Annotated in this window: 54 protein-coding genes (1 of these 54 running past the window's edge); 27 read left to right on the forward strand and 27 right to left on the reverse strand. The window is 52.7% G+C overall.

Features of this window, described 5'->3' with window-relative positions:
• The 4 genes from WBL83_RS06990 to allD all read right to left on the reverse strand — a co-directional run.
• The coding region (locus tag WBL83_RS06990; protein WP_424588458.1) for a contractile injection system protein, VgrG/Pvc8 family at positions 1-314 on the reverse strand (314 nt) is incomplete at its 3' end.
• A gap of 327 nt (positions 315-641) precedes the next feature.
• Positions 642-1,427, reverse strand: coding sequence for a (S)-ureidoglycine aminohydrolase (gene allE / locus WBL83_RS06995; protein WP_424588459.1), 786 nt, complete (start codon positions 1,425-1,427; stop codon positions 642-644).
• 14 nt (positions 1,428-1,441) lie between these two features.
• Positions 1,442-2,674, reverse strand: coding sequence for an allantoate deiminase (gene allC, locus WBL83_RS07000; RefSeq protein ID WP_424588460.1), 1,233 nt, complete (start codon positions 2,672-2,674; stop codon positions 1,442-1,444).
• Between the two features lie 15 nt (positions 2,675-2,689).
• On the reverse strand, positions 2,690-3,739 hold the full coding sequence (gene allD, locus WBL83_RS07005) for an ureidoglycolate dehydrogenase (protein WP_424588461.1): 1,050 nt from the start codon (positions 3,737-3,739) through the stop codon (positions 2,690-2,692).
• A gap of 297 nt (positions 3,740-4,036) precedes the next feature.
• Here allD and WBL83_RS07010 point away from each other — a divergent pair, with 297 nt between their 5' ends.
• Genes WBL83_RS07010 through WBL83_RS07025 form a run of 4 tightly spaced genes read left to right on the forward strand, consistent with a single transcriptional unit; the run spans position 4,037 to position 8,686 of the window.
• A complete protein-coding gene (locus WBL83_RS07010; RefSeq protein WP_424588462.1) occupies positions 4,037-5,698 on the forward strand; it encodes an acyl-CoA synthetase FdrA in 1,662 nt (553 codons plus the stop codon).
• 9 nt (positions 5,699-5,707) lie between these two features.
• Positions 5,708-6,967: a DUF1116 domain-containing protein gene (locus WBL83_RS07015; protein WP_424588463.1), complete on the forward strand. Its 1,260-nt coding sequence runs from the start codon at positions 5,708-5,710 to the stop codon at positions 6,965-6,967.
• Between the two features lie 7 nt (positions 6,968-6,974).
• On the forward strand, positions 6,975-7,772 hold the full coding sequence (locus WBL83_RS07020) for a DUF2877 domain-containing protein (RefSeq protein WP_424588464.1): 798 nt from the start codon (positions 6,975-6,977) through the stop codon (positions 7,770-7,772).
• Between the two features lie 11 nt (positions 7,773-7,783).
• Positions 7,784-8,686, forward strand: coding sequence for a carbamate kinase (locus tag WBL83_RS07025; RefSeq protein WP_424588465.1), 903 nt, complete (start codon positions 7,784-7,786; stop codon positions 8,684-8,686).
• 42 nt (positions 8,687-8,728) lie between these two features.
• Here the strand turns inward: WBL83_RS07025 and mnmH are convergent, their stop codons facing one another.
• From mnmH to ppiB, 6 genes are all read right to left on the reverse strand, one after another.
• Positions 8,729-9,826: a tRNA 2-selenouridine(34) synthase MnmH gene (gene mnmH, locus WBL83_RS07030; protein ID WP_424588466.1), complete on the reverse strand. Its 1,098-nt coding sequence runs from the start codon at positions 9,824-9,826 to the stop codon at positions 8,729-8,731.
• Positions 9,827-9,943: 117 nt separating this feature from the next.
• Positions 9,944-11,014, reverse strand: coding sequence for a 5-(carboxyamino)imidazole ribonucleotide synthase (gene purK, locus WBL83_RS07035; RefSeq protein WP_424588467.1), 1,071 nt, complete (start codon positions 11,012-11,014; stop codon positions 9,944-9,946).
• The gene (purE, locus tag WBL83_RS07040; protein WP_424588468.1) at positions 11,011-11,520 is read right to left on the reverse strand and encodes a 5-(carboxyamino)imidazole ribonucleotide mutase; all 510 of its coding nucleotides are present in this window, start codon (positions 11,518-11,520) and stop codon (positions 11,011-11,013) included. The genes purK and purE overlap by 4 nt, the downstream gene beginning before the upstream one ends.
• Positions 11,521-11,804: 284 nt before the next feature.
• Positions 11,805-12,590: a hypothetical protein gene (locus tag WBL83_RS07045; RefSeq protein ID WP_424588469.1), complete on the reverse strand. Its 786-nt coding sequence runs from the start codon at positions 12,588-12,590 to the stop codon at positions 11,805-11,807.
• A gap of 106 nt (positions 12,591-12,696) precedes the next feature.
• Positions 12,697-13,416, reverse strand: coding sequence for a UDP-2,3-diacylglucosamine diphosphatase (gene lpxH, locus WBL83_RS07050; RefSeq protein WP_424588753.1), 720 nt, complete (start codon positions 13,414-13,416; stop codon positions 12,697-12,699).
• 14 nt (positions 13,417-13,430) lie between these two features.
• Positions 13,431-13,925, reverse strand: coding sequence for a peptidylprolyl isomerase B (ppiB, locus tag WBL83_RS07055; RefSeq protein ID WP_034493843.1), 495 nt, complete (start codon positions 13,923-13,925; stop codon positions 13,431-13,433).
• Between the two features lie 177 nt (positions 13,926-14,102).
• On the opposite strand from ppiB, the gene cysS reads away from it, so the two are divergent.
• Positions 14,103-15,491: a cysteine--tRNA ligase gene (gene cysS, locus WBL83_RS07060; RefSeq protein WP_424588470.1), complete on the forward strand. Its 1,389-nt coding sequence runs from the start codon at positions 14,103-14,105 to the stop codon at positions 15,489-15,491.
• A gap of 147 nt (positions 15,492-15,638) precedes the next feature.
• A complete protein-coding gene (locus WBL83_RS07065) occupies positions 15,639-16,301 on the forward strand; it encodes a helix-turn-helix domain-containing protein (RefSeq protein WP_424588471.1) in 663 nt (220 codons plus the stop codon).
• Positions 16,302-16,365: 64 nt separating this feature from the next.
• Here the strand turns inward: WBL83_RS07065 and WBL83_RS07070 are convergent, their stop codons facing one another.
• The 4 genes from WBL83_RS07070 to ahpC form a co-directional block, all read right to left on the reverse strand.
• The gene (locus WBL83_RS07070; protein WP_424588754.1) at positions 16,366-18,807 is read right to left on the reverse strand and encodes a molybdopterin guanine dinucleotide-containing S/N-oxide reductase; all 2,442 of its coding nucleotides are present in this window, start codon (positions 18,805-18,807) and stop codon (positions 16,366-16,368) included.
• Between the two features lie 38 nt (positions 18,808-18,845).
• Complete coding sequence (locus WBL83_RS07075) at positions 18,846-19,934, reverse strand: NapC/NirT family cytochrome c (protein WP_424588472.1); 1,089 nt, start codon at positions 19,932-19,934, stop codon at positions 18,846-18,848.
• Positions 19,935-20,150: 216 nt separating this feature from the next.
• Positions 20,151-21,719 carry an alkyl hydroperoxide reductase subunit F gene (ahpF, locus tag WBL83_RS07080; protein ID WP_424588473.1) on the reverse strand — a complete coding sequence of 523 codons (1,569 nt, stop codon included), beginning with the start codon at positions 21,717-21,719 and terminating at the stop codon, positions 20,151-20,153.
• A 126-nt stretch (positions 21,720-21,845) separates the two neighbouring features.
• Complete coding sequence (gene ahpC / locus WBL83_RS07085) at positions 21,846-22,409, reverse strand: alkyl hydroperoxide reductase subunit C (RefSeq protein ID WP_424588474.1); 564 nt, start codon at positions 22,407-22,409, stop codon at positions 21,846-21,848.
• Positions 22,410-22,841: 432 nt separating this feature from the next.
• Here ahpC and opgB point away from each other — a divergent pair, with 432 nt between their 5' ends.
• Positions 22,842-25,130, forward strand: a complete 2,289-nt coding sequence (gene opgB, locus WBL83_RS07090) for a phosphatidylglycerol--membrane-oligosaccharide glycerophosphotransferase (protein WP_424588475.1) — start codon at positions 22,842-22,844, stop codon at positions 25,128-25,130.
• Between the two features lie 70 nt (positions 25,131-25,200).
• On the opposite strand, the gene WBL83_RS07095 is transcribed toward opgB, so the two are convergent.
• The 4 genes from WBL83_RS07095 to WBL83_RS07110 form a co-directional block, all read right to left on the reverse strand.
• A complete protein-coding gene (locus WBL83_RS07095; RefSeq protein WP_424588476.1) occupies positions 25,201-25,875 on the reverse strand; it encodes a YopT-type cysteine protease domain-containing protein in 675 nt (224 codons plus the stop codon).
• A 204-nt stretch (positions 25,876-26,079) separates the two neighbouring features.
• Positions 26,080-27,423 (reverse strand): NADP-specific glutamate dehydrogenase, encoded by a 1,344-nt coding sequence (gene gdhA / locus WBL83_RS07100; RefSeq protein ID WP_424588477.1) that lies wholly within the window; start codon positions 27,421-27,423, stop codon positions 26,080-26,082.
• A gap of 102 nt (positions 27,424-27,525) precedes the next feature.
• Positions 27,526-28,200, reverse strand: a complete 675-nt coding sequence (entD, locus tag WBL83_RS07105; RefSeq protein ID WP_424588478.1) for an enterobactin synthase subunit EntD — start codon at positions 28,198-28,200, stop codon at positions 27,526-27,528.
• A gap of 117 nt (positions 28,201-28,317) precedes the next feature.
• Positions 28,318-30,600 carry a TonB-dependent siderophore receptor gene (locus WBL83_RS07110; RefSeq protein WP_424588479.1) on the reverse strand — a complete coding sequence of 761 codons (2,283 nt, stop codon included), beginning with the start codon at positions 30,598-30,600 and terminating at the stop codon, positions 28,318-28,320.
• A gap of 279 nt (positions 30,601-30,879) precedes the next feature.
• On the opposite strand from WBL83_RS07110, the gene fes reads away from it, so the two are divergent.
• Genes fes through WBL83_RS07125 form a run of 3 tightly spaced genes read left to right on the forward strand, consistent with a single transcriptional unit; the run spans position 30,880 to position 36,312 of the window.
• The gene (fes, locus tag WBL83_RS07115) at positions 30,880-32,127 is read left to right on the forward strand and encodes an enterochelin esterase (protein WP_424588480.1); all 1,248 of its coding nucleotides are present in this window, start codon (positions 30,880-30,882) and stop codon (positions 32,125-32,127) included.
• 17 nt (positions 32,128-32,144) lie between these two features.
• The gene (locus tag WBL83_RS07120; protein ID WP_424588481.1) at positions 32,145-32,366 is read left to right on the forward strand and encodes an MbtH family protein; all 222 of its coding nucleotides are present in this window, start codon (positions 32,145-32,147) and stop codon (positions 32,364-32,366) included.
• Positions 32,367-32,373: 7 nt separating this feature from the next.
• A complete protein-coding gene (locus tag WBL83_RS07125; protein WP_424588482.1) occupies positions 32,374-36,312 on the forward strand; it encodes an enterobactin synthase subunit F in 3,939 nt (1,312 codons plus the stop codon).
• Between the two features lie 63 nt (positions 36,313-36,375).
• Here the strand turns inward: WBL83_RS07125 and WBL83_RS07130 are convergent, their stop codons facing one another.
• From WBL83_RS07130 to fepD, 5 genes are all read right to left on the reverse strand, one after another.
• The gene (locus WBL83_RS07130) at positions 36,376-36,705 is read right to left on the reverse strand and encodes a HigA family addiction module antitoxin (protein ID WP_424588483.1); all 330 of its coding nucleotides are present in this window, start codon (positions 36,703-36,705) and stop codon (positions 36,376-36,378) included.
• A 41-nt stretch (positions 36,706-36,746) separates the two neighbouring features.
• Positions 36,747-37,052: a type II toxin-antitoxin system RelE/ParE family toxin gene (locus WBL83_RS07135; protein ID WP_424588484.1), complete on the reverse strand. Its 306-nt coding sequence runs from the start codon at positions 37,050-37,052 to the stop codon at positions 36,747-36,749.
• A 114-nt stretch (positions 37,053-37,166) separates the two neighbouring features.
• A complete protein-coding gene (fepC, locus tag WBL83_RS07140; RefSeq protein ID WP_424588485.1) occupies positions 37,167-37,967 on the reverse strand; it encodes an iron-enterobactin ABC transporter ATP-binding protein in 801 nt (266 codons plus the stop codon).
• A complete protein-coding gene (fepG, locus tag WBL83_RS07145; protein WP_424588486.1) occupies positions 37,964-38,956 on the reverse strand; it encodes an iron-enterobactin ABC transporter permease in 993 nt (330 codons plus the stop codon). Before fepG ends, fepC begins: the two co-directional genes overlap by 4 nt.
• Entirely contained in the window at positions 38,953-39,942 is a 990-nt protein-coding gene (gene fepD / locus WBL83_RS07150; RefSeq protein ID WP_424588487.1) for a Fe(3+)-siderophore ABC transporter permease, read from the reverse strand. Before fepD ends, fepG begins: the two co-directional genes overlap by 4 nt.
• Positions 39,943-40,150: 208 nt before the next feature.
• Between fepD and entS the strand changes: the two genes are divergently transcribed.
• Positions 40,151-41,383, forward strand: coding sequence for an enterobactin transporter EntS (entS, locus tag WBL83_RS07155; protein ID WP_424588488.1), 1,233 nt, complete (start codon positions 40,151-40,153; stop codon positions 41,381-41,383).
• A 109-nt stretch (positions 41,384-41,492) separates the two neighbouring features.
• Here entS and fepB read toward each other — a convergent pair whose 3' ends face one another.
• Positions 41,493-42,437 carry a Fe2+-enterobactin ABC transporter substrate-binding protein gene (fepB, locus tag WBL83_RS07160; RefSeq protein ID WP_424588489.1) on the reverse strand — a complete coding sequence of 315 codons (945 nt, stop codon included), beginning with the start codon at positions 42,435-42,437 and terminating at the stop codon, positions 41,493-41,495.
• 251 nt (positions 42,438-42,688) lie between these two features.
• Between fepB and entC the strand changes: the two genes are divergently transcribed.
• The 13 genes from entC to WBL83_RS07225 all read left to right on the forward strand — a co-directional run bounded on the left by entC (position 42,689) and on the right by WBL83_RS07225 (position 54,526).
• On the forward strand, positions 42,689-43,870 hold the full coding sequence (entC, locus tag WBL83_RS07165; RefSeq protein WP_424588490.1) for an isochorismate synthase EntC: 1,182 nt from the start codon (positions 42,689-42,691) through the stop codon (positions 43,868-43,870).
• Positions 43,871-43,880: 10 nt separating this feature from the next.
• Complete coding sequence (locus WBL83_RS07170; RefSeq protein ID WP_424588491.1) at positions 43,881-45,497, forward strand: (2,3-dihydroxybenzoyl)adenylate synthase; 1,617 nt, start codon at positions 43,881-43,883, stop codon at positions 45,495-45,497.
• A 14-nt stretch (positions 45,498-45,511) separates the two neighbouring features.
• Positions 45,512-46,372 carry an isochorismatase family protein gene (locus WBL83_RS07175; protein ID WP_424588492.1) on the forward strand — a complete coding sequence of 287 codons (861 nt, stop codon included), beginning with the start codon at positions 45,512-45,514 and terminating at the stop codon, positions 46,370-46,372.
• Positions 46,369-47,121 (forward strand): 2,3-dihydro-2,3-dihydroxybenzoate dehydrogenase EntA, encoded by a 753-nt coding sequence (gene entA / locus WBL83_RS07180; protein WP_424588493.1) that lies wholly within the window; start codon positions 46,369-46,371, stop codon positions 47,119-47,121. The genes WBL83_RS07175 and entA overlap by 4 nt, the downstream gene beginning before the upstream one ends.
• Positions 47,122-47,538: a proofreading thioesterase EntH gene (entH, locus tag WBL83_RS07185; protein WP_424588494.1), complete on the forward strand. Its 417-nt coding sequence runs from the start codon at positions 47,122-47,124 to the stop codon at positions 47,536-47,538.
• 247 nt (positions 47,539-47,785) lie between these two features.
• A complete protein-coding gene (gene cstA, locus WBL83_RS07190) occupies positions 47,786-49,891 on the forward strand; it encodes a pyruvate/proton symporter CstA (protein WP_424588495.1) in 2,106 nt (701 codons plus the stop codon).
• 161 nt (positions 49,892-50,052) lie between these two features.
• Positions 50,053-50,250: a YbdD/YjiX family protein gene (locus tag WBL83_RS07195; protein WP_034456870.1), complete on the forward strand. Its 198-nt coding sequence runs from the start codon at positions 50,053-50,055 to the stop codon at positions 50,248-50,250.
• A gap of 16 nt (positions 50,251-50,266) precedes the next feature.
• On the forward strand, positions 50,267-51,289 hold the full coding sequence (locus WBL83_RS07200; protein ID WP_424588496.1) for a CobW family GTP-binding protein: 1,023 nt from the start codon (positions 50,267-50,269) through the stop codon (positions 51,287-51,289).
• Positions 51,290-51,417: 128 nt separating this feature from the next.
• Positions 51,418-51,516, forward strand: a complete 99-nt coding sequence (ivbL, locus tag WBL83_RS07205; RefSeq protein WP_074388597.1) for an ilvB operon leader peptide IvbL — start codon at positions 51,418-51,420, stop codon at positions 51,514-51,516.
• Positions 51,517-51,626: 110 nt separating this feature from the next.
• Complete coding sequence (gene ilvB / locus WBL83_RS07210; protein WP_424588497.1) at positions 51,627-53,315, forward strand: acetolactate synthase large subunit; 1,689 nt, start codon at positions 51,627-51,629, stop codon at positions 53,313-53,315.
• A 3-nt stretch (positions 53,316-53,318) separates the two neighbouring features.
• A complete protein-coding gene (ilvN, locus tag WBL83_RS07215; RefSeq protein WP_034456867.1) occupies positions 53,319-53,600 on the forward strand; it encodes an acetolactate synthase small subunit in 282 nt (93 codons plus the stop codon).
• Positions 53,601-53,870: 270 nt separating this feature from the next.
• Complete coding sequence (locus WBL83_RS07220; RefSeq protein ID WP_424588498.1) at positions 53,871-54,134, forward strand: antitoxin; 264 nt, start codon at positions 53,871-53,873, stop codon at positions 54,132-54,134.
• Positions 54,135-54,136: 2 nt separating this feature from the next.
• Positions 54,137-54,526 carry a type II toxin-antitoxin system VapC family toxin gene (locus WBL83_RS07225; RefSeq protein WP_424588499.1) on the forward strand — a complete coding sequence of 130 codons (390 nt, stop codon included), beginning with the start codon at positions 54,137-54,139 and terminating at the stop codon, positions 54,524-54,526.
• 2 nt (positions 54,527-54,528) lie between these two features.
• Here the strand turns inward: WBL83_RS07225 and WBL83_RS07230 are convergent, their stop codons facing one another.
• From WBL83_RS07230 to WBL83_RS07240, 3 genes are read right to left on the reverse strand one after another with little or no spacing between them, the layout of a single operon-like run.
• On the reverse strand, positions 54,529-55,272 hold the full coding sequence (locus WBL83_RS07230) for an anti-sigma factor family protein (RefSeq protein ID WP_424588500.1): 744 nt from the start codon (positions 55,270-55,272) through the stop codon (positions 54,529-54,531).
• Positions 55,269-55,769, reverse strand: a complete 501-nt coding sequence (locus WBL83_RS07235) for an RNA polymerase sigma factor (protein WP_424588755.1) — start codon at positions 55,767-55,769, stop codon at positions 55,269-55,271. Before WBL83_RS07235 ends, WBL83_RS07230 begins: the two co-directional genes overlap by 4 nt.
• A gap of 27 nt (positions 55,770-55,796) precedes the next feature.
• Positions 55,797-56,330 carry a tetratricopeptide repeat protein gene (locus tag WBL83_RS07240; protein ID WP_424588501.1) on the reverse strand — a complete coding sequence of 178 codons (534 nt, stop codon included), beginning with the start codon at positions 56,328-56,330 and terminating at the stop codon, positions 55,797-55,799.
• Positions 56,331-56,546: 216 nt separating this feature from the next.
• Here WBL83_RS07240 and WBL83_RS07245 point away from each other — a divergent pair, with 216 nt between their 5' ends.
• The 3 genes from WBL83_RS07245 to WBL83_RS07255 form a co-directional block, all read left to right on the forward strand.
• Positions 56,547-56,975, forward strand: coding sequence for an OsmC family protein (locus WBL83_RS07245; RefSeq protein WP_424588502.1), 429 nt, complete (start codon positions 56,547-56,549; stop codon positions 56,973-56,975).
• A 215-nt stretch (positions 56,976-57,190) separates the two neighbouring features.
• A complete protein-coding gene (locus tag WBL83_RS07250; RefSeq protein WP_424588503.1) occupies positions 57,191-57,520 on the forward strand; it encodes a type II toxin-antitoxin system RelE/ParE family toxin in 330 nt (109 codons plus the stop codon).
• A protein-coding gene (locus WBL83_RS07255; RefSeq protein ID WP_424588504.1) for a DNA-binding protein crosses the window boundary here: on the forward strand, positions 57,510-57,671 show its 5' portion. Its footprint extends 141 nt past the window's final position; only the first 162 of its 303 coding nucleotides appear in the window; it begins with the start codon at positions 57,510-57,512; the stop codon falls past the right edge of the window. The genes WBL83_RS07250 and WBL83_RS07255 overlap by 11 nt, the downstream gene beginning before the upstream one ends.

A 57,671-nucleotide genomic window follows, 5' to 3' on the forward strand; every position in this document is an offset into this window, starting at 1 on the left:
TGTGAGCTGCGCCAGAACTCGGGGCGGACTGACATGGTGTACAAGGTCTGATGTTTACCGCTGTCGCCCTGCTCGCAGAAGGTGACGATACCGCGCACCCGGCGTTTAATTTCTTCGCCCTGCCAGAGAACCAGCGTGGCTGTTTCATCAAGGATGTTTTTGAAGTCAATTGCCGGATCCTTGCAGGCGACGGTGATATCCAGGCTGAACAGGGAAGAGAGAGATTGCTTGAGCTTAAAGCCCACCACCGCAAAGGTGTCCGCCGGAGTATGCCCGGCGCTGAAGGTAAAGCGGGTGCCGTCTGAGGCCATCATGTTATTCCTTCAACAAAGCATGGATTCATTGAGCAGAGCATGTGATTTTCATCTACTCATAATTTAAATAAATATAATAAAATCAAAGTGATATGAATTTAAAGTGGGTCAAGTTAGAACCGGAGGAAAATAATAACTGTGACCAATGTCACGACGATGGATTTTGTTGGGTAGGAAAACATACAGGATAAATAATTGTTTTTATTCGCGGCATAAAAAAGGCCACGGAATCCGTGGCCAAACCGACGAGCTAAGGTAAATTGTGTAACACTGGTATACAACGTGGAATCGTAGGCCGGATAAGCGCAACGTCATCCGACATTCAACTTAAATCTCTACATCGCGATTGCAATCTTTTGAATAGATATAGCTAAATGCTTCACCGCGCCCGACGCCGTAACCCGCCTGCAATGAATAAGCACCCATAAAGATGTAATCGCCTTGTTTTACCGGGATCCATTCATTATCGAGGTTGTATACACCCTGGCCGCTGAGAATATAGGCACCGTGTTCCTGAACGTGAGTTTCGATATAACCGTGGGATGCGCCCGGAGCAAATGACAGAATGTGCATGTTCATATCGAAGCCGAGATCTTTTGGCAGCAGATCCTGCAAAATCACGTCGCTCATTCCTTCGTATTCAATGCGTTCCAGCTGATTCACATTACCGTGGACGATATAAGGCTGATGTCCGGTAGTTGGAATATAACGGCGTTTATACAAGAACAGGTGACTGTCCTGGGCGTGATCATTAGTAAAGGTCATTGCGGTATCTGGCGGGCAGTATAAATAGCCACCCTGAGTCAGTGTGAAACTCTCTGTCCCGGCACGGGCTTTGATTGCGCCGTCGATAACATAAACAAAGGTTTCAACGCCATCGCCGCCAAAGCCACTATTATTGCCGCCATCCTGATGCAATGTGACCAGGTAATCGACAAAAGTGGCGCCCAGTTTCGGGGTCGATAAAATGGTGACGTCGCAATTTTCAAAACCAGGAATAATATTTTTTACCAGACCATCTGGCGTAATTAAAGCATAATTGCCACGTTTAATAATTGAACGTGAGGCGAGCAAGTCGCTAATATAACCGATGTTGTTATTAAGATAACCCATTCTTTAATTCTCCTTTATTCTTTATAAGCCAGTTCGTAAAGCATTAACGCCAGAGTTTTCACCCCCGCGGCTAAATCTTTAATATGTGTCGCTTCCGCCGGGTTATGGCTGATCCCGCCAATGCTCGGCATGAAAATTAAACAGGTAGGGATTTGCGGGGCGAAGATTTGCGAATCATGTCCGGCACCGCTGTGCATCAGGCGATAATTCAGGTTTTCAGACTGGCAAAGGGTTTCCAGCGTATCCACCAGATGCTTATCCATCGGCACCGGCTCTTCATCCATCCACAAATCAATATCAATACCGATATTCATTTCGGCGCAAATACGGCGCATATCGGCTTCGAGCTGTTCGGTAAAGGCTTTGAGCTGCGCGGTATCGGTATGGCGGCAATCGATAGTGAAGCAGGTTTTACCCGGCACCACATTAACGGTGTTCGGTTGCGGTTCCACTTTGCCGAAAGTTAATACCAGCGGATCGCCCGCCGCACGTGCCTTAGCTATGCTTTCATAACAAATACGGCTGAATGCGTGAACCGTGTCGCGACGGAAACTCATCGGCGTGCTGCCCGCATGGTTTGACTCACCGCTCAGCATCACGGTGTAGCGCCGCTGGCCGACAATCGCCGTCACGACGCCAATCTCGTTTTGATGAGTTTCAAGAATGCGCCCTTGCTCAATATGCAATTCCACAAAGGCTTTGATGTCAGACCGTGGCTTGAGCGGAGCATTGGCGAGGGTGAATCCGCATTCGGACATCGCCTGGGTGAAGCGAATACCTTTGGCGTCCGCAATATGGCGCACGTCTTCCGGGTCAGCCTGGCCGAGGATATTTTTGCTGCCCCAGAAAACATAGGGGAAACGGCTGCCTTCTTCTTCAGCCAGTGCCACCATTTCCAGCGTACGCAATGGTGCGCCGTAAGTTTTATTCAGCCAGCGAATCGCAAGCCAGGCCGCCAGTGCGCCGAATTGCCCATCGAGATTGCCGCCGTTAACCACGGAATCAATATGCGAGCCACTCAGAACAACCTCATTGGGATAACGCTTGCCTGTCACGCGGCCATATAAATTGCCGACTTCGTCAAAGCGAGTCTCGAGGCCATCTTGCTGCATCCGCGCTTTAAACTGCTGCTGCGTTTCCAGCCATTGTGGTGAATACAGTAAACGCGTTAATCCACCATCAGGCGCGGCACCGAATGAAGAAAGCCAGGGTAAGGTTTCTTCGATATCAGATTGAAAAGAAGTCATGATGAATATCCTTAATTATTGCGCGAAAGGATTTTTAGTTTCATAAGATCGGGTATATAACGCATCGGAAACTAAATAGTCATAAATATCATCGACGATTTCGATACCCTCACGCTCGGTGGTTGTCTCATAAATATCCAGATTCTGCCCAGGATAATAAACTTGAGAAAAACCAGGTGCGGGCTTAATTGCATTTAATTGCTGCATCGTCTGACTGATGGCGTTGCGGAAATAATCACTGCCGCCAAAATAGTCTGGGTTGATAACGATATGTAATTGGCCAAGATTGCGGCCAGCACTTAAATCGTCGTACATCGAGCTCACCTGTTTGCCAAACGGCAAGCCAAGCAAAATGCCGGACAGCACGTCAATCATCATCATCAGCCCGTAGCCTTTTGGCCCGGCTGCGGGTAGCAACGCATGAACCGCTAAAGGATCCGTGGTCGGCTGACCATTTTTATCCACCGCCCAGCTATCTGGAATAGGGGTATTGCGCGCCCGCGCATCGAGAATTTTTCCCCATGCCTGCACGGTGGTCGCCATATCAAAGGTGACGATGTCGCCGTTCTCACCCGGAGCGGCAAAGGCTAATGGGTTGGTTCCGTAATAGATTTCTGCACCCCCAAATGGCACCACCATCGGGTCGGACTGGCAAACCGAAACGCCTACCATGCCTGCTTTTGCAGCTTGCTGCACAAAGTACGAAAGCGCACCACTATGGCCCATGCTGCGGATCCCCACGACCGCGACACCATTTTCCTGTGCCATTTTGATCGCGTGTTCCATACCGAGTTTGGCCATCACCTGGCCTGCGCCGTTATCACCATGCAAAAGAGCGGAACAAGGGCCTGTTAGTTCCAATCGTATGTCTGGATTGCAGTTTGTGCCGCCCTGCGAGATGCGCTGCGCGTAATATTCCACGCGTACTGCTCCATGAGAATGAATCCCGCGTGCATCGGCATAAACCAGCACTTCGGCTACGGTCGCTGCATGTTCTTCCTTGAGCCCAGCCGCAGATAATTTGGTTGTAATTAACTGCTGGAGTGTTTCCCGACTGATTTTCATCTGCCTTCCTTCTGTTACGGATAGAGCTTTATTTTGCGGATAACATACCTGCTGGCTTGATAAAAATTGTGATCTGTACGGGTATATTTCTATTGTTAGAATTAATTTGAAGATGGCGGTATTTTCTGTGACTAATTTCTATTAATGGTTTTTCAGCGAAATATTAAATAATCCCTGCGCCACTGTTTGAATAAGTTTGCTAATAAATTTGTTGTGATATTTGTCACCTTAATTAAAGGGTTGAAGAAATAACCTGCAGGCCATTCAACAGGCTTTTTCGGTGATGAGGAATTATCAATGATTCACGCCTTTATTAAGAAAGGATGTTTTCAGGATTCGGTCAGCTTAATGCTTATATCTCGTAAGCTGAGCGAAACCGAAGGTGTCGAAGATGTTTCGGTAATGATGGGCACGCCAGCTAACAAAGCGCTGCTCGACAGTACTGGCTTCTGGCACAGCGATTTTGCCGGGGCGACGCCTAACGATATTTGTGTCGCCATTCGTAGCCAGGATGGGGATGCCGCCATTGTGCAACTCATCTGCCAGCAGCTTGATGCCGCACTCGAAGGTGTAGGGCAGGCCGGCGGAAATGGTCAAAAACTGTTGCAGGCCCGGCGCTGGGAAAGTGCCTGCCAGAAGTTACCTAAATCCAACCTGGCGCTGATTTCTATTGCCGGGGAATATGCGGCACAGCTCGCAAACCAGGCGCTGGATAGCGACAAAAACGTGATGATCTTCTCGGATAATGTCTCCCTTGAAGATGAGATTGCATTGAAAACCAAAGCCCGTGAGAAAGGCTTAATTGTGATGGGGCCAGACTGCGGCACCACTATTGTGGCGGGTACACCACTGGCGTTTGCCAATGTGATGCCTGAGGGCAATATCGGCGTGATTGGGGCGTCCGGCACCGGTATCCAGGAGTTGATTTCGCAAATCGCACTGGGCGGCGAAGGTATTACACACGCACTGGGTTTAGGTGGGCGTGATCTCTCGGCACAGGTCGGCGGGATAAGTGCGTTAACGGCGTTAGAGATGCTGAGTGCTGACGCGCAAAGCCAGGTGCTGGCATTTGTCTCGAAACCGCCAGCCGAGGCGGTACGCAAAAAAGTGATGAGTGCGATGCAGGCGCAAAGCAAACCGGTGGTTGCGCTGTTCCTCGGGCATAAATCTGCCATCAAACGTGACGGCAATATCTGGTTTGCCGACACCATCGACGAAGCGGCGCGTATTGCGTGCTTGCTCGCCAATGTTGAACGTGAACGCGCACTATCTCCTGACGTGGTCGGCGGCAAAATCAGTGGCCTGTTTACTGGCGGCACGCTGGCGGCGGAAACCGCCATGTTGCTGGCTGAACAGCTCGGTGTGGAAGCGGACGACGCCCACCATCACGGCACTATGCTTGATGCCGATGGCCATCGGGTTATCGACCTCGGGGATGATTTTTATACCGTCGGCAAACCGCATCCGATGATCGATCCTTCCACGCGTAATCAAATGATTAAAGACCTGGCAAATCAGCCGCAGGTCGGCGTGTTGCTGCTCGACGTGGTGATTGGCTACGGCGCGCAAGAAGATCCGGCCGGAACGCTGGCTGAGGCGATTTCCGCGCTAAAAGCCAAACGCACCACGCCTTTAGCCATCATCGCCACCGTGACCGGTACTGAACAAGACCCGCAATGCCGTTCGAAACAACGCGCGATTTTGCGTGAGGCGGGCGTTGTGGTGATGGACACCCTGCCGCAAGCCACCTTGTTGGCCAGTTCGCTAATTCAGTGCGCACCTGTATCCCTCGCCCAACCCGCACCTTCGCTGCTGGATGGCGTGGCGGTGATCAACGCCGGATTGCGCAGTTTTGCCGTGGATTTACAAGCTACCGCTACGCCGGTGGTGCATTTTCAGTGGGCGCCAGTTGCCGGTGGCAATCCCCATCTGGCCCGTTTATTAGCTCGTTTACAGTAAGAGGTTGATATGACTACATCTGTGGCGCAAGCCAACACCGCAGTGATTGAACGTATTCGCAAAGCCCGTCCGCACTGGCTGGATGTCAAACCCGCGGGTTCGCTGATTAGCGTGTTAACCCGTGGAATGACGTTATTGCATGCAGGCCCGCCAATGGCGTGGGAAAACATGACCGGCCCGATGAAAGGTGCCTGCATTGGTGCGTGTCTGTTTGAAGGCTGGGCGAAAGATGAGAAGCAAGCGCTGCAATTGCTGGCGGGCGGGGATGTCACTTTTGTGCCGTGCCACCATGTGAACGCAGTCGGACCGATGGGCGGCATTACCTCGGCAAATATGCCGATGCTGGTGGTAGAAAATATCACCGACGGCAACCGCGCGTACTGCAACCTTAACGAAGGTATCGGCAAAGTGATGCGCTTCGGCGCTTACGGCGAAGACGTGCAGGCACGTCACCGCTGGATGCGTGATGTGCTGTCACCGGTATTGAGTGCTGCATTATCAAACATGGAGCGCGGCATTGACCTGACCGCAATGATGGCGCAGGGCATCACCATGGGCGATGAGTTCCACCAGCGCAATATCGCCACTTCAGCGCTGCTGATGCGTACGCTTGCGCCGCACATTATTCGTCTGAATCACGATAAAGCGCAGTTGGCGGAAGTGATGGATTTCTTAAGCGTCACCGATCAGTTCTTCCTCAACCTGGCGATGGCTTACTGCAAAGCGGCGATGGATGCCGGTGCCGAAATTAAAGCCGGTAGCATTGTGACGGCGATGACCCGTAACGGTCACGAGTTTGGTATCCGCGTCAGTGGCCTGGGTGACCGTTGGTTTACCGCGCCAGTGAATACCCCGCAGGGGTTGTTCTTCACGGGCTACTCGCAAGAACAAGCCAACCCGGATATGGGTGACAGCGCCATTACCGAAACCTTCGGCATTGGTGGGGCAGCCATGATTGCCGCACCGGGCGTGACGCGCTTTGTCGGCGCTGGTGGAATGGACGCCGCGCAAACCGTTTCTGAAGAGATGGCGGAGATTTTCCTCGAACGCAATATGCAGCTCACTATTCCGGGTTGGGATTTCCAGGGCGCGTGTCTGGGTCTGGATATTCGTCGCATCGTCGAAACCGGGATTACACCGCTGATTAATACCGGCATCGCTCATAAAGAGGCGGGGGTTGGGCAAATCGGTGCGGGTACGGTACGTGCGCCACTGGCCTGTTTTGAACAGGCGCTGGAAGCCCTGGCCGCCGCGATGAACGTTGCCTGAAACGACGATGATTAACGTACAAGCCAGTAGTCTGCATGCTCCATATCACCTTGATAACTGGCAGGTGGCGGGGGTTTATACCCGCGCCATCAATCTGGCAGGGCAGTCAGGGAATTTGTTGACCTTGCAGCGAGCAGGAAATGGCATCAGTCCGATGAGCTGGATTTTACGCCGCCAGGATTTTGACCATTTACGGGAAAAATTGCTCTCGGGCTGTACGGTGGAGGTCAATCCTTATGGCCTTATGTTTGGCAAATTGCGCGTTCACGCGCCGCAAAGACGCTATTCATTGCGCTTGCCGCTAACAAACAGCCCCCGACAGCTTGCGCCTGAATATCTCAATCGAGGCGAGGAAACGGGACTTTACGGGCCGCTATATGCGGCAATTTCCCAACCGTTAGATAAGCAGTTACTCAAGTTGTCGCGGTTGTTTCGTCAATCGCTTCGCGGGCGAAAAGTGGACTGGTCGGGTCATTTGGGAAAAGGGCCGGGCTTAACGCCCACTCATGATGATTTGCTGGTAGGAATGTTACTGGCTGCAAGGCTCAACGGCAGGCTGACTGATGATCATTTTTTTGCGGCCTCCGGCAGTCTGCGTGCCGCCACCACCACGGTTAGCGTGGCCTATTTAGAGTACGCCGCCCGGGGCATTTTCTCCTCGCCGCTGCTGCATTTTGCTTACGCCCTTATCAACAACGAGCGCCAACAGATTGCGCTGGAAAAACTCTTGTCCCTTGGCCATACCTCCGGTGCGGATACGTTACTGGGGTTCTGGTTGGGGCAACAGGCTATCCGATTATTATAAAAGGATTCGTTATGAAAACTCTGGTCGTCGCCCTTGGCGGCAACGCATTGCTGCAGCGCGGGGAAGCGCTGACGGTCGATAATCAGTACCGTAATATTGATAAAGTGGCTGCCACACTCGGGCAATTAGCGAAAAAGTATCGCCTGGCGTTGGTGCATGGCAACGGTCCTCAAGTGGGTCTGCTGGCATTACAAAATATGGCTTATCAGGAAGTGGCACCGTATCCGCTAGATGTGCTGGTGGCAGAAAGCCAGGGGATGATTGGTTATATGCTGGCACAACGCCTGGCTCAACAAGCAGATTCACCCCCCGTGACCACGGTGCTGACGCGCATGATGGTGGACCGTAATGATCCGGCGTTTGAAAGTCCTGAGAAGTTTATTGGTCCGGTTTACGACCCCGCACAGCAGGCCGAGCTCGAAAGCCAGTATGGCTGGGTGATGAAAGCCGATGGCCGTTATTTGCGCCGCGTCGTGCCTTCGCCCGCGCCAATAAAAATCGTCGACAGCGAGGCCATTGAACTCCTGCTGCAAAATAATCATATCGTGATTTGTAGCGGTGGCGGCGGTGTAGCGATGGTGGAAGGCGAAGCGGGCGCTCAGGGTGTGGATGCGGTCATTGATAAAGACTTGTCCGCCGCGTTGTTAGCTCAACAAATTGGTGCCGATGGGCTGGTGATTCTGACCGATGCCGATGCGGTTTATCAGCACTGGGGTACGCCAGAGCAGCGCGCCATTCGCCAGGCCACGCCGGATGAGCTGGCACCGTTTGCCAAATCTGACGGTTCGATGGGGCCAAAAGTGGCTGCGGTCAGCGACTTTGTTCGTAGACTGGGTAAACCCGCATACATTGGGGCATTACATCAGATTGATGAGATCCTTGCGGGCAAAGCGGGAACCTGTATCGCGATGTGATTTTTATGGCGGATGGCGCTTGCGCTTATCCGCCATAAGTTTTCAGGTATTCTGACGCAGCCAGGCTTCCACTTGTTGGTAGTCGCCACGAAACACAATATTGTCTGCTTTTTTGCTGAGCTGATAGCGATACATCGGGTCGTAATACTCTTCAAGCAATGGCGAAAGCCAGGCGAGATGCCCGTCCACTGAACCGGTTTTACGCTGTAACTCCAGCGCCTCATCCAGCAGTGTGGTGAACTGCGCAAAACGCTCCATCCCTAAACGACGGCGAATCGCGTACAGGCCATGATGCAGATATTCGCCGTAGTAAAGCCATGCGGTATCTTCGTCGTGCACCGACAAAAATGCTTCACTCATCTGCTGGAAATATTCGGTTTTTAAACGCTCTAAACGCTGCTCAAATGGCTCATCAATCACCACAATCGGGGAGCGTAACATCTGGTCGCGCAAGCATTCCGGGATATGACGTGAGCCAATCATGCGACCTTCATCTTCGACCACCCACTTCACTTGCGGGCCGTCGCTTTTCTTTAGCAGCGTCACCGCCAGACTGTTTTCGAAACTGGCCTGCGACGGTTGTTCGACAATGGTGCGGCCAAACGAAGACCCCCGGTGATGCGCCAGCCCTTCAAGATCGACACCCGTTGGCAGTGAACGGATAAGAATCGTTTTACCGCCCCCCGTATTGCCGCTGACCAGCACCATCGGCCACTGCGCGCGGGATTCAATCACGTCCATAGCAAAGTGGCGCAGCGCTTTATAACCGCCTTCAACCAGCGGATAGTCGACGCCCGCTTCACGCAACCATTGTTGAACCAGATGGGAACGCAGGCCGCCCCGGGCGCAACACAGGTATCCCTGTGGATTCTGGCGGCACTGTTCCAGCCACTTTTGCAAACGGGCTTCGCGGATTTCGCCATGCACCAGGCTGTGGCCAAGTACAATGGCTGCCTGTTGGCCGTGCTGCTTATAGCAGGTGCCCACAGCGGTACGCTCATCATCAGACATCAACGGGAAATTCAGTGCGGCAGGCATCGCCCCCTGGATGAATTCAACCGGCGCACGCACGTCGATAAGCGGAATATCGGCACGCAGCAGATGTTCATAATGTTGAGTATTGGGGCGAGCGTTTTGCATAGAAAACCTTAAAGCGAATGTGGGCAGAATTGTGCGCTTTTGCATGCAAAAAAGAAAGGAAGGGGGATGGGTTTGAATGGCAGGGCGGGAAGCGCTTAGCGCCAACCGCCCCTGAGATTACTTAGCGAGGTGACTCTGCGCCCAGGCAATTCCGCTGGCGTATTCCACAGGTAACAACGGCACCATGGCTTCAAGGGATGCATTCAGCCTGCTGGTATCGCTGTCATTGAGGTTGAGATGGCCCACTTTACGGCCTTCACGCACTTCTTTGTCGTACCAGTGCAAATGCACTAACGGCAGTTTCAGCCAGTCGTAATTTAAATCAGTCCCGATAAGGTTGATCATCACTGACGGCGAATTGACCACCGGTTGTGGCAGTGGCAGGTCCACAATGGCGCGCAGATGCAACTCAAACTGGCTGATGGATGCACCGTTTTGCGTCCAGTGGCCGCTGTTATGCACGCGTGGGGCGAGTTCATTAATCAGCAAACCGTCTGGCGTGATAAAGCATTCCATCGCCATGACGCCCACATAGTTCAACTCGTGCAAAATAGCTGACAGCATCGCTTCCGCTTGCTGTTGTTGCTCGATATTGGTCTGCGGGAACACAACGCTTGTGCGCAGAATGCCATCCTGATGCAGGTTGTGAGTCAGGGGATAAAACACGGTTGTACCGTCATGACCGCGCGCACCGACCAGCGAAACTTCACCCGAAAAGTTAATGCCTTGCTCAACGATACACTCGCCGTAGCACTCTTCTGGCAGTTGGTCGGTCTCCTGGCTGCGCAAACGCCACTGTCCGCGTCCGTCGTAACCACCAACACGGCGTTTGACTATGGCCAGTTCGCCGAGGTTTTGGAACACATCAGCCCACTGATCGCGGCTGGACAGCAGTTGCCACGGTGCAGTCGCCAGCGCAAGCTTATCGAACAGCTGTTTTTGTGTCAGGCGGTCGGCAATAATCGGGAACACATCACGATTCACAAATGCGTTGTGGCGAGCCAGTTCGCGGGTGAGGGCGGTTTCAGGCCAGCGCTCAATTTCTGCAGTAATCACGCTTTGCGCAAAGGGCACGGCTTCCGGCTCAGCATCAAGGCCAACCGGATAGACTGCGATACCCAGCGGTTCACCCGCCTGGCGCAACATTCTGCCTAACTGGCCATTCCCCAGCACGCAAACGCGTTTCATGCTTCACCCCGTGGGTCCGGGTTTTCCAGCACTTCGTCGGTCTGGCTTTGACGCCAGTTTTCCAGGCGCTGATTCAACTCTTTATCGTGCAGCGCGAGGATCTGTGCCGCCAGCAGTGCGGCGTTAGCGGCACCTGCTTTTCCGATAGCCAGCGTTCCGACAGGGATCCCACGTGGCATTTGAACAATGGAATAGAGACTGTCGACGCCGCTTAAAGCCGCGCTCTGCACTGGCACACCCAGCACTGGAACCAGGGTTTTTGCCGCGATCATGCCCGGTAAATGCGCCGCACCGCCTGCGCCCGCAATAATCACCTGATAACCGTTTTGGCTTGCCTGTTCGGCAAAGCTGAAGAGTTTATCGGGAGTGCGGTGAGCGGAGACCACTTCAACGTGGTGGGGGACATCAAGGGTTGTGAGGATTTCTGCGGCAAACTGCATGGTGGCCCAATCGCTTTTGGAACCCATGACAATGGCGATACGCGCCGGGGTCTGGTTGGAGGACATGCGTCTCAAAACTCCTGTGGGTATGCAAACATCACCGAACGTGGCTCGGTCGGTCAGAAGGGCTCAGAGAATAGCATGAACATAGAGCAAGGAAAACGGTTGCGTAACGATTGTTAACGGCAGTTTGTACTACTCTTCCCTGTTTTTTATCACATAATCACGCAATGCCAGATGAGCAACGTTCTATACCTGCGAAGTGAAGTATGACGGCGGATGCCTGACTGCGACAAAATAAAGCTCAGGTCATCCGGTTATTGCTTTGTATACCAGGTTACTGAGGAAAATTATTCGCTTTGAGCTAATTCATTTTCGCCTTGATTGACCCTTTGCAAGTACTGTGAAAATTGCTGTTCCAGGACGTTGAGATCCGCATTTTTGATAGAGGATTTTTTCAGACGAATTTTTTCTGTGCGATCGCCATATTCCATATCAATCACGATTTCGACTTCGTTAATGCCTATTTCTTTAATGAATACGGGGGGAATAAGTAAAGGATCGGAAAATAAATTAGGGGTAATGACGACCGTTTCTGTAGTCCAGGCCAGCACCGGGCGCTTATGTAAACGGTACCCGTTATACAGGAAGACGGCGGCTATCGATGCAAGCATGATTCCGGGTAGTGAGCCAGAACTAAAGGCCAGGCCTAAACCCGGCCCTAAAAAAACGGCGCAGGTGATCATGACTTTATCGGAGTTATATAAATAAACCTGCTCCCATTCCATATTTTCTTTTTTCGATAAAGAAGCGAGTTTACTAAAACCAGCAAGGCTGTTACTGCGTAAAATACCGTGGAGCAGAAAAGCTCCCACAGGCAATAGAGCAAGGGTGGCGATGGACATCAGCCATACAGACAGCTGCCGCCAGCGTGAGAAAAGAAAGGCAGCAACGAATACAACGGCCAGCGCTCCCCAAAGCAGGTTTTGTATAAGATATAAAACAATCATTAGATCTCGATTGCTTATTACCATCAACAATTCATATGCCAGATAATTAAAAACGATACTGAAGATCATTGCAGAAAATAAATTGATAGAAAATCCAATCCAGAAACATCTTGCTAAGTTTTTCACGGGTAATCCTTTTAGATGAAAAAAAGATTGTCTACCCCTGACATATAAATGCAATGTTAATTATGCTGCCAATATATTCGCAGTTTATATTTTTCTGGGTTATGAATTAAAATTCGAAGGGAATTAACTCGACGTCCTGGGCTGTGACTTTAATCATCGACCCTTGTGTATGCCAGGCGCCAAGCACGCAGCGAAACGCGGGTTTTCCGTTTGCAGAAAGAGCGTGAATTTCAGGGCGATGGGTATGACCGTGGATCATCCACTGAAGCTTATGGCGCTCAAGAGCGTCAATCACAGCATTTGCGTTCACATCCATGATTGCCATCGATTTACTGCTATTCGAGGCTTTACTGTCGGCACGCATTTTGGCGGCCACACGCTTGCGGATAAACAGGGGGAGTGCGAGGAACAAACTTTGCAGCCAGGGCTGGTGGACTTTTTTACGGAAAGCCTGATAACCGTGGTCGTCGGTACAAAGTGTATCGCCGTGCAGCAATAACATCTTGCGACCGTACAAATCGACAACCTGTTCTTCGGGTAGCAACGTCATTGCGCTTAAGCGCGAGAAACGTTTACCGAGCAGGAAATCGCGGTTGCCATGAATAAAGAAGCAGGGCACACCAGAATCAACCAGCTCTTTTATCGCCAGAGCTATTTGGCGGTGCAGCGGTTCGGGGTCGTCATCACCAATCCAGGCTTCGAACAGATCGCCAAGAATATAGAGTGCGTCCGCTTCCCGCGCCGTGCCCGCCAGAAAACGCAGAAAACCGGCGGTGATCGCCGGTTCTTCTGAACACAGATGCAAATCTGCGATAAAAAGCGTCATCGCCATCGGGCGAATTATTCGCTTACGGTTACGCTAGTGATTACCACGTCTTCTTTAGGAACGTCCTGGTGCATACCGCTGCGACCCGTGGACACGCCTTTGATTTTTTCTACTACGTCCATGCCTTCAACGACTTCGGCAAATACGCAGTAACCCCAACCTTGCATGCTTTCGCTGCTGAAGTTCAGGAAATCGTTGTCAGCCACGTTAATAAAGAACTGGGAGCTTGCAGAATGTGGCGCCTGGGTACGTGCCATTGCCAGCGTACCTTTAGTGTTTTTCAGGCCATTATTCGCTTCATTCTGGATGGTGTCTTTGGTCTCTTTTTGCTTCATACCCGGTTCAAAACCGCCGCCCTGGATCATGAAACCGTTGATCACACGGTGGAAAATGGTGTTGGCGTAGAAACCTTCGCGGCAGTACTCGAGGAAGTTTTTAACAGTTTCTGGCGCTTTATCATCAAAAGTTTTGATTACGATATCGCCGTGATTAGTATGAAAAGTAACCATGCTGTGCATCCTATATTTAGTCAGACAGTGTTCCGGCAGACGGTGCCGCCACACAAGGTGGTTGTTATAGCATAACTGCTCCTGATCATCACCTTGCAAAGCGTGCTGCTTCCGTGTGAAATTTTAAGGTAACATAGACACTAATTTCGAAATCACACGCTTACATGGAATCCCCTGATGTTAAAAATCTTTAATACAATGAGTCGCCAAAAAGAGGAATTCAAACCTATTCATGCCGGAGAGGTTGGCATGTACGTGTGTGGCATCACCGTTTACGATTTGTGTCATATCGGACATGGCCGTACTTTTGTTGCCTTTGACGTGGTGGCGCGTTACCTGCGTTTTCTCGGCTATAACCTGAAATACGTGCGCAACATTACCGATATCGACGACAAAATCATTAAACGTGCCAACGAAAATGGTGAAGACTTCGTCGCGCTGGTGGATCGCATGGTGGCAGAGATGCACACCGATTTTGACGCGCTGAATATCTTGCGCCCGGACAGCGAGCCGCGTGCCACTAATCACATTCCAGACATCATCGAAATAGTTGAACAGCTTATTGCGCGTAATCACGCTTATGTTGCCAGCAATGGCGACGTGATGTTCTCGGTCGAAACCGATACCGATTATGGCAAACTTTCCCGTCAGGATCTGGAACAACTGCAAGCCGGTGCGCGTGTAGAAGTGGCGGCAGACGTTAAGCGCAATCCAATGGATTTCGTGCTGTGGAAAATGTCTAAAACGGGAGAGCCAAGCTGGACATCGCCGTGGGGTGAAGGCCGTCCTGGCTGGCACATTGAATGTTCAGCGATGAACTGCAAACAGCTCGGCAACCATTTTGATATTCATGGTGGCGGTTCAGATCTGATGTTCCCGCACCACGAAAACGAAATCGCGCAGTCAACTTGTGCGCACGGCGGTGAATACGTCAACACCTGGATGCACTCCGGAATGGTGATGGTCGACCGTGAGAAAATGTCTAAATCATTGGGCAACTTCTTTACCGTGCGTGACGTGCTGAAGTATTACGATGCGGAAACCATCCGTTACTTCCTGATGTCTGGCCATTATCGCAGCCAGCTCAATTACAGCGAAGAGAACCTGAAACAGGCGCGTACTTCGCTGGAACGTCTATACACCGCTTTGCGCGGCACTGACTCAAGCGCTAAACCTGCGGGTGGCGAAGCGTTCGAAGCGCGTTTCCGCGAAGCGATGGACGATGACTTCAACACGCCGGAAGCCTATTCCGTGTTGTTTGATATGGCGCGTGAAGTGAACCGTCTGAAAACGGAAGATTTGAGCGCAGCAAACGGTCTGGCGGCAGCGTTGCGTCAGCTTTCTGGCGTGCTGGGCTTGCTGGAACAGGAACCCGAAACCTTCCTGCAAAGTAGCGTGCAAGCCGACGATGGCGAGGTCGCTGAAATCGAAGCGCTGATAAAACAGCGTAATGACGCGCGTCAATCGAAAGACTGGGCACTGGCGGACCAGGCGCGTGACCGTCTGAACGAGATGGGTATCGTGCTGGAAGATGGTGCACAGGGTACGACCTGGCGTCGCAAGTAATGACTATTTAATCAGTTATACGCAAAATAATTCGAGTGCAGCCAACACCCCTGCAACTTGAAGTATGAAGGGTATACACAGAAAGCGGCTTAGGCCGCTTTTTTATCAGCTATGATAAGTGTGACAAGGATTAAACAAGGTTAATTCATGCCCACTGCAAATGACCAAAATATGGGTCAAACCTATCCCTCGATTTATCCCCCTCGGCCCATTGCCGAGATCGCTGTTTTGCGCCAGGCGCTTGCCTCGATTGGAACTGAACAAACTTTTCATACAGGTGACGAAATTAGTGCCATCCGGGATAATGAAAAATCCCTCTATATATTCACCGAAGGGTATTTCAGCGTTATCCGCAGCATAGATGGATTAGTCCTTTCATCGGCGCGAGGGGAGCTGGTTTTTGGTATCGCGGAGTGTATGAGACCCCGTGACGGCTGGTTTTTAAAGGTTGAAGAAAACTGTACGGCGCGAGTTGTGCCAGCTGAACAGGCGTTTGCCATTTTCACTCAACAGCAGCTCTGGGAAACGGTCGCGAGTCTCCTCTCCTGGTTTATACAAATTTATTCATTGCGTGAAGAGCATCTGGTCGGCGTACCGGCGTATGTCATGGTTCGCAATAAATTAATCGAGTTGTATTCGCAGTCTCCGGATTTTCGCGGCAATATTAACGTGGCGGATTTTATTCAGGAACGCACGCAACTGGCGCGCAGTACCATAATGGCTATTTTGGGTGAATTACGCCGTGGCGATTATGTTGAAATTAAGCGTGGAAAGTTGGTGGCGGTCAAACATTTGCCGAAAGAGTATTAATCCATTCCAAATGAAGCAAGAACATTAAGCCGCATCCACAGTCTTTGATGCGGCTTATTATTTTTTATGCACCTACCGGTGGCGTAAAGGCGGTGAGCGTGAGCTCAGGCCCGGTATATTTCTCAAGTTTCACAAGCGAAGTATTCGCCGCGCAGCCGTTTGCCAGACGTGATGTGGGAATATCTTTAGTCAGGACGTTTGCGCCGCCGTTTTTGCAAATACCTGTTGCAGGGTCAAGATCTGGCCACGCGCCTTCATGAATGCAGACGATGCCAGGTTTGATCCCATCGGTAATCACAACACCCGCTAAAACCTGTCCGCGAGAGTTCCATACGCGTACTGTTTCACCATGGCTGACACTGCGTTTTGCGGCGTCATCAGGATGAATATAAACCGGCTCGCGGTTCGCTACGGCGTACTGAGTACGCAGCTGTGCATAGTTAAGCTGGCTGTGCAGACGATGTGCTGGATGAGCGGTCAAAAGCTGAAGTTGATCCGTTTGAGCGTTACCCGCCCATTCGTCTGGCTCAAGCCAGGTTGGATGCGCCGGGCAATCTTTATAGCCAAATCCTTCAATGGTTTTCGAATGGATTTCAATTTTGCCGCTCGGCGTACCAAGAGGGTTCATCACCGGGTCTTTACGGAAATCGGCATAGCGTACGTAGGCTTCATTTTTTGGATTTTTACGCATTTCAATCAGCTTATTTTCCTGCCAGAAAGCAGAAAACTGCGGCATATTAACCCGCTGCACCCGCGCACCTTTTTGTGCTGCGTCGTAGAACTCACGCAGCCAGCCCATTTCATCTTTCCCTTCGGTGTAAACGCCTTTTCCACCTTCTTTGAGTCGCTCTGCCAGATCGGCAAAAACGTCAAAGTCATTCCGCGCTTCAAACTGCGGCGGTATAGCTTGCTTCATCGGCACCAGATGCTGGTTGCTGTAGTCACCGGTCATGGTCAGATCGTTACGTTCAAAGGATGTTGTTATCGGCAAGACGATATCCGCGTGTTTTGCCGCGGCTGTCCAGTAGCATTCAGAAATCACCACTAGCTCAGGTTTTTGCCACGCAGCAATCAGCCGGTTGGTGTCCTGATGGTGAGTGAAGTTACCCCCGCCCGCCCACCAGATCATTTTGATATCGGGGAAGGTCTGCTCTTTGCCGTTGTGCTGGTATTTAACGCCGGGGTTTTCCAGTGCTTCGACGATACGTGCCACTGGAATATTGGCGACTGCATCAGAAGTCGCCCAGTCGTTACCTGCGGAGGAGTTCCCCGCAACCGTCGAGGAAATTGCTGTCAGCACGCCACCGCTACGTGTTGGGTTGCCACCATTTGAATAGTGATAGGAGAAGCCAAAACCGCCGCCTTCGGTGCCAATTTGCCCAAGCATTGCCGCCAGCGTCACCAGCATCCAGTGCCGTTGTTCACCGTATTGCTGGCGTTGAATTCCCCAGCCAGCCATCAAAATGGTTTTGTTTTTGGCAAATATCTCGGCCAGCAATGTGATTTGTTTGGCGGGAACACCACAAATTTTTTCAGCCCAGGCGGCATTCTTCGGTGTTTTATCCGTGGTACCAAGAAGATAGGACTCAAATTCAGCGTAACCGGTGGTGTATTTCTCAATAAAGGCCTTATCGTGCAGATTACCTTCGACCAGCGAGTGCGCAATCCCTAGCATTAATGCGACATCCGTCCCCATATTCGGGGCAATCCACTGCGCTTTATCACCAAAGAAATCGATGGTTTCTGAACGCATAGGATCGATAGCAATGACCGTTTTTCCAGAGGCTTTCAACTGATTAAAATATTCAAGCCCCTGTTCATCCGTGCTGCTCCAGGCGATTTTCAGCGTATTGAGTGGGTTCATCCCCCACAGGACTACCACCTGACTGTTTTTGAGGATCAACGGCCAGCTGGTTTGCTGTTCGTAAACCTCAACTGAACCAATGACATGTGGCAAAATAACCTGCGCGGCACCGGTAGAATAATCACCGGTATGGCCTGAATAGCCGCCTGCCATGCTCATATATCGTTGCAGCAGAGTCTGCGCTTTATGCAATACGCCGCTGGAACGCCAACCGTATGAACCGGCAAAGATTGCTGACGGGCCGTAAGTGGTGCGGATTCGAGCCTGCTGCTCATGGATGAGATTCAGCGCATCGTCCCAGGAGACGCGGACAAACTCATCTTTCCCGCGTTTACCGTCAGCTTTTCCAGGTGCTGCCAGATAGCTTTTACGCACCATCGGATAGTTGATACGGCAGGGTGTATGGGCTTGATCTGGCGCGCTGCTTTGTAGTGAATTTTCGATAGTTTTCGCCAAAGCACCTTTTGACGAAACGATCTTTCCGTCTTTAACTTCAACATTGATTGCGCCCCAGCGAGCGGCCGTGAGCACCGTGCCTGCTGACGTGTTGGCCCTGGCGGGAAGAGGAATTGCGGACGAAACCATCATGGCACCTGCTGTACCACCTGCCGTTTTCAAAAAACTACGTCGTGTAAATTTCATCATTTTCTCCTTAAATGATCAGGGTTATGACTGACGGTTTACCGGGCAATATCCTTGGCGTGGTACTGGAACCAGCGTGTGAGTATGTCCAGATCGTCATCTCTGATATCTGTACGCGCCCCCATGCCTTTGGCGATAGATGGCCAGGCGTTGAGGGTGTAATGGTCTGCAGCAATTGGGGCGTGGCAACCAGAGCAGTAAGCGGTGTCGAGGGATTTTGCATAGCGCCACAGTGGTTCCTGGCTCCCCAGCGAAGGTGTGGTGACAGGGCCCTGCAAACTGACGTTGCGCCATGAATTGCCATAGCTGTCTTTTTGCCAATCGCTTAGTGGTTTTAGCGCTTGTTGCCCTTGCGGGGTGAGAGAGGCGATGACCATTCTTTGGCCGGTGGCTAAATAAATAACCTGTTGTGCGTTCTGCGTCTGACTACCGCTAATCTCAACTTCCTGGCCGGTATCAGTCTGGCGCAGGACTTTCATCCGCGTAGCCGGATAAACATTGCCTAGATCGCCTAAAGGCATCAGCGTGACGGCAAAACGTTCTTTGGCATCGGCCTGGGTTTTCTCGGCTTCGTTCATTAAGTCGTCGAGGGCTTTGCTATCTATGGTTATCTCGGGTGGGAAGTGGGCGACGCCCTTATGGCAATCAATACAGGTCTGGTTTTCTTTCTTTGCCAGCGCATGCATTTTTTGGGCATCGCTGCTCTGTTTTTGCAAGTCCATCGCCGCCATGCTGTGGCAGGAGCGGCAGGTCGCGGAGTCGTTGGCCTTCATTTGACTCCACACCGTTTGCGCCATCTCAAGTCGATGGACTTCATACTGTTCGGGCGTGTCAATTTTTTTGCTGATGAACTGGTGATAAACGTCCTTGCTGGCACGCAGTTTAGTCAAAAGGTAATCAGAGCCACTTTCCGGGACATGACAGTCCTTACATTCGGCGCGAATTCCCTTCTGGTTCATAAAATGAACCGATCCTTGATACTCTTCATAGGGGGCCTGCATGGTATGGCAGGAGAGGCAAAACGCTGTCTCCGAGGTCTTTTTTAAACCCCAACTGGTGGCAACGGTTAACGCAACTCCAGTCACAATGCATGCCAGACATCCCAAAAATATCCATTTCTTGTTCATATCGTTCTCAATGAATTTCTGAATATAAACCTTATTTGCATTATGGATATTCATGGTCCGAGCGGAGATATGTCAACGGAGGTTGATTAAAAATGCGGCATAAGTCGGAAAAGGGAATTTATCCATTCGATTGGTGAATGAATAATGTTTATGTATTTGTTTTTATGATAAAAAAGCGGCCGAAGCCGCTTTGGAATTTGCAGGTGACTTATTGTCTTATGGGTTATTTGGGGTACGAATCAGGTAATCAAATGCGCTTAAAGAAGCTTTCGCGCCTTCGCCTGTGGCGATAATAATTTGTTTGTACGGCACGGTCGTGCAGTCACCCGCCGCAAATACACCTTTCACGGTGGTTTCGCACTTCGCATCAATGATGATTTCACCCATGCGATTACGTTCGACGCTGCCTTCCAGCCAGTTGGTGTTTGGCAACAGACCGATTTGCACGAAAATCCCCGCGAGTTCAATCTCATGTACGTTTTCAGTGACGCGATCTTTGTACTGCAAACCGGTGACTTTCGCGCCGTCGCCTTTCACTTCCAGCGTTTGCGCATTCAAAATGATGTCGACGTTTTTCAGGCTGCGTACTTTATTCTGTAACACCTGGTCGGCTTTCATTTCCGGGGCAAATTCCAGCAGCGTAACGTGTTCAACGAGACCCGCCAGATCAATCGCCGCTTCCACGCCTGAGTTTCCGCCGCCAATCACCGCCACGCGTTTGCCTTTAAACAACGGGCCGTCGCAATGCGGGCAATAAGTTACGCCTTTGGTGCGGTACTGCTCTTCGCCCGGCACATTCATATTGCGCCATTTGGCTCCGGTCGCAATGATGATGCTGCGCGCGCTGAGGGTGGCCCCAGACGCGGTTTGAATCTGATGCAGGCCGCCTTCGGTTTTAGCCGGGATCAATTTGCTGGCACTTTGCGTGTCGATAACATCCACATCGTAATCATCAACGTGGGCTTTCAGTGCGCCCGCCAGTTTCTGGCCTTCAGTTTTTGGCACTGAAATGTAGTTTTCGATATCCACGGTATCCAAAACCTGGCCGCCGAAACGCTCGCCCATCAGACCGGTGCGAATGCCTTTACGTGCGGAGTATACCGCCGCCGCTGCACCCGCCGGGCCGCTGCCGACGATCAGCACATCGTAAGCGTCGCGTTTATTCAGTGCTTCTGCGGCACGTTTTTCTGCGCCAGTATCAATTTTGCCGACGATTTCAGCGAGTGTCATACGCCCCTGGCCGAACTCTTTACCGTTCAGGAATACCGCAGGCACGCCCATCACGTTGCGATCCTGAATTTCATTCTGGAACACACCGCCGTCAATGGCCGTGTGGCTGATGCGCGGGTTCAACACGCTCATCAGGTTCAGCGCCTGCACCACGTCCGGGCAGTTGTGGCAGGAGAGCGAGTAATAGGTTTCGAAATGGAAATCGCCGTCGATATCGCGGATCTGTTCAAGCAAATCTTGCGACTCTTTCGACGGATGTCCCCCGGTGTGCAGCAACGCCAGCACCAGAGAAGTAAATTCGTGGCCGAGTGGGGAACCTGCAAAGCGCGGGCCTTTATCGGAACCTGGATTGGTAATCAGAAACGACGGTTTGCGCACCGGCAAATCGTTATTAATGGAGAATGACACTTTGTCAGATAATTCCGCGACCTCTGCCAGCAGTTCCTTTATCTCGATTGATTTTGCACTGTCGTCCAGCGTGGCAATCAACTCAACAGGTTTGGTTAATCTCTCAAGATAAGCCTTGAGCTGGGTTTTCATGTTGTTGTCGAGCATCTGTAAATCTCCCTGAAGTGCTGGCAAAAAACGGCCGTTGTAGGGTGGATAAGCGCAAGCGCCATCCACCATGGTCACTACTTGTTGTCGGATGACGCGTTGCTTATCCGACCCGGTAAAGATGTTTTAAATCTTACCGACCAGGTCCAGAGACGGAGACAGAGTCGCTTCGCCTTCTTTCCATTTAGCCGGGCAAACTTCGCCTGGGTGAGAAGCCACGTACTGTGCAGCTTTCACTTTGCGCAGCAGGTCCGATGCGTCACGGCCAATGCCTTCAGCGGTGACTTCGATAGCCTGAATGATGCCCTGTGGGTCAACAATAAAGGTACCGCGGTCAGCCAGACCCTGGTCTTCACGCATGTTTTCGAAGTTACGAGTCAGCGCGCCAGTTGGGTCGCCAATCATCGCGTATTTGATTTTAGCGATGGTCTCAGAGCTGCTGTGCCACGCTTTGTGAGTGAAATGGGTGTCAGTGGAAACAGAGTAGATATCCACGCCCAGTTTCTGGAATTCGTCGTAGTGGTCAGCCACATCGCCCAGTTCAGTTGGGCATACAAAGGTGAAGTCAGCTGGATAGAAGAAGAAAACGCTCCAGCGACCTTCTACGTCCTGTTCGGTAACTTCAATGAATTCACCGTTTTTAAAAGCGCTGTTTTTGAATGGTTTGATTTTTGTATTAATTAAAGACATCTGTACTTCCTCCGTTTTGCGATGGGAGAAAGGTACCGAACATAAGCTTTTGGTTCTAATGGGTAGGCTGTATCGAATCAAAAGGTATAACCTAACAACCTGGAAGACAGACAAAAAAAAGCCACCCGTTGCGGGGTGGCCTCATGTTGCGCGTTACAATTCCACTTTAAAAAATCATAACAGCGGCGGGATTAAATCACTGATGCGCCGGACGGGTCAATCCACACAATCGTTGTATTAACGATGGTTCTGATAGCTCCCAGCTATCAATTATGTCGGTCAATGCTGTCCAAAACCCGTACAATTCCGAAATGCAGCACACTTTCATGTCAGAGAAATTGCAGCCAGGTGACAACACAGCTAGATTTAGCGCTCAGCCGTTTTTGAGTACAGTTTTGCGCCTTGGCGCACGTTCATATCGAGGGTCAGGCGTTGTCGGAAATGCTTTCAATTGTGTTGTTTGTCGCAGCCATTGCCGTGTACGCCGTCAAAGCAGGACGTAACGTTTGGTGGTTTAGCTTCATCCTGCTTATTTTAGGATTGTATATCGTCCTGAACGTGACCTTTGTCGCCAGTAATTACTTCACCGGTGAAGGCATCAACGACGCGGTGCTTTATACCCTGACCAGCAGCCTGACGGGCGCGGGCATCGGTAAATACATTCTTCCGGGCGTTGGCGTATTTGTCGCGCTGGTGGCGGTATTCGGCGGTTTGACCTGGATCCTGCGTCGCCGTAAAGGTTATCCCCATCATTTAGGTTACAGCCTGCTGGCTATCGTTTTGGCGATGGCTTCGGTGGACGCATCACCCGCTTTTCGCCAGGTAACAGAACTGGTTAAATCACAGACCCGCTCGGGTGATTCTGATTTCGACGTTTATTACAAAGTCCCACAAGGCACCATTAATAACCCGAAACTTAACCTCGTTTATATTTATGGCGAAAGTCTGGAACGGACTTATTTCGAGCCGGGATATTTCCCAGATTTAGCGCCGGAATTAACCGGTCTTAAAAACGAAGGAGTAGACTTCAGCCATACCGTGCAATTACCCGGTACCGATTACACCATTGCCGGAATGGTCGCCTCACAATGTGGGATCCCTTTATTCGCGCCGTTCGAAGGAAACTCATCGGCATCGATGTCGAGTTTCTTCCCGAAAAATATCTGCCTCGGCGACATCCTGAAAGCCTCGGGTTACGAAAACTACTTTATGCAGGGCGCAGACTTACGTTTTGCTGGCAAAGACGTCTTTTTGCAGTCCCATGGCTTCGACTACATGTACGGGGCACAAGAGCTGAAAAGCATGGTTGCCGACCCGCAATACCGCAATAACTGGGGTTTCTACGACGACACGGTGCTGGATGAAGTGTTTGAAAAGTATATGGAGCTCTCGAAGGCAAACAAACGTTTCTCGCTGTTCACGTTAACCGTCGATACGCACCATCCGGACGGATTCATCTCCAAAACCTGTAAACGCCGTAGCTATAACTTTGATGGCAAAGAAAACCAGTCTTTCAGTGCGGTGGCCTGTAGCCAGGAACATATCGCTGCGTTGATCGAGAAAATAAAATCCTCGCCGTATTTTAAAAATACCGTGATTGTCGTCTCTTCTGATCATCTGGCGATGAATAATACCGCCTACAAATACCTCAATCAGCACGAAAGAAATAACCTGTTCTTTATTATTCGTGGTGATAAACCGCAGGCGGATCTGGTGCCAGTAAAACGTAGCACCCTGGATAATGGCGCAACGGTTCTGGATGTTCTGGGTGGCGATAATTACCTGGGTTTGGGGCGCAGTAGTTTATCCGGACAGTCGATTGCCGCTGTGTTTCTTAACGTCAAAGAAAAGGTGATGGAGTGGAAACCGGACGTCATCGACCTGTGGAATTTCCCAAAAACAATTTCCCAATATGAGATAGACCAGCATAAAAACACCTTCAGCTACTCAGGGGCGCATTTCAAAATGCCATTGCTGCTGCGTATTCTGGATAAGAAAATCGAGCCGTTACCGGAAAGCGAATATTCTGCGCCGCTGCGCTATCAACTGGCTGACTTTAAACAAAACGATAAGTTTATCTGGGCCGACCGCTGCTTCAAAATGGCACGTTTGTGGGAGCCGAAACTGGCACTTTCTACCGGCCTGTGTGTGGCTCAGGGGCAAATGAGCGGGCAACCGACGGTGCGTTTAATTGAACAGCCGCAGGAACAACATGCGGTGCAATTTACCGCGCAGGCCGCCGACAAGGCTCGATTTAAAAATAATGTTGCACTGCTGAAAGTGGATGAAAATGCCATTCGCTATCAGGCCGATAGCTTTATTTTCAACGTTCCTGGTGCTCCGCAAAATGTGAAAGCGTTTACCGGTGTTTCCCGTCCGGAAGATTGGGGGCGCTGGTCAAACGCCAATTTGTCACCAGAGGTGAAAATTGAATACACCGAACCGCTGCCAGAGAAATTTGACCTGGTGATTAGCGCCAAAGCCTTTGGACCGAATATCGGGCAACCGGTGCCGGTGAAAGTCGGCAGCCAGCAGCAGATGTTGGTTCTCGGGGAGAAATTAACCACCATCACCGTGCATTTTGATAATCCGGAACGCAGCAGCCTGCTGGAAATTATTCCGCCGCAGCCGCAGTCGTCTAATGAAGGGAATATTCTTGGACATGAACCGCGCAAGCTGGGAATTGGTCTGGAGGATATTAAAGTGGTGCCCGCGATCTAGTTTGTTTATATCCTCTCCCCTAATTCTCTCTCAAACAGGATTAGGGGAAGGGCGCTGCTAAATCCTGGCTTTATGAAAACTGCTGTGCGACAAGGGTAAAATACGATTTATAATATTCATTAAAGTAATGAGTAAGGAATGTTTCAATCGCCTGATTCTGGCCTTCAATCCATTGGAATTGGAAATAACCATAATTAGGGTCGAATAATTTAAAGGTATTGTTTTCCAGACGCAGAGATAAAGAATGTGCACTGGTGCTGCCTTTTATATTCAGGTGGTAATTATTGTTATTTTTTAAAATTGAAATAAGGTTGCTTGCCATTTTTTCTGGTGTTGACGAAAACATGGAAGGATATTCATTTTTGAATTTGACCGCGTTGGCGGATAATATAGTTTTAAATACTTCTATATTTTGCGACATTTGACTTAATTTCGATAGTTGTTCCTGTAAATTCATCACCCCGCGCACCAATCCCTGTCCCCTGGGCGAGTTGATTGTATGAATAAATTTATCCCAACAGGAACCATAGACTAAGTAAGCGGCGGCCAGACCATAACAGCACCCCCCTTCGAAGCCGTATGAAGTTACGTTACCCTTGTTATCGTAGCTATTTCCTGTCCAGGCACCGCGGCGTTTGGTTGGATCTGCGTGACCCCATTTGTTTTTAACGATGTAATCATTTTGTGAAAATGGAAAATACTTTCCATTGTATTGTTGGATAATTCTTAATGTTAATTGATTCATGGGTTAAATTCGCCTGTCACAAACAGTGTGATAAAAAAGATGCACCGCAAAAAAATATTACTCATAGATAAGATATTTCTTGGTATGGTGTGGTTTATTAAACTGGCGAAAGATACTTGATATGAATATGTATAGAAAGTTAATGATTATTTAAGTTCTCACGCTGGTAAATATTCAGCGTGAGAACGATACAAAGAAGGGTGCTTACAACACGCCTTGTCCCAACATCGCGTCCGCCACTTTCACGAAGCCTGCAATATTGGCACCGCGCACGTAATGCGTTTGCTTATCTTCACCGCCGTAATTCACACACGCTTCGTGAATATCGAGCATGATGTGATGCAAACGAATATCGACTTTTTCAGACTTCCAGGTCAGACGCGCAGCGTTTTGCGCCATTTCCAGACCGGACGTCGCCACGCCGCCTGCGTTTGCTGCTTTACCCGGTGCGAACAATACGCCCGCATCGAGGAACAGATTGGTCGCTTCGATGGTGGTCGGCATATTCGCGCCCTCAGCCACAGCTTTCACACCATTGGCGATAAGCGTACGTGCAGCTTCGGTATCCAGTTCGTTTTGTGTGGCGCACGGCAGCGCGATATCCACCGGTACGCTCCACGGCTGCTGGCCTTCGAGATATTGCAGGCCAAACTCTTTCGCATAATCGGCAACACGCCCGTCGCGGCTGGATTTGATCTCAGCCAGACGCGCCAGTTTCTCGGTGGTGAAACCGGCCTCATCCACGACGGTGCCGTTGGAGTCCGATGCCGTCACCACGCGCGCACCCAGCGACAGGGCTTTTTCAATCGCATATTGCGCCACGTTACCGGAACCGGAAACCGCGACACGCATCCCTTCAAAGCCGAGCCCGTGACGTTGCAGCATCGCGTCGGTGAAGTAGATCAGGCCGTAACCGGTAGCTTCCGGGCGAATCAGGCTCCCGCCAAACGACAACCCTTTACCGGTGAACACGCAAGAGGTGTTGTTGGAGAGCTTTTTCATCATTCCCGCCATAAAGCCCACTTCACGTCCGCCCACGCCAATGTCACCTGCCGGCACGTCAGTATCTGGCCCTAAATGGCGATATAATTCCATCATCAGCGCCTGGCAAAAACGCATGATCTCGCCTTCACTTTTGCCTTTCGGGTTAAAGTCACTGCCGCCTTTCCCCCCGCCCATCGGCAGAGTGGTCAGTGCGTTTTTGAACGTCTGCTCAAAGCCTAAGAATTTCAGGATCGATAAATTCACCGACGGGTGGAAACGCATTCCACCTTTGAATGGCCCAATGGCCGAGCTAAATTGCACACGCCACGCACGGTTAACCTGGACCTGATTTTTGTCATCAACCCAGGTCACGCGGAACTGAATCACACGTTCGGGTTCGACTAAACGCTCCAGCAGTGCAGAACGGCGGTATTGCGGATTTTGTTCGAGGAATGGCCACAGCGTGGTCATGACTTCACGGACGGCCTGAGCAAATTCAGGTTGGTGCGGATCGCGTTGTTGAACAGAAGAGAGGAACGACTCCAGAGAAAGCGAATTTTCCATAGCGTGATGAGTCCTTGTTATAGGTAATGTTATATAGGTATGTTGTGTCTTTCGAATATAACATTCACTTATTACCGAGCCGCAAGCAATTTCTCTTTATCCTTACTCCAGCCGTATTAGTGTAATTAATTGCGCGGCGTGACTTTTCCATATTACTTTGAATTTATTATCTTTTCGAAAGGGGCCAAGCGAATGATTGAGTGTCAGAAAGACTTGCCTGTCATCAATTTTACTTATGGATGCCGCTGAAAAGTCAAAGTAACGCCCGACGTGGCGAAACAGCGCTTTAAATAAACTTTCTTTGGCTGAAAACACCAACGTTAATGCGTAATTAAACGGCAGGGATGACGCAGCAAGCAGTTCTTTCTCCGCGCTATCAATAATGCCTTCGTATATATCGTGCGCCACGGCGAGAGGCATGATTTCCTCAAAGTCGATGCCTGTTCCCACGCGTGAAATGGGGTTGTCAGCCATCACGGTTGCCAGCGCCACATTGCGGCTGTGCGTAATGCTGCCGGTAAATCCAGGTGGCCAGCAAGGTTCGCGGTGCAAGCCTATTCCCGGTACATCCTCCGTTATTCCATGAAAACGCAGCGCTTCACGGGCGGCTATTCTGCCAGCCAGATGTTCGGCCTGGCGTTTAATGACGGCATGGGATAAATGGCGATGATGGGGGAGACAAAGCAGGTCGTCGGGATGAAACGTTGAGGCGTCAAAATCGACGCGGAAAACGCGCACACCAGGGCGGAAATCGAAATGGGAAAGTTGATATTGCATGGCATCACTTAAAAACAGCGTCAGTCTTGTCGGATGACGCTGCGCTTATCCGACCTGGGAAAAGATGCTGTTGTAAGGCGGATAAGCGCACGCGCTATCCGCCCTACAAGCAGAAACTTAGAAGTGTGTATTCAGACTCACAAAGTAAGTACGACCAGAATCGTTATAAGTTGCGGCACCTGCGCCATACATATAACCGGTGTTCCCACCTGTGGTCTGGGCATTACCCGCACGCCAGTGACGTTCGTCGAAAAGGTTATCGATACCCGCCGTCAGGCTCACGTTCTTAGTCGCATCCCAACTTCCGCTCAGGCCAACGATGCTATACGGGCTAACTTCGTTAGTTTCTGAACCTGTTGCTGGCTGACCTTTGTAGTTGTACTTCTTCGGCTCTTGTTTGCCGTACCAGGTAAAGGTCGATTGCACAGAGAGATCCTGGCGAATCTGCCAGCTCAGCGTGGAGTTCAACGTATATTCCGGGATCACAGACAGACGTTCGCCCGTCTCTTTATTCTTACTTTCCAGCATATAAGTGATGTTGTTCGTCCAGTTCACGCTTTCGGAAACCGGCACGTTTAACGCACCTTCCAGACCTTCTACCAGCGCTTTAGGAATGTTTTCCCACTGATAAATATCTGTTTTTGTGCTGCCTTTAGCGGTCTGACCGACAGGCGCGTAACCCGCTTCAATCTTGTCGCGGTAGTCGTTACGGAACCAGGTCACCCCTGCCAGCCAGCCATCACGTTTGAACTCAAGGCCGATCTCTTTGTTGACGCTGGTTTCAGCTTTAAGATCGTCATTACCCATCATGTAGCAGCCCACACCGGTGCCGCTGGCGTAGCAACCCTGGCCTTTGCTGTACAGAATGTAGTTCGGGTTGGTTTGATACAGGCTTGGCGCTTTATATGCTTGTGCGATCCCCATTTTCAGGGTGAAGTCATCGCCTAAACCTTGAGACAGGTTCAGTGACGGGCTCCAGTTGTTGCCCACAATACTGTGGTGATCAAAACGCAGGCCCGGCGTCAGCATGGTGCTGTCGGTCAATTCCATGTTGTCTTCAGCAAACAACGAGAAGATCTCGGCCTGGGAGTACGGGCTACGGTCGGTGCTGCTGGATCCTGGAATATCACCGCCCATAAATGTTTGATTATTTGAGCTTAAATCTTTCATCTTCTGCTGGTTCCATTCGGTACCCAGCGTCAGATTTTGATTCACAAGATAATCAATCGGGATGTTCACTTCGCTGTGCAACAGCACGTCGCTCAGGTCGATATCACTGAACTTATCGCTGGAGAAGATACCTTCAGTACCGCCTGCCAGACCTTCCTGCATGCGCGAGTTGCGGGTGTGCTCGTATTGCACCCAGTTGCTGGTGGTCAGGCCGTCATCCCAGGCGCCATTCCAGGTCAATGAGTAGTTCTGGCGATAAAGACGGTTCGTCTCGTTGCCATAGTTATCTTTAACGATTTGGTTGGTGTTGGTGTTCTGCGTATCGCCGGAATAGAGGTTACCCTGGCGGCTGTAGCCCGCTTCCAGTTCCAGTGACTGCATCGGCGCAAAGTCCCAACGCACCACACCGTTGATGTCTTTATTGATCACACCTTCGCGGCCAGCTGGCAGCGTATCCGCGTAAATCCCGGTACGTTCAGACTGATGACCCTGGTTAATGTCCCAGGCGTCGGCCTGAGTTTTGTCCAGGTTACCGTACAGACGGAAGCTGAAATCTCCGCCCAGCGGGCCATTCAGGCTAAAGTTGGTACGTTTGGTCGAGCCTTCATCTTTGTGCTCAGGCGCATTGAGATAGGTGTTCCAGGAACCGTGCCACTCGCCGGTGCCTTTTTTGGTGATGATATTCACCACGCCGCCTGCCGCACCGTTACCGTAACGCGCAGCCGCAGGGCCACGAATCACTTCAATGCGTTCAACCATTTCTGGTGGTACCCAGCTTGCGTCGCCGCGCGTATCACGCTCGCCACGCCAGCCCAGACGCACGGAGTTACGGCTGGTCACCGGTTTACCGTCGATGAGGATCAGGGTGTTTTCCGGACCCATGCCGCGAATATCAATCTGGCGACCGTTACCGCGCTGACCACTGGTGGAGTTGCCGGTCAGGTTCACGCCCGGCATGGTGCGGACAATTTCGGAAATATCACGAGCTGGCGGGCGCTTTTTCAGCTCCTCAGCGGTGATGGTGGAAACACCAGGAGCCTGCAAGTTTTGCTCGGCCGCGGTCACCACCATGGTGTCTTCGTCACCAGGATTTTGTGTGTTGTCGTTCGCGGAAGCAGCGGTTTGAGCCGTTGCAGCTGCCGTCTGTTCTGCCGCAAAGGCAGGAGCAGCGGCTCCGTATATCCCCAAATTAATCAGCATCGCGAGGGAATAGTTAATTTTTTTATTCATTATGGCGGCCTGCTTTTCCGCTGTACCCGGCGTTATTCCGTTCCCAGAGGGATCGAGCACAGCATGGATTCCACTTAGTGATACCGAAATCTCCCCGCCAGTCGCCCTGAAATGAGGGAATTGTGCGGTCAGTTCGGCAATTTATTGTTTTTGCACCAGGAAGCTGGTAGCTCAAAGCGCGGAAATACGCTATTGCAAATGAAAATAATTATCAATAGTATTATCAATATATTTCAGGATTATTGATCGTTATCAATAATTTCATAGGGTTATGTTCGAGTGGAAAATTTGCTGACAGGAAGTGAAGGCTGGTGGCAGGCAAAACGGGCGCAAGGGATCCCCTCCGTGACCTGTGAAAAAGACGGTCAATGTAAGGTGGATTTTTGGTGGCGCGACCCGCAAGGCTGCGAAAAAACCTCACCGACTAAACGAGTCTGGATTTACATCACTGGCGTCACCGACCATCACCAACGCTCTCGTCCGCAAACGCTTGAACGCCTGGCGGGCACCGATGTCTGGCACTGGGAAACCCAACTCAGCAGCACCTGGCGCGGCAGTTACTGTTTTATCCCTTCGTCCTGCGAAGAGGATTTCCCCGCGCAAGCTTTTGAAGGCATGGTGCCGGATCGTATGGCATTGCGTGAAGGCTGGCGAAAGCTGCTGCCGCGCGCGATTGCCGACCCGCTCAATCCCGAAAGCTGGCACGGCGGACGTGGTCATCCGATGTCCGCACTTCATCTGCCAGATGCGCCAGCGCAAGCCGCCTGGGAACACCTCGAACCGCCATACCACGAGGCGCAGTGCATCACCTGGAGTAGCACGCGATTAAACAATCAGCGCAGGGTGTGGATTTTCGCCACCGGCGACGCATCTCCTGAGCAGCGCCCGCTAGCGATTTTGCTCGATGGGCAATTCTGGGCAGAAGGGATGCCCGTATGGCCCGCGTTACAGGCGCAAACGGATGCCGGAGAGTTGCCGCCTGCGGTCTACGTGCTGATTGATGTCATCGACAACGCGACGCGCAGTAACGAACTGCCGTGTAATGCGCAATTCTGGTGTGCGGTACAAGACGAACTTTTGCCACTGCTTCGCACCCATGTCCTTTGGCGTGAAAACCCGGAAACCACGGTGGTGGCGGGGCAAAGTTTTGGTGGGCTGTCAGCGCTTTATGCCGCACTCCACTGGCCGGAACAATTTGGCTGTGTGCTGAGCCAGTCCGGTTCGTACTGGTGGCCGAAGCGTGAAACCGCAGGACAGGGTGGGCAACTAATACAGCAGCTTGAAGACGGGCTGCAGTGCGACAAACCGTTACGTATTTATCTGGAAGCAGGGGTCAGAGAACCGCTCATCCATCAGGTCAATCAACGAATTTATCCCTTACTACAACAAACACAGCGAGCTGTTTTCTACCGTCAGGTTGACGGTGGGCACGATGCGCTTTGCTGGCGAGGCGGACTGCTAGACGGTTTAGCCTGGCTGTGGAAAACGCCTTATGAGTCCCGCGATGCGAAGTATGACGGGCATTGATAAAAAAGGAGTAAGGCATGGAATTCAATAATCCATTCGACTCGTTGCAGAGCCGTTTTTTCATTCTTGAAAATGCGCTACGGCAGTTCAGTTTATGGCCTGAACATTGCGCATTACCGGATGGCTGGCAGGTGGTTTGTGAACCCGCATCACACGACGAATGTCAGCGTTGGCTGCTTGAAAACTGGACACAGTTACAGCCCTCAACCTTTGCGCAAGTTGGGGTGAGCGGTGAGTGAATTGATAATGACACCTGCACAAGAACAACCTCTCGATACGGATCCCGACACTCATCTCGACAGTATGCCCCTCGTCGCGGCGCAGCCCGGCATCTGGATGGCGGATCAGCTATCGCCACATGCCAATGCATGGAGTGTGGCTCATTATGTTGAAGTAAACGGTGAGCTTAATGAAGCGCTGCTGTGTCAGGCCATCGTTGCCGGAATGAAAGAGGCTGACACCCTTTGCATGCGCTTTAGTGAAGTGGATGGCGAAGCGCGTCAGTGGGTGGTTCCTGACGCTTCATTCACGCAGCCAGTTTGCCAGGATCTGCGTGGAGCCACTGATCCTGAAGCGGCAGCACTCGCGATTATGCGCGACGATCTCGGGCAGGATTTACGCATCAGTAGCGGCAAACCGCTTTACCATCATCAACTACTGCGCGTAGGTGACACGCGCTGGTTCTGGTATCAACGTTTCCACCATTTGGTCGTCGATGGCTTCAGTTTCACCGCCATTACCCGCCGTATCGCCAATATTTATAGCGCTTACTGCCAGGACCAGACACCTGAACCCGCCCCATTTACCCCGTTTAAAGAGGTGGTCAGCGAATACCAGCAGTACCAAAAATCTGACGCCTGGCAGCGCGATGCCGCGTTTTGGGCGACTAAAACCCAACAGCTGCCGCCTCCGGCAACGCTTTCAACCACACCGCTGACAGGACCTGGGTCTACCACGCAACTGATTCGCCAGTCGCTGCATGTTGACCGCACTGAGTTTCAGGAACTGGTGAACAGCGCACGCCTTAAAAATCTCACCGCCGCCGATATGGCAATAGGGCTGGTGGCTTTGTGGCTCGGGCGCTTAAGCGGACGCGTGGACTATTCTGCGGGCTTCATCTTCATGCGCCGCATGGGTTCTGCTGCGTTGTGTGCAACCGGCCCGGTGTTAAACGTGCTCCCCTTTGGTGTGCGTATCGAACCTGACTTTACCCTTGCGGCACTGGCCGCAAATCTGGCGAAAGAGTTAAAAGGCATGCGCCGTTACCAGCGCTACGATGCCGAACAAATTCAGCGTGATTTAGGGAACGTGTCCAGCGGCGAGCCGTTATATGGTCCGGTACTGAACCTGAAAATGTTCGATTACCGACTCGATTTCAATGGCATGGAAGGGATAACCCATCAACTGGCATCGGGGCCGGTGCGTGATCTGGAAATTGCGCTGTATATCAGCGAGCAAGGTGACTTCTCCCTTGAGATCCTCGCCAATGCCGGGCGTTATAAAGCGCACACGTTGCAGCAACATCTCGATCGTTTACCGCTTCTTTTGCGCCAGTTTGCGGCCAATCCCGCATTACGTTGTGTTGACGCTCAACTGCTGCATCAGTCCGAAACCGCATTACTGGACAGCGTCAATGCCACGCAAACGCCGGTTCCGGCGACAACGCTCAGCCAGTTAATTGCCGAACAGGTTCTGCGTACGCCTGATGCTCCTGCACTGGCGGATGAACACCATCAGTTCAGCTATCGCGAGATGCATCAACAAGTGCGTGCCCTGGCGTGTGAGTTGCAGGCGCGTGGGGTGAAACCAGGCGATGTGGTCGCTGTGGCATTACCGCGTTCGGTGTTTTTATCACTGGCGTTGCAGGCCATTGTGGAAGTGGGTGCTGCCTGGTTGCCGCTCGATACCGGTTATCCCGATGACCGTCTGCATATGATGCTGGAAGATGCGGCGCCACGTTTGCTGCTAACCGCCGAAGATCAGCTGCCACGTTTTAGTTGCCTCCAGAGTTTGCAAACCTTCAGTTACCAGACGTTGCTGGACACCCGGAATTTGCCGGAACGCCACTCCCTTTCGCTTCCTGAACACACCGCGTATGTGATTTTCACCTCCGGTTCAACGGGGCGCCCGAAAGGGGTGATGGTGGGGCAACAGGCTATCGTTAACCGCTTGTTGTGGATGCAAAATCATTATCCGTTAACCGACGATGATGTGGTTTTACAGAAAACTCCGTGCAGTTTTGATGTGTCGGTGTGGGAGTTCTTCTGGCCGTATCTGGTCGGCGCACAACTGGTGATGGCTCCGCCGGAAGCGCACCGCGATCCTGAGGCGTTACAGCAGTTGTTTAGCCGTTATCGCGTCACGACCACCCATTTTGTGCCGTCGATGTTAAGTGCGTTTGTCGCGGCACTGAATGACGACGAGGCGATTGCCAGCTGTGGCACATTACGTCGCGTTTTCTGTAGCGGAGAGGCGCTGCCAACCGAGCTGTGCCGCCAGTGGGAATACCTGACCCATGCACCGTTGCACAACCTTTACGGGCCAACGGAAGCCGCGGTTGACGTGAGCTGGTATCCGGCGTTTGGTGATGAACTGGCGCGGGTATCCGGAAGCAGCGTGCCGATTGGCTGGCCGGTGTGGAATACCGGTTTACGCATCCTGGACTCTGCGATGCGCCCGGTTCCGCCAGGCATTGCCGGCGATCTTTACCTCACGGGTATTCAGCTGGCGCAGGGCTATTTATCCCGCCCGGATCTCACCGCCAGCCGCTTTGTCGCCGATCCTTTTGCCCCAGGCCTGCGGATGTATCGTACCGGTGATGTGGCGCGCTGGCTGGATGACGGCGCGGTGGAATATCTCGGGCGCAGTGATGACCAGTTAAAAATCCGTGGTCAGCGTATTGAATTAGGGGATATCGACCGCGCGTTGCAGGCGTTACCGGATGTCGCGCAAGCGGTCACTCATGCCTGTGTGCTGAACCAGGCGGCGGCCAGCGGGGGTGATGCACGCCAGTTGGTCGGTTACGTGGTTTCAGCATCGGGTCAGGCTTTGCCTCTTGAGCCATTGCGTGAACAGCTTAGCGCGGTTCTGCCTGCGCATATGGTGCCGGTAACGCTCATCCAGCTGGATGAATTCCCGCTCAGCGCCAACGGCAAGCTGGATCGCAAAGCTCTGCCGTTACCAGAACTGGCGTCAGGCGCGACGGGGCGAGCGCCTGAATCGCAGCTGGAAACCGTTATCGCAGAGGCTTTCGCCCGGTTGTTGGGCTGTGAAATTCAGTCGGTCGATGATGACTTCTTTGCCCTTGGCGGCCATTCATTACTGGCGATGCGGCTGTCTGCTGAATTGCGTCGCACTCTTGCAAGGCCGGTGACGGTGGGGCAGGTGATGGTGGCGTCCACCGTCGGCCAACTTGCTCAAACTCTGGCGCAAGAGCAGAGCGAAGAAGAGGCGGGGCGCGCGGGTTTTGACGCGGTACTGCCGCTGCGTAAAAGCCATGGGCCGACGCTTTACTGCTTCCATCCGGCATCGGGTTTTGCATGGCAATTTAGTGTGTTGCAACGTTACCTCGACCCGCGCTGGTCGATTACCGGCATTCAGTCACCTCGCCCGACAGGCCCGATGCAGCAGGCGGAAAATCTGGCGCAAGTGTGCGACTCACATCTGCAAACCCTGCGTCAGCTTCAGCCGCATGGCCCGTATTATCTGATGGGATATTCGTTAGGCGGGACGCTGGCGCAGGGTATTGCGGCGAGACTCGAGGCGGCAGGCGAAGAAGTTGCTTTCCTTGGGCTGCTTGATACCTGGCCACCAGAAACACAAAACTGGGCGGAAAAGGGAGCGAATGAACTCGATCCTGCGGTATTAGACGAGATTAACCGTGAACGTGAAGCCTTTGTGGCAGCACAACAGAGCCAAACGTCCAGTGCGTTATTCGAGGCCATCGAAGGGAACTACGGTGATGCAGTGCGGTTGCTAACGACCGCGAAAAGTGCGCCATTTGGCGGGAAAGCGACGTTGTTTGTTGCCGAACGTACCTTACCTGAAGGAATGGATCCGCAAAAAACCTGGGCACCGTGGATAGCTGAACTTGAAGTTTTCCGTCTGGACTGCGCCCACGTCGATATTATTTCGCCAGAGGCTTTTGTGGAAATTGGCCCGGTGTTGCAGCGGGTATTAGCTTAAGTGTCGGATGGCGCTACGCTTATCCGACCTACAGATAAGCGTTAGCACCATCCACCGTGTCGCCTATGCTGCCCGGGCTTTACGCTCCAGCATCTCTTTAAGCGTAATAATGCGGCTGATTTCTACCTGGGTACGTGGGTCATTTTGAATTTCCCAGATATCGAGGTTGGTTTGTAGGTTGAGCCAAAAATCTACTGAAGTATCAAATGCTTTGGCTAGTCTGAAGGCCATGTCTGTCGTGAGTTTACTGTTGTTATTGAGCAACTTGCTGACTGTATTACGATGAACCTGAAGCATTTCAGCCAGGTCGTTAATACGTAGGCCAGTTGGTTCGAGGTATTCATAAAGCAGCACATCACCAACGGTAGTCGGTTTACGCTGTGCCTGGACCATAATTAATCCTCATTGCGTGGTTACTGGTCGAATTAGTCATGCTATCGATAGCCATGATCATCCAGATAAATATTGTGCGCTTTGCCGTTATGCCAGATGAAGATAAGCCGGTACTGGTTGTTCACTCTGATTGAGGAATACTTCTCCAGTGGTGATTTTAGTTCTTCATAGCGATTTCCCGGAGGCGATCGTAAATCCTGATAAGTTACGGCGGCATTGATTAAATCTAATTTTCGCGCCAGTACGTTAACGATACTGGGCGGAATTTTTTGATGGTATCGAGTGAACAGAAAGAAATCTTCGAGCCATGGATCTCTAAAACTACTTATCGTGCGCATCTTCTCCATGATGCTGGTTCCATCTGAGTGACCGGATGGACAGTAAAACACAACTTGCATGCTTGCACTGTGTGAGTGTGCATCTTTGCGAGCCGTTACGCAAACTTTTTAATTAAGGTATTTTTATCCACGTCCGAGCGGCACAACCAACGGCGTATGCGCTACCGGATCTTCAATAATCATGCAGCGCAGGCCGTAAATCGCCTCGATAAGCTCCGGCGTGACAATCTCAGTCGGCGCGCCTTCGGCAATAATTTTCCCGTCTCGCAGTGCAATCAAATGCGTCGCATAGCGGCAAGCCTGATTCAAATCGTGCAGTACGGCGGCAAGGGTAAAACCTTGCTTTTGGTTCAGCTCGCGCAGCAGTTCCAGCAAATCAATTTGATGGCTGATATCAAGCCAGGTCGTCGGTTCGTCGAGCAGCAGAATCGAGGTTTCCTGAGCCAGCACCATCGCAATCCATGCGCGCTGGCGTTGGCCGCCTGACAGCGTATCCACCGGCTGGTCGGCTAAATCTTCGATGTTGGTGGCTTTCAACGCCCGCGCTACCGCCTGGCTGTCTTCTTCACGCCAGCGGGAAAACATCGGCTGATGTGGATAGCGTCCACGTGCGACCAGCTCAGCCACGCTGATATCCCCGGGGGCGGTGGAGTTTTGCGCCAGTAACCCGACACGTCGCGCCACCTCTTTGGTAGCGAAACGATGTATTTCATTTCCGTCGAGCCACACCTGTCCTTGCATGGGTTTCATCAGGCGGCTCAGCGTGCGTAACAGCGTCGATTTACCACAGCCGTTGGGGCCGATAATCGCGGTAAATTTTCCGTCAGGGATAGCGACAGTCAGGCCATCTGCCACCACATGATTGCCATACCCCAGCGTCAGGTTTTCGCCATGAAGGCGCGATGGTGAGGAAATCTGACTCATTTCTTACGGGACTCCTGAATCAACAACGCAATTAAATAGATGCCGCCGAGGCTGACCGTGACCACGCCAACCGGCAACTGATACGGCATGAAAAGTTGCTGGGCGCACAAGTCTGCTGCCAGCAGCAACGTGGCACCGCATAAGGCGGATTGCAGCAAACCCCAGCGCGAGGTGCCGCTTAACCGGCGGGCAATATGTGGCGCGACGAGCGCGATAAACGAAATCGGCCCGGCAAGAGCTGTGGCGGCGGCGGTGAGGATAACGCCGGTCAACATCAGTAACAGGCGCGAACGCTCAACCGAAACCCCCAATGCGCAGGCGCTGTCATCGCCCATTTCCAGCAGTCGCATCCGGCGAACCAGTAACGCCCCTGCGATTAATGCCAGCAACATCAGCGGTGCGGCCGGGGAAATTTTTGCCCACGTCAAACCGTTGAGCGAACCGGCATTCCACAGCCCTGCGGAGAGGGCGGTTTCAAGCGAGGCGTGAAGTAACAGCCAGGTATTAAACGCCACCAGCATGGCGCGCACGCCGATGCCAATAATGATTAAGCGGAAAGTTTCAATACCATTACGCCAGGCGAGCATCCATACCACCAGTGCGGTGATGATGCCGCCAGCCATGGCTGAACCGGCAATCGCCGTCTGATGCTGACCAAACAGCACCATCGCCACCAGCACACCACTCCAGGCACCAGTGTTAAAGCCCATCACATCCGGACTGCCGAGCGGGTTGCGCATCAGCGACTGGAAGATAGCGCCGCTGACACCCAGCGCTGCACCAATCAACAGCGCCATCATCACGCGCGGCAAGCGCCATTCGACCACCACTAACGTGATATTGCGCGGTGCGGCACCGAACAGAGCGTCGATAACCTGGCTTGCTGAGAGCGGCAATACGCCGCTGCCCAAACTCCATAATCCGAGTGCGCAGCTCAGTCCCAGCAAACACAGGCAACTGATTAACAGGCGAGGGGAGAGCGTGATCATTGCCCGACTCCTTTGCGGCTGCGCCGCACCAGATAAATCAACATCGGCGCGCCGATAAATGCGCTCACCACCGACACGCGCAGCTCGCCAGGCACCAGCATGCGGCCAATAATATCGGCGAAAAGTAACAGCGCGGGGGTGGCAATCAGGGTGGCAGGAAGTGACCAGCGGTGGTCAGCACCCACCAGCCAACGCGCCAGATGCGGCATCATCAGGCCGATAAACGCGATCGGCCCAACGGCGGCGGTGGCGCTGCCACACAGCAAGGTAATCGCCACTAAACCCAGCAACTGGGTGCGCGCCACTTTACTGCCCAGTGCGGTGGCGGTATCGGTGCCCATGCTCAAACTGTTAAGCGAGCGGCTTATCAGCAGTGCAATCCCACAGCCCGTCAGTACCGGCAGCACGATAATTTTCAGCGTTTCGAGGGTGCGAATATCCAGCGTTCCGGCCTGCCAGAAGCGCAACTGGTCATACACTACCGGGTTTAACAGCGCGATGCCGTTGCTCAACCCTTCAAGCACCGCGCCGAGCGCCACGCCCGCAAGGGTTAAGCGCACCGGGCTCAACTGTCCACCGCCCTGGCTTCCGGTAAATGCCACCACCAGCGCGGCGGATAATGCGCCAGCAAACGCCAGCCCCAGCAGTGCCACCGGCGATGAAAGGCTCCACACCGCGGCACCCAAAACAATGGCAAAACTGGCTCCGGCATTGACGCCAAGCAGGCCAGGATCGGCAAGTGGATTTCGGGTCAGAGATTGCATCAGCGCGCCCGCAAGGCCGAGAGCGCCTCCTGCAAGAATGCCCGCCAGGGTGCGGGGGAGACGTGCATCAAGCACGATGGTGCAATCAGCACTTTGGCACTGGCCGCTGAGCGCATCGATAACCACGTCAACGGGGAGGGATTTGGCACCAAATAACAGACTGAGTACTGCCATTAAAAGCAGTAAAAACAACAAACTCAGCAGGATGAACCAGCGTGACATACGTTGTATATCCTTCACTTCGTAGCCGTAGGGCAGATAAACGCTGCGTCATCCGCCAAAATGACAACAGTGGATGGCGAGGAGCCTGTCCACCCGACAAAACTCAAGTAAAATCAAATGATAGTTATTATCATTATCACTCTTATTTGTTTATGTTAGCATGAGCCGCCTCGCACCTGGAAAGAAAAATTCGCTTTAAGGCCATGTAATGAACCGCAATTCTTTGTTGCTCAATCTGAGTTTGCTCAAGACCCATCCCGCTTTTCGCGCCGTATTCCTTGCCCGTTTTATCTCCATTGTCTCACTGGGGTTACTGGGGGTTGCTGTGCCGGTACAGATCCAGACGCTGACCGGCTCCTCCCTGCAGGTTGGGCTTGCAGTGACGCTCACCGGCAGCGCGATGTTTATCGGCCTGATGATGGGCGGCGTGCTGGCTGACCGCCATGAACGTCGTCGTCTGATTTTGCTCGCCCGTTCCACCTGTGGCGTGGGCTTTATTGGTCTGACGATTAACGCAGCAATGCCAGAACCTTCGCTGGTGGCGATTTACCTGCTCGGCGCGTGGGATGGATTCTTTGGAGCGCTCGGGGTGACGGCGCTGTTAGCGGCAACTCCTGCGCTCGTTGGGCGTGAGAATTTGATGCAGGCGAGTGCGATTACCATGCTTACGGTACGCCTCGGTTCCGTGATTTCACCGATGCTCGGCGGGCTGTTGTTGGCCTCCGGCGGTGTGGTGTGGAACTACGGGTTAGCGTCCGTCGGCACCTTCATTACGTTATTGCCGTTGCTCAGTTTGCCGAAGCTGGCACCGCCGCCGCAAGCCCGTGAAAACCCGCTGCTTTCGTTGCTCAACGGATTACGTTTTCTGGTCGGGAACCCGATTATCGGTGGCATCGCGTTAGTTGGCGCGTTGCTGACGATGGCAAGTGCGGTGCGCGTGCTTTATCCGGCGCTGGCCGGACACTGGCAGACGAGTGCCGGGCAAATCGGCCTGATGTACGCTGCCGTTCCGCTGGGTGCCGCCATTGGCGCACTGACCAGCGGGCGCATTGCTCATCACGCACGTCCGGGTGTCATTATGCTGGCGGCAGGTATTGTTTCGTTTATCTCGATTGGCATTTTCAGCCTGATGCCGGTTTGGGAGCTGGGGCTTGCGTGTCTCGCGCTGTTTGGTTATCTCAGTGCCATCAGTTCTTTGCTGCAATACACCTTAATTCAGACGCTGACACCGGACGGGATGCTAGGTCGCATTAACGGTTTGTGGACCGCGCAAAACGTGACGGGGGATGCGATTGGTGCGGCAATTTTAGGCAGCCTCACCGTGGCGATGACGCCGGTTGCGGCGGCGAGTTCCAGCGGCCTGGTATTGACGATGTGTGGAGTGGTGTTGGCGTTGGTGTTGGTGCAGTTACGGGGTTATCAGCATAGTGTTCCGGCATAAATTGCGGATTGTCGGATGACGCCTGCGGCTTATCCGACCTACAAATTAATCCGTAGGTCGGATAAGCGTTAGCGTCATCCGACACTAACTCAATTACTTGCTAACTCAATTACTTGCTGGCGAATAACTGACTCATTCGCGCCAGCACCTGCGTGGCACTGTAATAATCCAGACGGAAGGTTTCGGTGCCCAACGCATAAACCTGCTTTTTCTGCACTGCCGGAAGATGCGACAGCAACGGATTCGTTTCCAGCGCCGTCGCGTCTTTCTCATCGCTGGCGAACAGGAACAAGCTCTCACCATTCAAACCCGCCGCAAGATTCTCACCACCCAACTGTACGATGTCGTGACGCTTGCCCATGCTCTTGCTGGCATTAACCGTCGCAGGCAATGGCGACAGCGTAAAACCGAGCTGCTGGAACAATTTCCCCTGTGCGGATTCAGACGTCCAGAGGTTCGCCGAGCGCGATGCCGGCGTGTAAACCAGCGCGGTGACTGGCTGCGGCGGCAGCGTCATATGCTGTTTTGCCTCGTTCAACTGCTTATCAAAACTGGCGATACGGGAGGCAGCTTGTGCTTCGTGACCGGTTATCTCACCGAGTTGAGTCAGCAATTGCTGCCAGCTTTTATCGTCATAGTTGATAACCAGGGTTGGAGCGATGGCTGAAAGCTGGTCATAAAGGGCGAGGGCGGAATCGCCACCCGTGGCGCTAATCAAAATCAAGTCAGGCATTTGCGCGGCCACCGCTTCGGCACTGGCTTCGCCAATATACAAACGCTGCACGTTGCGCGCTTTCGCCACATCGCCCCACTGACGTAGAAAGCCTTGCGCATCACCCATACGGTTACCAGGCGTGGTCGCTCCACTTGCCACCACCGGCGCATCAATCGCCAGCAGCGAACCGGTTAATGTCACGCTGGTGGAGACAATGCGCTGCGGCGCCTGTTCAAAGGTGTGCGTGCCGTGGCTGTCGGTCAGGGTGCGCGGCCACTCACCGGCGTGGGCGAGGCTGCTTAAGCATAAAAGGATTACTGCGGGGAATCTGATTTTCACTCAATGACATCCTGTTGAAATTTAACTCATGCGGTGGATGACGCTGGCGCTTATCCACCCTGTAAAACCGTTATAAATGGCCTGATTGCGGCGCCCATCCAAACTGTTTCCGGTAGCCCGGATAAGCGTGAGCGCCATCCGACAAGACTCAGCAACTATTGACACTGCTGCCTTTTCTCTTTAGGTTACGACCCCGAAAAGCAAATGATAATCATTATTACTATCTTTTGTCATGTTTTTACGGAGAGTTCATGGAAACGTTACTGGCTGAGGAACGTCGCGAGAAACAGCTAACACCTTGTGCGGATAGTTTTTTCTTTATGTCGCCCTATCGCAGTTTTTCAACAAATGGCTGCTTCACTCGCCTTGATAGCCCGGCGCTTGACGGCGCAAATCCCCATGGTCACCTGCAAACAACACTACGTGAAGCGTTCGAAAACGCCAAAAAGCACGGTATCGAAAACCCCGTTGTGGTCGGCGCAATTCCGTTTGATCCGAGCCAACCCTCAGCCCTGTTTATTCCTGAAAGCTGGCAGCCGTTTTCACGCGCGCAGCGCCAGAGCGATGCCCGCGCAGCCGGAACGGCAAAACCGCTAAACATCACGGCGCGTAAAGCGATTCCTGAACAAGAAAAATTTATGGACATGGTGGCGCAGGCCGCCGCCGCGACGGCACAGCCGGATATCGACAAAGTGGTGCTGTCGCGCCTGATTGATATCGAAACCCAGACACCGGTTGATCTCGATGGGCTGCTCAATAGCCTGATTAGCCAAAACCCAACCAGCTACAACTTCCACGTCCCATTACCGGATGGTAGCTCGCTGGTGGGGGCAAGCCCGGAATTGCTGTTACGCAAATCCGGCAAGAACTTCAGCTCGCTGCCGCTGGCCGGTTCCGCACGTCGCGACAGAGACAATATCCAGCGTGATAGTGAAATCGGCGCGCAACTGTTGCGTTCCACCAAAGACCGCCACGAACACGGCCTGGTGACGCAAGCGATGCACACCGTGTTGCAGCCACACAGCCAGGCATTGACGCTCTCTGATACGCCAGAATTGATTACCACGCCGACGTTATGGCACCTCGCCACGCCGATTTACGGCCAGGTTAAAGACCGCCAGGACAATGCGTTATCCCTCGCTTGCTTACTGCACCCGACGCCTGCACTGAGTGGTTTCCCGCATGATGTGGCGCGAAAATTAATTGCTGAACTTGAGCCGTTTGACCGCGAACTGTTTGGCGGCATCGTCGGCTGGTGTGATGCCGAAGGGAACGGTGAGTGGGTGGTGACCATTCGCTGCGCACGTGTAGGCGGAAACCAGGTGCGCCTGTTTGCTGGCGCGGGCATTGTGCCGGCCTCGTCTCCTGAATCGGAATGGCGCGAAACCGGCGTCAAACTCTCCACCATGCTCCGGGTCTTTGGGCTTCATTAAGGACGATTTTATGGCTATTCCTTTTACTCGCTGGCCGGACGCACTGGCTGCACTTTACCGTGAAAAAGGCTACTGGGCGGATTTGCCGCTGACCGATATTTTGAGCCGCCACGCGAATAACGATGCGATTGCGCTGATCGACGGCGAGCGCCATTTCAGCTACCGCAGTCTCGAACAGGCGGCAACACGCCTCGCTTCGGCACTGAAACGCCGTGGTCTGAATAACGGTGAAACCGCGCTGGTGCAGCTTGGCAATGTGTCGGAACTCTACATCACGCTGTTCGCGTTGCTGAAAATTGGCGTGGCGCCGGTGAATGCGCTGTTCAGCCACCAACGCACCGAGCTTGAAGCCTACGCGAAGCAAATCGAGCCGGTGGTGGTGATTGCTGACCGTAAGCATAATTTGTTCGCCCATGACGATTTCCTGGATGCGCTGTGCCAACAAAACCCGTCGCTACGCATGGCGGTTTTGCTTAATGAAAACGACCGTGAACGTTCGCTGAGCGCACTGATTAATGAGCCGGAAGATAACTTTGTTGCCTCACCATCGGCGGCTGACGAAGTGGCTTTCTTCCAGCTTTCCGGTGGCAGCACCGGCACGCCAAAACTCATCCCTCGTACACATAACGATTACTACTACAGCATTCGTCGCAGCGTAGAAATCTGCCGCTTTGACAACCGCACTCGCTTCCTGTGTGCCATCCCGGCCGCGCATAACTACGCGCTGAGTTCCCCTGGTTCTCTGGGCGTGTTTTACGGTGGCGGGCGCGTGGTGCTGGCGAATGACCCGAGCGCCACGCTGTGCTTCCCACTTATCGAACGCCATCAAATCAACGTCACCGCACTGGTGCCGCCTGCGGTAAGCCTGTGGCTACAAGCGATTGGCGAATGGGGGAGCAACCAGGCGCTTGAGTCGCTACAGCTTCTGCAAGTGGGCGGCGCACGTTTGAGCGAAGCGCTCGCCGCGCGGATCCCCTCTGAAATTGGCTGCCAGTTACAACAAGTCTTTGGCATGGCGGAAGGGCTGGTGAATTACACGCGCCTTGACGATGACAATGACCATATCTTCAAAACTCAGGGCAAACCGATGTGCCCGGACGACGAGGTCTGGGTGGCAGATGAACACGGAAATCCGCTGGCGCACGGTGAAATTGGCCGTCTGATGACGCGCGGGCCGTATACCTTCCGTGGCTATTATCGCAGCCCGGAACACAACGCTCAGGCCTTTGATGCCAACGGTTTCTACTGTTCAGGCGACCTGATTTCGATTGCCGAAGACGGATACATCACGGTGCAGGGGCGCGAAAAAGATCAGATCAACCGTGGCGGAGAAAAGATCGCCGCCGAGGAGATCGAAAACCTGTTGCTGCGCCACGAAGAGATTATTCATGCCGCGCTGGTATCGATGGAAGACAGCCTGTTGGGCGAGAAAAGCTGCGCGTTTATCGTCGGCAGCCGTCCTTTCCGCGCCGTAGAAATCCGCCGCTATTTACGCGAGCTGGGCATTGCGGATTTCAAATTGCCCGACCGCATTGAAATTGTTGAACATCTTCCGCTCACCGCCGTGGGCAAAGTGGACAAAAAACGTTTGCGCCAGTTGATTGCTGATAAGCAACTGGCATCCTGATTGACGGAGAAATTATGGCTATTCCAAAACTGAACGCCTACACCTTACCGACGGCTGCCGACATCCCGGAAAACAAAGTGAACTGGGCGTTTGAGCCCGAGCGGGCGGCGCTGCTGATTCATGATATGCAGGAATATTTCATCGATTTCTGGGGCGAAAATTGCCCGATGATCCAGCAGGTTATCGCCAATATTGCCGCGCTACGTGACTACTGCAAACGCCACAACATTCCGGTCTATTACACCGCGCAACCGAATGCCCAGAGCGATGAAGATCGTGCGCTGTTAAACGACATGTGGGGACCGGGTTTAAACAAACACCCTGAGCGCCAGAAAGTGGTCGCGGAACTGGTTCCGGATGAACACGACACGGTGTTGACCAAGTGGCGCTACAGCGCGTTTATCCGCTCACCGCTGGAACAATCTCTGAAAGAAACGGGGCGTAACCAACTGATTATCTGTGGCGTTTACGCCCACATTGGCTGCATGACCACCGCAACCGATGCGTTTATGCGTGATATCAAACCGTTTATGGTGGCCGATGCGTTGGCCGATTTCAGCCGTGAAGAACATATGATGGCGCTGAAATACACTGCGGGCCGCTCCGGTCGCGTGGTGATGACTCGCGATTTACTGCCCGAGTCAGCCCCGCAAAATAAAGAGCAATTACGCAGCCTGGTGCTGCCACTGCTCGATGAATCAGACATTCCAGAAGATGACGAAAACCTGATTGATTATGGCCTCGATTCCGTCCGCATGATGGCGCTCGCTGCCCGCTGGCGCAAAATCCACGCCGATATCGACTTCGTCATGCTGGCGAAAAACCCGACCATCGACGCCTGGTGGGCGTTGCTGTCACGGGAACCGCAGGCATGAATCTCGATTTTAGCGGCAAAACCGTCTGGGTAACCGGCGCGGGAAAAGGTATCGGCTACCATACTGCGCTGGCGTTTAGCGAAGCGGGCGCGGACGTTATCGGCTTCGACCTTGCGTTTCCGCTGGAGGTTTACCCGTTCGCCACCGAACCGCTGAACGTGGCGGATGCCGACCAGGTGACGAGCGTCTCAGCGCGTGTTTTAAGTGACAAACCGCAACTGGATGTGCTGGTTAACGCCGCAGGGATTTTGCGTATGGGCGCAACCGACGCGCTGGCTTTGCAAGACTGGCAGGAGACCTTCGCGGTCAACGTCGGCGGCGCGTTCAATCTGTTTCGTGCTGTGATGCCGCGCCTGCGCGAGCAGCGTAGCGGGGCGATTGTCACTGTCGCATCGGACGCGGCACACACGCCGCGTACCGGTATGTCGGCTTATGGTGCATCCAAAGCGGCGCTCAAAAGCCTCGCATTGACGGTCGGCCTGGAGCTGGCACCGTTTGGCGTGCGTTGTAATGTGGTGTCGCCAGGTTCGACCGATACCGATATGCAGCGCACCTTGTGGAAAACGCCGGATGCCGAACAGCAGCGCATCAAAGGTTTCCCGGAACAGTTTAAGCTTGGGATCCCGCTGGGTAAAATTGCCCGTCCGCAGGAGATCGCCAGTACCATCATGTTCCTCGCGTCTTCGCACGCCAGCCACATCACTCTGCAAGATATTGTGATTGATGGTGGCGCAACACTGGGAGCCTGAATGCGCATCTGGAAAAGAGAACTGACGCTTGAGGGGTTAAATCAAACCAGCGCCGGTACCATGGTTGAGCATCTCGGCATTATCTACACGCGCATGGACGACGACAGCCTGGAAGCCGAAATGCCGGTGGATAATCGTACCCAGCAGCCGTTTGGTTTGCTGCACGGCGGCGCATCGGTGGTGTTGGCCGAAACGCTGGGGTCGATGGCGGGCTTTCTCACCACCACGCAAGGGCAGTGCGTGGTCGGGACAGAAATTAACGCCAGCCATCACCGTGCGGTGGCGTCAGGCACGGTGCGCGGAGTGTGCAAAGCGCTGCATTTGGGGAGATCTTCTCAGGTGTGGGAAATTGCCATTTTTGACGCCCATGGCAAGCGGTGTTGTACGAGTCGGCTGACGACGGCGACGCTCGGGTGAGTTTGTGGTGGATGACGTTTGCGCTTATCCACCCTACAACAGCTATCTCGTAGGTCGGATAAGCGCAGCGTCATCCGACAGCCTTTTCACCCTGTCTCCCCCCACATCGTGATCCCCTTAACAAGCTGATGTAAAGACCTGGTCAAACCACCGCATTTCAATGTTTCAAGATTGTTAAATCCGCGTGATTGTTCTAGAACAAAACGGTAATACCGTCTGCCTCTGGCGCTACACATGGAAAACAAATATGAATAATCCAGGGAAACACCTTGTCTGGGCTGTGCTTGCAGTGGTTGGTGCATTCGCGCTCGGCTATATCGCACTCAATCGTGGCGAACAGATAAACGCTTTGTGGATTGTGGTTGCTGCAATCTGCGTTTACCTCATCGCTTATCGTTACTATGGCCTGTTTATCGCTAAACGTGTCTTAACCGTTGATGCCACTCGTATGACGCCAGCCGTGCGCCATAACGATGGTCTGGATTATGTCCCGACGGACAAAAAAGTGTTGTTCGGTCACCATTTTGCCGCGATTGCAGGGGCGGGCCCGCTCGTGGGGCCAGTGCTTGCCGCGCAGATGGGTTACTTGCCTGGGATGCTCTGGCTGCTGGCGGGTGTGGTGCTGGCCGGTGCGGTACAAGATTTTATGGTGCTGTTTGTCTCAACCCGTCGTGACGGGCGCTCGCTGGGTGAACTGGTGAAAGAAGAGATGGGTAACACCGCGGGCGTTATTGCCCTGGTCGCCTGCTTTATGATTATGGTTATCATCCTGGCGGTGCTGGCGATGATCGTGGTGAAAGCGTTGACCCACAGCCCGTGGGGAACCTACACCGTGGCGTTCACCATCCCGCTGGCGCTGTTTATGGGAATTTATATTCGCTATCTGCGCCCTGGCCGCATTGGTGAAGTCTCGGTTATTGGCCTGGTGATGCTTATCTTCGCTATCATTTCCGGTGGCTGGGTAGCTGAAAGCCCAACCTGGGCGCCATACTTTGACTATACCGGTGTGCAACTGACCTGGATGCTGGTGGGTTATGGCTTTGTCGCTGCTGTATTGCCCGTCTGGCTGTTGCTGGCACCGCGTGATTATCTCTCTACCTTCCTGAAAATCGGCACCATTATTGGCCTGGCAATTGGCATTTTGATTATGCGTCCAACGCTGCAAATGCCTTCTTTGACCAAATTTATTGATGGCACCGGCCCGGTCTGGACGGGTGACCTGTTCCCGTTCCTGTTTATTACTATCGCGTGTGGCGCCGTTTCTGGCTTCCACGCACTGATCGCTTCCGGCACCACACCGAAGATGCTGGCTAACGAAAACCAGGCGTGCTTCATCGGTTACGGTGGCATGCTGATGGAATCATTTGTGGCGATTATGGCGCTGGTTGCCGCCTGTGTTATCGACCCAGGCGTGTACTTCGCAATGAACAGCCCGATGGCGGTTCTGGCTCCGGCTGGCACCACGGATGTAGTGGCGTCTGCGGCGAGCGTGGTCAGCAGTTGGGGCTTCCAGATTACCCCAGAAACGTTAACCAACATCGCCAATGAAGTCGGCGAACAAAGCATTATCTCTCGCGCTGGTGGCGCACCAACACTCGCAGTGGGGATGGCGTACATTCTGCATGGCGCGTTGGGCGGCCTGATGGATGTCTCGTTCTGGTACCACTTCGCTATTCTGTTTGAAGCGCTGTTCATTCTGACGGCGGTGGATGCCGGTACGCGTGCGGCTCGCTTTATGCTGCAAGACCTGCTGGGGGTTATCTCTCCGGGCCTGAAACGCACTGACTCACTGCCTGCCAACTTGCTGGCGACTGCACTTTGCGTGATGGCATGGGGTTACTTCCTGCACCAGGGCGTTGTCGACCCACTCGGTGGTATCAACACTTTGTGGCCGCTGTTTGGTATCGCCAACCAGATGCTGGCAGGTATGGCGCTGATGCTCTGCGCGGTCGTACTGTTTAAGATGAAGAAACAGAAATACGCCTGGGTGGCGCTGGTGCCAACCGCGTGGTTGCTGATTTGTACGCTGACCGCAGGCTGGCAAAAAGCGTTTAGCCCGGATGCGAAAGTAGGCTTCCTGGCTATCGCCAATAAATTCCAGGCCATGATCGACAGTGGCAATATTCCGGCGCAATACACTCAGTCGCAGCTTTCCCAGTTAGTGTTTAACAACCGTCTGGATGCCGGGCTGACCATCTTCTTTATGGTGGTTGTGGTGGTAATTGGATTGTTTGCGATTAAAACGGCGCGACAAGCGCTGAAATCGGACTTGCCAACTGCCAGAGAAACGCCGTACCAGAAGATGCCTGAGAATCTGGATGCGATTGTTTCCGAAGCGAAAAGTGTGCACTAAGTAAACATTCCCCTCACCCCGGCCCTCTCCCAAAGGAGAGGGAGAAAGAGGGAGAAATCGGCCAATCCCTTATCCCAAAGGAGAGGGGGGGAAATCGAACAATCCCCTCTCCCTGGGGGAGAGGGTTAGGGTGAGGGCGACTCACTAATACTGGAGAGACCATGTTCGACACACTCGCCAAAGCAGGAAAATATCTCGGCCAGGCCGCTAAACTGATGGTTGGCGTTCCTGACTACGACAATTATGTTCAGCACATCCGTCTGACGCATCCGGAACAGACGCCGATGACGTATGAAGAGTTTTTCCGTGAGCGTCAGGATGCGCGATACGGTGGTAAAGGTGGCGCTCGCTGCTGTTAATTTTAAGGAATTTGACATGAATCAAGCGGTATCTGTCACCCTGTTAACCGGCTTTCTCGGCGCCGGGAAAACCACACTTCTTAACTATTTCCTCGCCCATAACGGCAACCAACCGGTCGCTATCCTGGAAAATGAATTTGGTGCCGTCAATATCGACGGAGCGTTGCTCAGAGGCGGCGAAAACGTCAACGTCGTGGAATTAAGTAACGGCTGCGTCTGTTGCAGTGTGCGCGGTGAGTTCACTGCAGCACTCCGGGAAATGCTGGCAAAACGCGCGGCTGGTGAGTTGAAATTTGACCGGCTGATTGTCGAAACCACGGGGCTTGCCGACCCGGCACCTATCGTTCAAACCTTCTTTGTGGATGAATATTTACGTGAAGCATTGCGTCTGGATGCGGTTATCGCGCTGGCGGATGCAGAGCATATCTCTCGCCAGTTAGATGAACATCCCGTTGCCGCCGCACAGCTCGGTTTTGCTGACAGAATTTTGCTCACCAAAGCGGACCGCGTCGATAACGAAGCCAAAGAACAGGCGCTGGAACGAGTCCATCGTATCAACAATAAAGCTGATATTTTTGAGATGGTAAACGGGGAATGCCCGGCGGAGTTGTGGCTCGACCTTAACGCCTTTGAACTCACGGACAATATTGAACTGGCCGCAGGATTTCGCGTGATTCGAGCGCAGGATGACCATCCCGTCAGTTTCAAACCGTTCCGTAAAACCACAAGCAAAAAGTCCTGGGATGATGCGATTCAGGCTCATGTGTTTGATGCCGGACTGTTGGATGTGAAAAAGATTGGTGCGTTTATGGAAAGCTGTATCGCGCGTTTTGGTAACGACATGCTGCGTTACAAGGGCGTGCTGGCGATTGATGGCCATCCGCAACGGCTTATCGTGCAAGGGGTACATAAAGTGGTGGGCTTTGATTATGGATCCGCGTGGCACCCGAGCGAATCGCGAGTTTCACGCTTAGTGATTATTGGCCGCTATCTGCCAATAGATGAGTTGCGTCAGGCGTTTGCTGCAACGACCATTTAATCGTGAAAACAAGAATGTGATGTTAAGCACGATTTTAACTGCTGGTGCATAAAGCTGTTGTACGAAACGGCGCGCTGTGGTTGTATAAATTTCGACGTTAAATCGCGTAACCATTATTCAGGACCCAAATGACTACATTCACTCGCAACACTGGCCTACTACTAACCGCGCTACCAGCCGCGGTGGTCGTCGTGCGTGTGGTGGTGGTCGTCGGCAATGCGCCGTAGGGTCTGAATCAACGCATCGATTCCAAAACCCCGCCGGCGCAAACCGGGCGGGGTTTCTTGTTTTAGTCCCCCGGCCAGAAGCGAAACGGCACGATAAGAAGGACTGGAGCATGGCAATTTCGGAAAACCCACCGCAAGCACACCGTATTACGGGCGCACAGTTAATTGTGCAACTGCTTGAGCACCATGGCATTACCACCATCAGCGGTATTCCCGGTGGCACCGTCCTGCCGCTCTATAACGCACTCAGCCAAAGCCAAAAAATCCGCCATATTCTGGCGCGTCACGAACAGGGCGCGGGCTTTATGGCGCAGGGCATGGCGCGAACGCAGGGCAAAGCTGCCGTGTGTATCGCCTGTAGCGGCCCGGGTGCCACCAACCTGGTTACGGCCATTGCGGATGCACGCCTCGACTCCATCCCACTGGTATGTATTACCGGCCAGGTGCCAAAATCGATGATTGGCACCGATGCCTTCCAGGAAGTCGACACTTACGGTATCTCCATTCCCATCACCAAACACAACTACCTGGTCCGTGATATTGCTGATTTACCGCAGGTGATTTGCGATGCGTTTCGCATTGCTGAATCTGGCCGCCCGGGTCCGGTGTGGATTGATATTCCAAAAGATGTGCAAACCGCTGAAATCGACATCAGCGAACTGCCGCCTGTTTCTGCCCATACTCCCGCGCCACAGTTTGAAGCCCGGCAAATAGCCGATGCAGTGGCGATGATTAACCAGGCGCAGCGCCCGGTGTTGTATCTCGGCGGCGGTGTTATCAATGCCCATAGCCGTGCCCGGGAGCTGGCTGAAAAAGCGAATCTGCCAACGACCATGACGCTGATGGCGCTCGGGACGATCCCGGCGAAACATCCGTTATCGCTGGGGATGCTGGGTATGCATGGCGCGCGCAGCACCAACTATATTTTGCAGGAAGCGGATTTGCTGATTGTGCTGGGTGCACGTTTTGATGACCGCGCGATTGGTAAAACCGAGGAGTTCTGCCCGAACGCAAAAATCATTCACGTGGATATCGACCGCGCCGAGCTGGGCAAAATTAAACAGGCACACGTGGCGATTCGCGGGGATGTTGGTGAAGTCCTGGAGCAATTGCTGCCAAAAATCGAAGCTCAACCTCGCCTGGATTGGCTGCAACACGTGGCTGGCCTGCAACAGGAATTCCCGTTCAATATGCCGGGTGCCGATGATCCGTTAACCCCATATGGCCTGATTAAGGCCGCTGCGGCGTGTGTTGATGACGAGGCGATTATTACGACCGACGTGGGCCAACATCAGATGTGGGTGGCGCAGGCTTATCCGCTCAACAGACCGCGCCAGTGGCTGACTTCTGGCGGGTTAGGGACTATGGGCTTTGGCCTGCCTGCTGCGGTGGGTGCCGCTCTGGCTGAACCGCAGCGTAAAGTGCTGTGCTTTACCGGTGACGGCAGCATCATGATGAATATTCAGGAAATGGCGACTGCCGCCGACCATAATCTGGACGTGAAAATCATTCTGCTGAACAACCAGGCGCTGGGGCTGGTGCATCAGCAGCAGACGCTGTTCTACCAGCAGAATGTCTTTGCGGCGACCTATTCCGGACAAACGAATTTCCTGAAAATTGCCGAAGGTTTTGGTCTCGCAACCTGCGATTTAAATGCCGCGCAGAATCCGCAAGCGGCCTTGCAGGAGGCGATTTCGCGCCCTGGTCCTTGCCTGATTCATGTGCGTATTGATGCCAGTGAAAAAGTATTCCCGATGGTGCCACCAGGCGCTGCCAACATTGAGATGATTGGAGAGTAAGCCATGCAACAACTAACCGTTATTCTGGAACTTACGGTGCGCAACCATCCGGGCGTGATGTCTCACATTTGCGGCCTGTTCGCCCGCCGCGCCTTTAACGTCGAAGGCATTCTCTGTCTTCCGCTCCCGCAAGGCGACCAAAGCCGTATCTGGCTACAAGTGGCGGACGACCAGCGTCTGGAGCAAATGATTAGCCAAATCGACAAGCTCGAAGATGTGGTGCAAATCAGGCGCGACGCAGACGGTGCGGGCGTGTTTGGCAAGCTGACAGCTTTGGTGCAGTAGCGCGTATGACGGGGTGGTGAGGTTTTTTAAGCCGCCCCGTTTTATGTTCCGTCCTTGAGTGATTCATCATTTTCCACTGCAACTCCACCTCGTTGTTTTCAAAGTCTGAAAGCTTCTCGCAAAACAATAAACGGGTCGAAATAAAGCCAACCCGGCGACATAAATTCAGGGTAGATTAGCGACGTAAAAGTAGGTCGTATAAAAAGTGAGCTTGGCGAATGTGTTTCTCAGGCATATGCTATGGCATAGGTCATTAGCACAGGAGTCACCATGGAACGCGTCGCAAAGCTTTTTAAAAACGGCAGAAACCAGGCGGTGAGGTTACCGGTGGAATTTGAGTTTGATACCGACAGGGTATATATCCGCAAAGACAAGGAGGGCAACGTGATTCTTTCAAAAAACCCAGCTAAACCAGAAGGATGGGACAACGTTTTTGCTTTGGTGAAGAAAGCAAAAGTGTCTGAGACCTTCCTTGATGAACAGGAACGTAACCAGGGTATTGCAGACAGAGATCCCTTTGCCGGGATGGACTGACTATGTACATGCTTGATACCAATACGGTGAGTTATCTTTTTCGCCAGAACCCTCAGGTGATGGGTAAGCTTGCCCAAACGCGACCTGTAGAAGTCTGTATCTCGAGTATCACAGAAGCTGAATTGCTGTATGGCGTTGCGAAGCGAAAGAGTAAAACGTTAACGGTGGCAGTGCAGGGGTTTCTGGGTACGGTATCGGTTTACCCGTGGGACAGCGAGGCCGCGAAAAGCTACGGGCAGTTACGCGCGGCGATGGAAAAGAAAGGCAAAGTGATGGGCCCACTTGATCAGTTAATTGCCGCTCATGCACTTAGCCGAAATGCGACGATAATTACCAGTGACCGTGCTTTTGCCATGGTCGGGGGCTTACGCGTTGAGGACTGGACACTCTAGCGTTATGCCCCCAGGCCATGTTGTAGTTGCTTTGCAGCCTGGCTTATCTTCGCCATGGAACCATGTCCAATCACCATAAACTGGTGGGTTTTATTGGCCCAAAACACAATGTTCATTCCTAGCCTTTGTTCACTTTGGCCGGCCATGGGAGCGCCCGAGTTTCCGGTGATGCACAGAGCGAACGGGCCACTGGCTGGGTCAAGCCAGGTAATTTGTGCAATACGTCGATCCTCATAGGCCAGCGTGCGAGCATTCTTAAGCGTGGCGTCGGGGAGCATGATTTTGGCGCTCGTCAGTGAGAGCCCCAATTGCTGGCCTGTGGTTTGCAGTTGGTTCTCCAGCGCCGCAGGTGAAGGCGTATCCGCCAGGGTTTCGGGGGTATACAACGCCATATACTGTGCAACCAATTCTCGCCAGTTTTCCTCGGGCTGTGAAAAATGCAGGAATGCACGATCGCCCATCACGCCCAACGCCAGAAAGCTGACGGCGGCTGCTATGAGATGACGTCGGGATACGTTAGCCGTTACGGGCGTGAGATAACCCTGCAAGCGAGCAGCCGGAGCCGCGTCCAGCAGAGGTTCGAAAGCGGATTTAAAGGGCAGGCTGCTGCGCTCTAATAGTGCCAGACGTTCAGCCAAATGCTCATCATGAGTGAGACGCTCTTCGAGCGCCAGGCGCTCCGTGGCGCTCAGTTCATTGTCCAGATACGCCACCAACAGTTCATCCGTATTGACAGTAATTGTCATGAACGTTCTCCTTTTAAAGACGGCGAATCAGGCTGAAGGGCTCGGTCCTGAGATAAGGTCAGCCGTGCGGTGGCGAGCCTGCTCATCACGGTACCTACGGGAACGTTGAGAACATCAGCCGCTTCGCGATATGACAACTCTTCCACATAAACCAGAAATACCGTGTCACGCTGGGCTTCGGGTAAACGCGCTACGCGTTTCATCACGTCGTTTGTCCAGACAGGATCGTCGCAGTTTCCGTTGCCCGTGAGTTCATCGATATCCACAAAACCTTGCCCGCGACGGATGAGCTGCGATCGCACTTCATTGAGCCAGATGGAGTGCAGGATGGAAAACAGCCAGCTATCCATCCTGCTGCCCGCCTCAAATTGTGCGGCGCGTTCAATGGCGCGCACGCAGGTGGCCTGCACCAGATCATCGGCAATATCCCGCTGATGGGAGAGCACCAGCCCATAGCGCCACAGGCGTGAAAGGTATTGCGCAAGATCGCGGCGTATCGCTTCGCTACTAATTTTCGCCTCCGATTATGATTCGGGGTGGCCATCGATGGCTGCGGACAAATCTCGATACTCTTCACAGCGGGTACCGCACAGGGTTTTGATAGCGGCGAGCTGTTCACGAGCCAGATCGGGACGGTTTTTGATCATGTACGCTTCCCCCAGATATTCACGAACTTTGGGGTATTTCGGATCCAGCGCGACTGATTTTAAATAATAGCTGATCCCTTCGTCGGTACGGCCCAGTTTGCGGGTGGCATAGCCGCGATAGTTCAGCGCTTCGGCGGTGTTTTGATCTTTCAGGGTATTGAGCATATCCAGTGCTTCCTGGTAGCGGCCCGCTTTTGCCAGTGCGTAGGCGTAGTCGGTTCGGGATTCATCCCCAATCATTCCACCTTTGTCGACCATGCAGGTTTTGGTTTTCGAGTCATAAATTTGCGCTTTAGGGCAGGTTGGAGGAACGGGTTCGTCATTGCTGCCTCCCATTGCCTGAGCGTAGCCAGACAACAACACAAAACTGGTCGCGATGGCGGGAAGGATGTGGCGGTATAGACGCTTCATGATAGTTACCTCGTGGTGTTCGGTAAGGAATATACCCGTCATACTTCAAGTTGTTGGTGCGTTCCCAGAACTTGAATTATTTAGGGTATAAACACCTGGGGCCGAGGATTTATTCGTTTTATTTTTCATCGATACAAGGATTGTTCCGAGTTGCCGGGCAAGGCCGTATTCAACTTCTATACTTGATGTTCGTGTTAATAAAATAGGAGCGATTACATGACCATTCATAAGAAAGGGCAGGCTCACTGGGAAGGTGACATTAAACGCGGCAAAGGGACTGTTTCCACCGAAAGCGGTGCGTTAAAAGAACAGCCTTATGGTTTTAACACGCGTTTTGAAGGCGCCCCCGGAACCAATCCGGAGGAGCTAATTGGTGCGGCACACGCAGCCTGCTTCTCGATGGCACTTTCGCTAATGCTTGGCGAAGAGGGCTACACCGCGGAAAGCATCGATACGACAGCAGATGTCTCGCTGGATAAATCCGAAGGTGGCTTTGCCATTACCAAAATTGCGCTAACCAGCACCGTTAAAGTGCCGAATGCGGATAGCGATAAATTCGACAAAATCATTCAGAAAGCCAAGGCCGGTTGCCCGGTATCGCAACTGATGAAAGCTGAAATTACCCTCGACTACAAACTCAATTAATCCTCAGCAAGTGCTGTCTCCGGTGCATCCCGGCGGCAGCGCTGCGCCTTTTATTTTCCTGCTGGAAGACATGCCGCAAAACTGAAGTTTCTCTCTCAATGTCCCTCGCTCTGCGCCTTAACCCTACGTTAGCCTTCAGTGGTTGGAATAAATTACGCTCAAAATAAACACATTGACTATTGTGGTATAAAAGCTACAATCGAGAGGTTTCAAGGATGAATATCATTAAGTACTTCAAACTGCAGAACGGTAGGGTGCCTTTTAAAGAGTGGTTAAAAGCATTACGTAATCCGTACGCAAAGATGAAAATTGTTCGCCGTATTGACCAGTTAGCGCTTAATAACCCAGGCGACCATAAGCCATGCCGGCTTGGTGTTTGGGAAATGCGTATAGATGAAGGGCCTGGTTACAGGATTTATTATGCGCATGAAGGTAAGGATACCTGGCTGCTCTTGCTCGGTGGCGATAAACGCAAACAACAAGCGGATATCGAGCAGGCTGTGGCGTGGTGGCAAGAATATCAGGAGTCAAAAAATGAAATTTAGCGAGTTTGACCAAACAGTTATTGAAATGCTTCAGGAAGATCCCGCTTTTGCCGTGGAATATATGAAAGGGGCTTTTGCGGGGCTGGATGAAGAAAATGGAGAAGTGCTGTTTCTGCTGGCATTACGCCGCCTCGTTGAAGCTCGTGGAGGT

The organism is Buttiauxella sp., from assembly GCF_049686335.1.
In the GTDB taxonomy this organism is placed as follows: Bacteria; Pseudomonadota; Gammaproteobacteria; order Enterobacterales; family Enterobacteriaceae; genus Buttiauxella.

Bases quoted from the DNA above. Each gene is read 5' to 3' on its own strand.
- allE (WP_424588459.1), bottom strand. From the start codon at position 1,427: ATGGGTTATCTTAATAACAACATCGGTTATATTAGCGACTTGCTCGCC.
- allC (WP_424588460.1), bottom strand. From the start codon at position 2,674: ATGACTTCTTTTCAATCTGATATCGAAGAAACCTTACCCTGGCTTTCT.
- allD (WP_424588461.1), bottom strand. From the start codon at position 3,739: ATGAAAATCAGTCGGGAAACACTCCAGCAGTTAATTACAACCAAATTA.
- WBL83_RS07010 (WP_424588462.1), top strand. From the start codon at position 4,037: ATGATTCACGCCTTTATTAAGAAAGGATGTTTTCAGGATTCGGTCAGC.
- WBL83_RS07015 (WP_424588463.1), top strand. From the start codon at position 5,708: ATGACTACATCTGTGGCGCAAGCCAACACCGCAGTGATTGAACGTATT.
- WBL83_RS07020 (WP_424588464.1), top strand. From the start codon at position 6,975: ATGATTAACGTACAAGCCAGTAGTCTGCATGCTCCATATCACCTTGAT.
- WBL83_RS07025 (WP_424588465.1), top strand. From the start codon at position 7,784: ATGAAAACTCTGGTCGTCGCCCTTGGCGGCAACGCATTGCTGCAGCGC.
- mnmH (WP_424588466.1), bottom strand. From the start codon at position 9,826: ATGCAAAACGCTCGCCCCAATACTCAACATTATGAACATCTGCTGCGT.
- purK (WP_424588467.1), bottom strand. From the start codon at position 11,014: ATGAAACGCGTTTGCGTGCTGGGGAATGGCCAGTTAGGCAGAATGTTG.
- purE (WP_424588468.1), bottom strand. From the start codon at position 11,520: ATGTCCTCCAACCAGACCCCGGCGCGTATCGCCATTGTCATGGGTTCC.
- lpxH (WP_424588753.1), bottom strand. From the start codon at position 13,416: ATGACGCTTTTTATCGCAGATTTGCATCTGTGTTCAGAAGAACCGGCG.
- ppiB (WP_034493843.1), bottom strand. From the start codon at position 13,925: ATGGTTACTTTTCATACTAATCACGGCGATATCGTAATCAAAACTTTT.
- cysS (WP_424588470.1), top strand. From the start codon at position 14,103: ATGTTAAAAATCTTTAATACAATGAGTCGCCAAAAAGAGGAATTCAAA.
- WBL83_RS07065 (WP_424588471.1), top strand. From the start codon at position 15,639: ATGCCCACTGCAAATGACCAAAATATGGGTCAAACCTATCCCTCGATT.
- WBL83_RS07070 (WP_424588754.1), bottom strand. From the start codon at position 18,807: ATGAAATTTACACGACGTAGTTTTTTGAAAACGGCAGGTGGTACAGCA.
- WBL83_RS07075 (WP_424588472.1), bottom strand. From the start codon at position 19,934: ATGAACAAGAAATGGATATTTTTGGGATGTCTGGCATGCATTGTGACT.
- ahpF (WP_424588473.1), bottom strand. From the start codon at position 21,719: ATGCTCGACAACAACATGAAAACCCAGCTCAAGGCTTATCTTGAGAGA.
- ahpC (WP_424588474.1), bottom strand. From the start codon at position 22,409: ATGTCTTTAATTAATACAAAAATCAAACCATTCAAAAACAGCGCTTTT.
- WBL83_RS07095 (WP_424588476.1), bottom strand. From the start codon at position 25,875: ATGAATCAATTAACATTAAGAATTATCCAACAATACAATGGAAAGTAT.
- gdhA (WP_424588477.1), bottom strand. From the start codon at position 27,423: ATGGAAAATTCGCTTTCTCTGGAGTCGTTCCTCTCTTCTGTTCAACAA.
- entD (WP_424588478.1), bottom strand. From the start codon at position 28,200: ATGCAATATCAACTTTCCCATTTCGATTTCCGCCCTGGTGTGCGCGTT.
- WBL83_RS07110 (WP_424588479.1), bottom strand. From the start codon at position 30,600: ATGAATAAAAAAATTAACTATTCCCTCGCGATGCTGATTAATTTGGGG.
- WBL83_RS07120 (WP_424588481.1), top strand. From the start codon at position 32,145: ATGGAATTCAATAATCCATTCGACTCGTTGCAGAGCCGTTTTTTCATT.
- WBL83_RS07125 (WP_424588482.1), top strand. From the start codon at position 32,374: ATGACACCTGCACAAGAACAACCTCTCGATACGGATCCCGACACTCAT.
- WBL83_RS07130 (WP_424588483.1), bottom strand. From the start codon at position 36,705: ATGGTCCAGGCACAGCGTAAACCGACTACCGTTGGTGATGTGCTGCTT.
- WBL83_RS07135 (WP_424588484.1), bottom strand. From the start codon at position 37,052: ATGGAGAAGATGCGCACGATAAGTAGTTTTAGAGATCCATGGCTCGAA.
- fepC (WP_424588485.1), bottom strand. From the start codon at position 37,967: ATGAGTCAGATTTCCTCACCATCGCGCCTTCATGGCGAAAACCTGACG.
- fepG (WP_424588486.1), bottom strand. From the start codon at position 38,956: ATGATCACGCTCTCCCCTCGCCTGTTAATCAGTTGCCTGTGTTTGCTG.
- fepD (WP_424588487.1), bottom strand. From the start codon at position 39,942: ATGTCACGCTGGTTCATCCTGCTGAGTTTGTTGTTTTTACTGCTTTTA.
- entS (WP_424588488.1), top strand. From the start codon at position 40,151: ATGAACCGCAATTCTTTGTTGCTCAATCTGAGTTTGCTCAAGACCCAT.
- entC (WP_424588490.1), top strand. From the start codon at position 42,689: ATGGAAACGTTACTGGCTGAGGAACGTCGCGAGAAACAGCTAACACCT.
- WBL83_RS07170 (WP_424588491.1), top strand. From the start codon at position 43,881: ATGGCTATTCCTTTTACTCGCTGGCCGGACGCACTGGCTGCACTTTAC.
- WBL83_RS07175 (WP_424588492.1), top strand. From the start codon at position 45,512: ATGGCTATTCCAAAACTGAACGCCTACACCTTACCGACGGCTGCCGAC.
- entA (WP_424588493.1), top strand. From the start codon at position 46,369: ATGAATCTCGATTTTAGCGGCAAAACCGTCTGGGTAACCGGCGCGGGA.
- entH (WP_424588494.1), top strand. From the start codon at position 47,122: ATGCGCATCTGGAAAAGAGAACTGACGCTTGAGGGGTTAAATCAAACC.
- cstA (WP_424588495.1), top strand. From the start codon at position 47,786: ATGAATAATCCAGGGAAACACCTTGTCTGGGCTGTGCTTGCAGTGGTT.
- WBL83_RS07195 (WP_034456870.1), top strand. From the start codon at position 50,053: ATGTTCGACACACTCGCCAAAGCAGGAAAATATCTCGGCCAGGCCGCT.
- WBL83_RS07200 (WP_424588496.1), top strand. From the start codon at position 50,267: ATGAATCAAGCGGTATCTGTCACCCTGTTAACCGGCTTTCTCGGCGCC.
- ivbL (WP_074388597.1), top strand. From the start codon at position 51,418: ATGACTACATTCACTCGCAACACTGGCCTACTACTAACCGCGCTACCA.
- ilvB (WP_424588497.1), top strand. From the start codon at position 51,627: ATGGCAATTTCGGAAAACCCACCGCAAGCACACCGTATTACGGGCGCA.
- ilvN (WP_034456867.1), top strand. From the start codon at position 53,319: ATGCAACAACTAACCGTTATTCTGGAACTTACGGTGCGCAACCATCCG.
- WBL83_RS07220 (WP_424588498.1), top strand. From the start codon at position 53,871: ATGGAACGCGTCGCAAAGCTTTTTAAAAACGGCAGAAACCAGGCGGTG.
- WBL83_RS07225 (WP_424588499.1), top strand. From the start codon at position 54,137: ATGTACATGCTTGATACCAATACGGTGAGTTATCTTTTTCGCCAGAAC.
- WBL83_RS07230 (WP_424588500.1), bottom strand. From the start codon at position 55,272: ATGACAATTACTGTCAATACGGATGAACTGTTGGTGGCGTATCTGGAC.
- WBL83_RS07240 (WP_424588501.1), bottom strand. From the start codon at position 56,330: ATGAAGCGTCTATACCGCCACATCCTTCCCGCCATCGCGACCAGTTTT.
- WBL83_RS07245 (WP_424588502.1), top strand. From the start codon at position 56,547: ATGACCATTCATAAGAAAGGGCAGGCTCACTGGGAAGGTGACATTAAA.
- WBL83_RS07250 (WP_424588503.1), top strand. From the start codon at position 57,191: ATGAATATCATTAAGTACTTCAAACTGCAGAACGGTAGGGTGCCTTTT.